This window comes from Ruegeria sp. HKCCD7221, from assembly GCF_013031225.1.
Classification (GTDB): Bacteria; Pseudomonadota; Alphaproteobacteria; order Rhodobacterales; family Rhodobacteraceae; genus Ruegeria.
On sequence record NZ_WPZE01000009.1, the window covers coordinates 57672 to 115224 of the forward strand.

Here is a 57553-nt window from a genome sequence, read left to right on the forward strand (position 1 = left end):
AGCGGGAACCCAACCCCTTGTATTCTTCATGATGTGTTGCCATTTGGCTGCTCCTTTGTTCACGTTTGTGACGGTATATTTGCGGAAATGATCCGGACGTCAGATTGCATCCGCCGCCCCGCGCTGATGGTCCGGGTTGTGGTGCCCATAATTCTTTTTAGGAGTCTCAAGGGTCATGCCCAGAAAGCCGCAGGCGTCCCACTTGGGTGCACCCTGCTGCATGAGCCAGGTCGCGCATGTGTGCCTCAGGGTGTGCGGCACGACTTTCAGGTCTCCCCCGGTCTCGAGGCCAGCCGCAACAACAGAGGTTCGAAACGCAAGCTTGATATTTTGCAGGGACTTGCCGCTATTGGTGACGATGAACTCGTCTTCCGGAAATCGCCTCCGCCTGGGTATCAAGTGTTTTTTCAGGCGCGCGGGCAGCCTCGAGCTCGGGCACTCCTTCTTGGTCCGTCGACGCCCGACTGGGTTCCAATAGATGATGTTGCTGTAGAAATCGACATTAGAACAACGCAGAAACAGGATCGCTTCCTTCCGCTGGCCAGTCAGCAAACCGATCAGGAGAAACAGGGTCAAGTGTTCGGTTTTTGACTCAATCGGCGCACTATCTTACAAAAGGGCGTCGAAACTGCGTGACGCTTGGATCAGCTTTATCGCTTCATCGCAGGTCAGGAACCGGATTCAGCCTTCGGGCTTCGGCGGAAGTCGAACGGCTATCTTACGCATGATCAACTGATCTTCTTCGACACGACGGATAGCGGTCGGCGACAGGCTGAGTTCTCGTCTAAGCGTGCCGTCCTTGAGTGCCTTATCACCCCGGCCCTTTCGTCGTTTCTGGCAATACTCCTTTTTGAGCGTATCATTAATATCGCCAACGACATAGCCATCGAAAAATCGGATGATCAGTTTGGCCGCATTGGCCAGGCAATTCGGATCGGTGACGTCATCAAGCCGTTTTGCTAGGAAGTGCGAAATTGCGTCGGCCACATAAAATTCGTGCGGCTCAACTGCACGATCCGGCCTGAAGCGCCTTGGCTTCCACTCTGCGAAGTAGAGTTCAGCCTGGTCGCGATTCCCAGTTCCAGTCGAGTGCTCGCGTCTGCGCTCCTCCTCGGTCCAGTATATGTACCAGTTGCCCTCGGAAGTACCCTTGCGGTCGCGCTTGAGGTGCGCCGGTATACCCTTCTTGGCATGCCTTCACCGTGAAATTGTCAACGTACCGCTCCCATGCACCGGGAGGAATCTTTGGGTTCCGTCGCCCAGGGGCCATGTAGATGTGGTCCAGCATGTCCTCACGGATCAGGTAACGCACGTTGGACACCGGAAAGCCGACGCGCTCGGTCAGTTCTTTCGGAGTTCCCAAGAGCTTTTGCACGCTTCGAGCCCTTAACAGTGCGCTCACAAATCGAAGCAGTAGAATCCATTTTATGTTCAGAACGACCCAAAAGTACGCCGACCTTTCGTGAATCGAGCGCATTGCCACGATTTGTGGTCATATGTGACTCTTATGACCATTATTGTGGTCAATGAAGCCGTTAAGAAGGTTGTTAATGACAATCCCTGATTTCAGATATCGCCTTGCGGCAATGCGAAACATGGCGAGTCTCTCCCAAGAAGAGATGGCGCAGCGCCTAGGTACCAGTCGAAGCGCATACCAATACTATGAGCGTTGCCAGCGTGACTTAACGGCTTCACTACTGTCAAAAGTCTTTGAGGAATTCGATGTTGATCCGCTCTGGATGCTCGAAGGCGACTCCTAAGATGGCAAGTGTCGAAGGGACGAAGAGATTGCCGCCACCTACCGCAAAATCGGAATCGCGGTCGAGCGCCGGATCATTGAACGCGGGCTGACTGTGACCTCCGAAAAGAAATGGGAGCTATCGAATTCCTCTTCGATGAGTTCCTGAACACTGATGCCCTGTCGATTGAAAGTGGGGAACAGGACACGACAAGAATCGACAGTGTATTGAGGCTAGTAAGCTGATGCTTAATGAAGAATTTCCCGATGATGTACTGAAACTACCCCACGCAAGCTGCGGCTTGGCCAGGATATTGAGCGCCTACTAGAAAGCGCCTGCCAGACTGTAGAAGCCGAAGAAAAGATGAAGCCGGTCAGATGGGCAACCAGAGCCGCCATACCCTTCTTGCTATGGATTCTTCTCGAATCTTTGCGCAACAAAGGGCCTTTCCCACCGGCGGCGTGGCTGCGGCTCATCCCAGGGATGGTAATTATTGGCCTGTGCGCACTCACCGAAAAGGTTGTTACCAGGAAACGCAATGCCAGCGCCCAAGCGGTCGAAAACGCCATCTTCGAACAATTTCTAACTTAACGCATTCCCGTCCCGAGTAACTAAATTCACATGTGCAAAGCCCTCCAGATCGTCGAATTCAGCGCGCGCTGGAAAGACACCGGCTGGAGCGAGCATGTCAGCCTCGAAGAAATTTGGTCAGTGCTCACCGAGTTGTCACACTATCATGTTCAGGATTTGACAGGAACGAAGGCCGCTTTTGGCGGTGATCTTTTTCCTTCCGACCACAGATTTTTTCGCAAAACGCGTATAATTTAGCTGGTACGGGGACTTTCTAAGAGCGAGGGCCATTTTCGCACTCTGCCGTTCGCATCAAAAAGAGCGAACTGGTAAAATACGGAACAAACCTGCTATTCAATTGGTGGCTTCAAATGACTGCTTTGCGCGTTTCGCGACCAACGAGAAAACCCCACGGGGGAAACCTATTATTCTTCGGATTGGCAGCACGTTGAAAAACGTCGCGGGAGTCAGACGCTGCCACTGATACGCACTGCTTGCTATTGGTTATTAAATGACCCAAACTCCAAGATCAAATGGCGCACAGAAAAAACGCAGCAGTAACACAAGCCCAGATGAGCCAAAATTCCAGAAGCGAGGTGAGCCGCTACGTCTTGTCAGCGGGGCGGACTGGGACCGTTTTTCTGGAACGCCTGATCCGTGAATTTGAACCGACGATGGAGGTGGAGCATGAGCCTTCCCCGTCGCGGTATCTGATGATGCTGGGCAATTTGCGAAACGATTGGGGGATTGCAAGCGCGCTGATCCGCCGATGGTCCCAGGCTCAGCAGTGCGAACGCCATCCCGGTGGACGCAATTATATCGAGATCAATCCGTTTCTGTGCACAGTCGCCGACACTCTGCCGATGGACGGGCGCGAGCTACGGGTTCTGCATGTCGTACGGCACCCGGCGGATTGGGCGCGGTCCATTACGACATTCAAGGCATCCGTCAATTTGCGCCGCGTCATCGACCATATTCCGTTTGCCAAACCTTACCCATCCCCGAGGCCCGCCAGCTGGCAGCAACTTGATGATTATGAAAGAGCGCTTTGGCGATGGACGTGGTGCAACACCAAGATCGAAGAGCTGAAGCCCTTTGCCAGCCACTACGAGCGTGTTCGCTACGAAGACATTTTCTCCGAGACACCGGGCATCCGTATGGGGGCATTGAAAAAGCTCTTTGCACTTTTCGAGCTTGGAAATATGCCTCAGGCAGACGACCCGATCTTTAAGTCCCGTGTGAACCCGACACCGCTGAGTTCCGACGCCGGAAACGAAGCGGCAGAGAAGGAGATTTGTGGACCACTTGCAGAAACCTATGGCTATGAACTCGCTCACCGTTAAGGGCGTTGCCAGCGCGGCTTTCGGGGTCCTTCTCTTCGCGGCCCTTGTCTGGTTCGGAGGGTTTGACGAGATTGATCTTGCCAGCATCAGTCCAGGCTACGCCCTCGCCTGTGTTGTGGTTTACGTGGTGATGCTCGCTTTGCGCGCGCTGAACCTTCGACTGATCTGCAACGCAACCGAAGGGTTCAGCAATTTCAAGAACTGGTGCAGGCTCGCGGCCTATCACCAGTTGGTGTTCATCGTTGCACCGTCCGGCTCGGGCGACATCGCCTTCCCTGCCTTGGCGAAGAAACTGGTCGGTGTGGATTTGTCCAATGCGGTGGGCACAATCGTTCTGTCGAGACTTCGGGACATCTTCGCGATCCTTGGCCTCGGAGCCGTGGGTCTGGCGAGCATCAGGGTGCAACCGGAACTGGCGGCCATCTTGGCCATTCTCGCCTTTGCGTCCCTGATCTGGACGGAACTCGCCATTCGCTCGATCCTCAGCTTCTTGTCACTAATTTTACCAGAAGGGGCAGGCGCTCAAGGCTGGTTTAAGAACCTGCGTGAGGCCAGCCAGTTCCGCAGCACCAACAGGATGCTGCGCAGCGTACTCACTCTGTCCATTTGGCTCTGCGCCGGGGTGGGCGTCTGGTTAGGGTTTTCCGCCGCCGGCCATCAGTTGTCGTTATTTGAGTGCTGGATCATGGTCTTCTTTCTCAACCTTGCGGGCGCATTGGCGGTCTCAGTCGCAGGCATCGGATTTGTCGAGGCAGGCGCGGTGGGCGCGCTGATGATGTTCGGCGAAACCGGCCGTGATGCCGCGGCAGTCGCTGTGGTTGCCCGCCCGACCATGCTGCTCGCTTTGATTATCGCTGCGTTTTTTCTTGAGCGGGCGCACCAGTTTCCACGGTTTTCCCGGCCTCCAAAGCCTTAGCCGCCTCCGAACTCGCCTTCAGTACACGCACCCGTCCAATATGCGGAAACAATGCCGGACGCCGGGAACTGGCGACATCATAGCCGAAGAAAGTCAAGAGCATCTGGATACTCACCAACAGCGGCAGGGCGCTCAACATGACCGTACCAGCCGTGGCAGGGGAGCCGGTCTGTGCGCTCGAAATCCACGCGGTGATACCAACAAACAGGCCGAAGAAGAAAAGGATCACCCCGACGATGAAATACAGCGACGCCGTGCTGAAATCCCTGAGGAAGAAATTATAAGCAAGCCGTTTGAAGAAATTCTTGCCGTGCAGCACCGGGAATTTAAACAGGGCATCAAACTCCCGGAGGTTGCTGACTTCATCACCATAAATTGCTTCCATCGGCACGTCGGTTACAGCGGCAGGTAAGGTGCCAAGCCGAAACAGCATATCGGATTCAAAGAAGTACCGCTTGTGTAGTTTGTCCAGGGGCAACACCCGCGCAACCTCGGCATGAAGGGCGGTGAAGCCGTTAGTGGGGTCAAACAAATGCCAATAGCCGCTTGAGATCTTGTTCATGAATGAAAGACCCGCATTCCCAAGCAGACGTAACTTAGGCATGGTTTTCACGCTCTCCAGGTCGAAGAACCGGTTGCCCTTCACGTAATCCGCTTCGCCCTTAACGATCGGGGCGATCAGCGCCGGGATCAGGCTGGGGTCCATCTGGCCGTCGCTGTCCAGCTTTACGATGATCTCCATCCCGTCATCGATGGCGGCCTTGTAGCCTGTGACGGTGGCGCCTCCGACTCCCTGGTTCTCATCATGGTTCAGCACTCGGACGCGTTGGTTGGCGCTAGAAATCTCCTCCAAAACCTCGGGCAAATTGTCATCGCTTGCGTCATTCACACAGTAGACTATCTTAACCAGTTCAGGTATCCGGGAAATCACCGAGCCAACACTGCCCCCCGATCGAAAGCAGGGGATGACAACCGCAACCGCGGGCGCGCTCTGGTTGGTTTCGTGGTTCTTATTCACGATTCCTCCGAGCGCTTTCGTTTGAAGCTTCTAAAGTTTTCAAGTCCCGCGTCTATCTCCACGTATTCCTCCCAAACCTTCCGAATATCGGGGTCCTCGAGGTAGAATGATAGGAAGTCAAAGTCCGAGTTTCCGATAGCGTGCCTGCGGGCTGCGACGTGAACAAGCACTATGTCCGGATTGTGTGACAAGTCCAGCAACATCGCCCGTTGCTCTCGTTGCTCAACCCGTTTCAACAAATCGGACTGAGATGCGGTGATCCCACCCGCTCGCAAACGCACAATCGCCGGCAGGCCGATCCGGCTGTTCGAAGCCGCAAGCCAATCCCGGGCAGCATAATTGGTCACCGGGAAGCCTGGGAACGGATGGGTCGAAATCGCAAGGAAGTTTCCGCCTTCAGGCACGTGTTCCTGCACGACGTCAATAACAGCTTGGACTTCTCTGCCGTAAATTCCCTCAGCTCCCCGCTTCCGATTTTCGAGATAGGCTGTTTGACCTAGGTAGATGACCGCCAGACCAAGTACTAAAGCTGACGTCGCGCGCAAGTGCCTGTGCGCGGAACTCAAGGTGCTTACCAGCGCGACAAGCGCAAATGCAGAGGCTGGGTAGAGGTGGTAGCTATACCCTTTCTTCTGCAACAACGCCGCGCCGAGAAAGCCAACCGCTGCCAGGCAGGTTGTGGTTGCAAGCGCAGGGAAGCGGTTAAGACTGACAATGGCAAAGGCCAGTACAACAAGGGAAACGATTTCGAAATTGACCCAGATGACGTGACCCACGGGCCAGCCAAATCCCCAATAGACTTCCCTTACGCTCGGGATAACTTCTGTGATGTACGGACGTGCAAAAACCAACACTGCCAGGATGTAAGCCGCGATCGTTGCCGTCGATACCAATAGATCCGCTCGGAACAGGTGTTTCGCGCTTCTAAGGCGCAGCGCAACAAACAGCTCCACGAATATCGGAATGAGGACGAAGTGCGGTTTGAACGCGACTCCAATGCCTGCCCCGATACTTGCAAGCCAATTTGTGCGGTTCGACGTGCCGCCAGTGTCGATCAGTTCCGCTGCTCTGACAAGGTAGGGAACACAGAGAATGACCGCCAAATGTTCGCGCTGCCCGAAATCCCTGTTGGCACCGTAGCCTACGAAGGCAGCAAAGAGGATCAATATTCCTGCGAACATCAAGGCCGGAGTTTTCTCGGACAGCTTTCTGTAGAGGTCGATCACAACCAACACCGAGAGGCAAAGGACGCCAATCCGAAAGACGACAAGGGCGCCCAGCCCTGTCAACCGCGCCACAGCATTCGGAATTGCTGAAATCCACCAGATTAGCGGCGGGTTCGCCGCAATAATTTCACGGCCAAATGTTCCACCGTCCAAAAGGCGCCCGGATGAATACAAAACCCAGCCCACGTCATGGTTGATGAAGGTCGTCAATTGAATGAGGTTTCCAGCCAGCAACACCGCGATGGCTATCCAAAAAACGAATTTGCGGGATGGGTCGCTAATGAAAAAGGCCTTGTTGTCTTTATGGGTGCTTCTTTTACGTTGAGACGAAATTACAGCGAGAAAGATGCGTTCACCTACATATAAATCGGTTTGCCGCACGAAAGCTTTTCGTAGTTGCAAATTGGTGATAGCGGCCTCCAAATGGAGCGTTTCGGCAGAGGGCAGAAGATGAAGAACTTCGTTCAAAAACCAGACTGGAGCACGTTCGAGCAAAAATGGCTCGAAAACTATGATGCCGCAAACTATTCCAATTCTCTGAGCGCTCAGGTTCTACGCCGGACCCATGTCCTGACCGAAAAGGACCATCGGCTGGAGGATCACTATCCGACCGTCCTTGAAATGGGTGTCGGAACCATGGCCCATTTCCCGTTTGTGAAGCATGGTTTCGACCGGTACATCGCCGCGGACCATGACCCAAAGGTCATCGAGTGGCTGGAAAGGAAGACCTGGGACGACCGAGTAGAAATCCAACAACTCTCAGCTGCCGATTCCCCCTTCGAGGATAACAGCGTTGATCGTCTGATTGCCACCCACGTGCTGGAGCACGTCCCGGACCCTGCCGCGGTTCTGGAGCAATGGGTAAAAATAGTTCGACCAGGCGGCGTTATCTCTCTTTTGTTACCATGTGATCCTGGGCATCTATGGCAATTGGGTCGCAACCTTGGTGCTAGAAAAGCCGCTGAAAATGCAGGGCTGCCCTATGACTATTATATGGCCTTGGAACATGTGAATCCGATCCAGAATTTGAAAAACATTCTTCGTTTTCACTTCCCGGACCGGAACGAAACTTGGTGGCCATTGCGGCTGGCATCGCCAAATTTCAATCTTATTTATGCGGTCAACTGCTACATTTAAGCATCCTTTGATGCATAGGTGGTGTTTCATTGAGAGATAGAATGTAACCATGCCCGCAAGAACTTTCGTCCATGGTTGAGAGCCGAATCCTAAGGCTTTTTTCAATCGGAACCTTTGGCCACAAAATTGTTTACCCCTCAGAAAATGCAATAAATGCAATTTGGCGGAAGGGTTGTCTTCGTTCGGTCGTATCCTCTCTTTTTCGGTAGACATTCTGCTCGCCAGAAACTCGAATTTCCTCCGATAGTTCTGCCTTGATGTCAAATCCAGCGAGAGTGCTGATCACGGTTTGCAACATACAGTCGTAGCAACCGCCGGTTTGGCGGCTATTGCTGAACCGCAGAACGAGCAGCAGTGCACGTTTTAAGAGTCTCGATGATCCTACTTTCTCCGATTGGCTTTCGCAGAAAGCCCCATTTGATGCGATAACTTTTGGTCTCTGCAATGTGATCGTCGTGGATACGTGCGCTATAGCCCGGAGCATCTGCGTAAAGCAGCCAGTGCATTGGAATTTGACCAGCGCTCAGGTTCAATGAACCTCGGATCACTGTCTCAAAAACAACAAAGGCGCCCTCAGGGGCCTTGTTTTGTTGGTCGGAGTGAGAGGATTCGAACCTCCGACCCCTGCCTCCCGAAGACAGTGCTCTACCAGGCTGAGCTACACTCCGACCGTGGCGGGGGGTCTATACCCGGCGATTTGGATGCGCAAGGGGGATTTTGTGCGTCGCGCACCAAAATGGCTGAGGACAACTTGAACACAGTAGTTTGCTCCATGTCAGGCCAAGGGTTCTGTTTGATAAAGTCGGATTTTGGTACCGCCGTGATCCACCACCGGCCCCGCAGGTAAAAAGGGTAGACGAGTGGAGCGCGCCAGCGAGGCATTACTTGTGACCAATCCGACCCTCCAGCCCACGAACTTTGAGGTCAGGACCTTGCCCAGCGTCCCATAGACGGAACGCAGACGTTTTTCGTCGCCGATCCTTGCACCATAAGGGGGGTTGATGATGACAAGCCCCGCCCGGTCCGTCGGGGGTTTGATGTCGCTGACAGATCGCGTTTGAAATCTGGTTACACTGGCGACGCCTGCACATTCGGCGTTAGAAGTCGAAGCGTCGACGGCTCCTGCGTTTCGGTCCGAGCCGAAAAACATGACATCTGCTTCTGAGGGCGCATGTTGGGCCCGCATGTCGGCCCAGATGGCGGGATCAAAAGTCTTGAGACTTTCGAACGCGAATGAGCGCGATCGACCCGGGTTCAGGTTCAAAGCAATTTCCGCCGCTTCGATCACAAAGGTTCCCGATCCGCACATTGGGTCAAGTACCGGCTCAGTTCCGTCGAACCTACATTCGCGCAGCAACATAGAGGCCATTGTCTCGCGCATTGGTGCCTTTGCGACCGCAGGTTTATGACCGCGCTTGTGCAGAGGGTCTCCGGATGTGTCTACAGAAAACGTGCAGATATCTTTTTCGATACGCAACAATATGCGCAAACTGGCTTCAGGTGACACCTGAACGCCAAAAGTTTCGGTAATCGCACGCTCGATCCTCTGGCGCGCGGCACCGGCGTGATAAATTCGGGACTTGCGGCTGGTTGCCTCAACCCGGACAGGAACATCGGGGCGCAGAAACTGAGACCAGGGAAATTTACGCGCCCGTTTGTCAAGTTGGGCCAAATGCACAGCAGGAAAGCTACCCAACCTGACCAGAACCTTGTTTGCGCCACGAAGACACAGGTTCGCACGCCACACCTCGGACCATGTCCCTCGGCAAATCACCCCGCCAGGAACGGCGGTGACATCGGCGAATCCCTTCTGTTGCGTTTCGGCACGAAGCGGTGCTTCAAGGCCGGGCGTGGCCACCAAAAAAATCTCTAGTGTGTCAGCGTGTTCCATTCTGGGTGCTTACACCGGAAGCATTCCGGGTGCGATATGCAATTTAAGAAGGCTTAAAATAAGGCTGTTCTTCCGAAAGTGAAATTCCGATGCCGATTTTAGCCGTAACGGGTTTGCGTTTGTCAGCATCCGCGCGTAAAGGGTCCGTGATCGAAAGGAAGCCATAGATCAGGACTGAGCGCCGCGCGCTTTTTTTTTGCTCCAAGGCTCCCACGTTCACAGCGTTTTGTGCCACTATGTGAGTGCCAAAACGGAGTGGTGCAGCAACAAGGCTTGGAAGACCGTAGCGACATGCAAACTTTCAAACTGAAAAAGGGGTTGGAATTGCCGGTGCAGGGCGCCCCGGAGCAGACAATTCAACCCGGTCCGGAATTTTCGACCGTTGGGGTTCTGGGTGGTGACTATCTTGGCCTGAAACCACGGATGCTGGTTCAGGAAGGCGATGAGGTACAACGGGGGACGCCGCTGTTCTGCCACAAGGACATGCCCGAAGCGATGATGGTTGCGCCTCTGACTGGGAAGGTCGTCGCGGTCAACCGTGGCGCGCGTCGTGTTTTGCAGAGCGTCGTGATCGAGGTGTCAGACCCAAACGATGTGGGTTTGGATTTCTCGGCGACGGGTAACCCGGACAGCGCCGAAGGTGTTATTGCCAAGCTGTGCACCTCTGGTCTTTGGACAGCTTTCCGCACGCGCCCCTATTCGAAAATGCCTGCACCGGGCTCTAAGCCTGCGGCGATCTTTGTCACCGCAATGGACAGTGAGCCCCTTTCCGGTGACGCGGCCGTCATCATAAACGACGCGGGCGAGGCATTTGTCGAGGGGCTGAAGGCGGTATCGCTTCTGACGGATGGCAAAACGTATCTGTGTCAACAGGAAGGGGATTCGCTGCCGGGGTCTGATCTTGCGGATGTCGAAGCGGCAGCATTTTCCGGCCCGCATCCGGCTGGTCTGGCTGGGACTCATATCCACTTTCTGGAACCTCTGGCCGGCGAAAAGCAGGTTTGGACGATCGGATATCAGGATGTAATCGCGATTGGCCGGCTGATGCAGACAGGACATCTGGACCCGAATGTTGTGATTGCCCTGTCGGGCCCCGGTGCACGCCACCCACGCTTGATCCGAACGGTCATGGGCGCGTCGACAGATGACCTGACCCGGGACGAGATCGAAATTGACGGCACCGCGCGGATTATTTCGGGCTCGATCCTCTCGGGAAAACTAGCAGACGGCCCCACCGCGTATCTTGGCCGTTTTGCGCGCCAGATTTCGATCATCCGCGAAGACCCTGACCAGATTCCGATGGGTTGGATACGCCCAATGCCGTCAAAATACGCCGTTCAACCGGTTCTGGGTTCTGCCTTTGCCAAAAAGCTGTTTGCATTTACGTCCAATCTGAATGGCGGCCGCCGTGCAATGGTTCCAACGGGCACGTTCGAAGAACTGATGCCGCAGGATTATCTGCCGACACAGTTGCTGCGGGCGCTGTTGGTCATGGATACGGATACAGCCCAAGCGCTTGGGGCGCTGGAACTTGACGAAGAAGATCTGGGCCTGGTCGGTTTTGCCTGCCCAGCAAAATATGAATATGGGCTGGCGCTGCGCGACTGCCTGACCAAGATTGAAAAGGAGGGCTGATCCACATGGGTTTGCGCAGCTTCTTCGATCGGATCGAGCCGAACTTTACCAAGGGCGGCAAGTACGAGAAGTATTTCCCCATCTACGAGATGGTCGAAAGCTTCATCTACACTCCGAAAACCGTCACCACCGTTGCCCCACACGCACGGTCCTACGTGGATATGAAGCGGATCATGACCTATGTCGTGATCGCCACTATCCCCTGTATCCTGTGGGGGATGTGGAACACGGGCTATCAGGCGAATTCGGCCATTGCCACGCTGGGGCCGGATGCCGCGACCGGCTGGCGTATTGCTTTGCTGCAGATGTTCGGCATTTCGTTGGATCCGTCCAGCCTGTTTGCCAATGTGTTGCACGGGTTGCTTTATTTCTTGCCGATCTACATCACGACACTGGTCGCGGGCGGTATTTTCGAGGTCATCTTTGCCACCGTGCGCGGGCATGAGGTTAACGAGGGCTTCCTTGTCACATCGATGCTCTACACGCTGATCCTGCCCGCGTCGACACCGCTGTGGCAGGTGGCTTTGGGCATCATCTTCGGCGTTGTCATCGGCAAGGAAGTGTTTGGCGGCACCGGTAAGAACTTCCTCAACCCCGCACTGGTGGGGCGGGCGTTCCTGTATTTCGCCTATCCTGCGCAAATGTCGGGGGATTCAGTCTGGACCCCGGTCGACGGTTTTTCCGGGGCGACCGCGCTGGGTATCACCGCAGCCGAAGGCGTTCAGGCGCTGGCGGCTGATGGGATTACCTGGGCCAATGCGTTCTTCGGAACAATTCAAGGCAGCTTTGGTGAGACATCGACGCTGGCGTGTATGATTGGTTTGGCCTTCCTGTTGATGACAAGGATTGCCAATTATCGCCTGATCCTCGGCTGCCTGGCGGGCACGATCGGCTTTACCCTGCTGCTGAACCTGATCGGGTCGGACACCAACCCTATGTTCGCGATGCCCTGGTACTGGCACATCGTTCTGGGCGGGTACGCCTTTGGTCTGGCCTTCATGGTTACAGAACCCGTTTCCGCCAGCCACACCAATATGGGCCGTTACATCTATGGCGCCTTGATCGGTGTCATGGTTGTGATGATCCGCGTGATCAATCCGGCTTTCCCCGAGGGCATGATGCTGGCCATCTTGTTCGGCAACGTCTTTGCACCGCTGATCGACTATTTCGTCGTTCAGGCAAACATCAAACGGAGGGCGCGTCGCCATGTCTGATACGCAATCCCCAGAACCGAAAGGCGCGATTGCCAAGTTCCTTGCGGCCTCGCCTGATTCAGTTGGCAAAACGATCTTTGTCGCGGTTGCCGTATGTCTGGTGGCCTCAATGGTTGTGTCTGCGGCGGCAGTCAGCCTGCGTCCTGTGCAGGAAGCGAACGCGCTGAAAGACAAGCAGGTCAACGTGCTGCAGGTCGCAGGCGTCTATGAGCCGGGCGTCGACGTTTCCGAGGCATTTGCCGCGTTTGAACCACATGTGCTGGAACTGTCGACCGGTCAGTTCGTGGACGATCAGTTCGATGCCACCACGTTCGATGACATCGCTGCGGCCAGTGATCCTGACCTCAGCATCGCGCTGGACAATGACCCCGCAGGTATCGGACGCCAATCCAAATACCGCGTGATTTACCTGCTGCGAGACGATTCCGGTGAACTGGACAAGGTGATCCTTCCGCTGCATGGATATGGCCTTTGGTCCACACTTTTTGGCTTTATCGCGCTGGAGAACAACGGCAACGATATCTTCGGCCTACAGTTCTATCAGCATGGTGAAACGCCGGGCCTTGGGGCCGAGGTAGATAACCCGCGCTGGAGGGCGCTGTGGAACGGCAAGAAGCTGCGCGATGATGCGGGTGAGCTTCAGATTACCATCGCCAAATCGCAGCCTGCCGCTGGCCCTGATTTTTATGTGGATGCACTGGCAGGGGCAACGCTGACCTCGGTGGGTGTTGATAACCTTGTAAGGTTCTGGATGGGGGATGCGGGCTACGCTCCGTTCCTGGCCAAACTGCAAGCAGGAGAAATCTGATGTCTCAGACCAAAAAAGAGATGCTGGTCGACCCGCTTGTCGACAACAACCCGATTACGCTGCAGGTGCTGGGCATCTGTTCGGCGCTGGCGGTGACCTCGTCGCTGCAGGTATCCTTCGTGATGGCGCTGGCGGTGACGTTCGTGACCTCGTTCTCGTCCTTCTTCATCTCGTGCCTGCGCAACCAGATCCCCGGCTCGATCCGTATCATCGTGCAGATGGTGATCATCGCCTCGCTGGTGATCCTGGTGGATCAGGTGCTGAAAGCCTATGCGTTTGAAATTTCGAAAACACTGTCGGTTTTCGTAGGTCTGATCATCACCAACTGTATCGTGATGGGCCGGGCCGAGGCGTTTGCGATGAAGAACCCGCCCGTCGCGTCGTTCATTGACGGTATGGGCAACGGTATGGGCTATGGCCTGATCCTGCTGCTGGTGGGCTTCATCCGCGAGCTGTTCGGCGCCGGATCGCTGTTTGGCATCACCATTCTGGAGACCGTCAACAACGGTGGCTGGTACGTGCCCAACGGCATGCTGCTGCTGCCGCCGTCAGCGTTTTTCATCATCGGTCTGATCATCTGGGCCTTCCGCACATGGAAGCCGAACCAGGTGGAAGAGCGTGAATACAAAATTCAGCAGGTAGAGGCCCACTGATGGAAGGTCTGATCTCACTGGCTGTAAAGGCCATTTTTGTCGAAAACCTCGCGCTCAGCTTCTTTCTGGGGATGTGTACCTTCATCGCCGTGTCCAAGAAAATCTCAACCGCGCTGGGTCTGGGCATCTCGGTTATGGTGGTACAGGCCATCACCGTGCCCGCCAACAACCTGCTGCTGAACTATCTGCTGAAACCGGGCGCGCTGGCCTGGGCAGGCTTCCCGGATGTGGACCTGACCTTCCTTGGCCTGATCTCATATATTGGCGTGATTGCGGCGATGGTTCAGATCCTTGAGATGGTTTTGGACAAGTATTTCCCGCCGCTCTACAACGCGCTGGGGATCTTCCTGCCCTTGATCACGGTGAACTGCGCGATCCTGGGTGGTTCGCTGTTCATGGTGGAGCGCGACTATAACTTTGCCGAGGCAGCGACCTATGGTCTGTCCTCCGGCTTTGGCTGGGCGCTAGCGATCACCGCGATGGCGGGCGTGCGCGAAAAGCTGAAATACTCGGACATTCCCGACGGCCTGCAGGGGCTGGGCATCACTTTCATCACCGCAGGTCTGATGGCGATGGCCTTCATGTCCTTCTCGGGCGTGAAACTGTAAGGAGGGCGCAATGGAAACTTTTAGCTTAGGCGTAGCCCTTTTCACCGTAATCGTCATCGCGCTGGTGACAATCATTCTGGCCGCGCGCTCTAAACTGGTGTCGACCGGGGACGTGAACATCACCATCAACGGTGAGAAAACCATCTCGGTCCCCGCCGGTGGCAAACTTCTGCAAACGCTTGCGGCCGAGAAATTGTTCGTACCCTCCGCCTGCGGCGGCGGCGGTACCTGTGCGCAGTGCCGGGTGCGGGTGCATTCGGGCGGCGGTTCGATCCTGCCGACCGAAGAAAGCCATATCACCAAGCGCGAGGCCGCCTGTGGCGACCGCCTGTCCTGTCAGGTTGCAGTCAAGCAGGACATGGATATCGAAGTCCCAGAAGAGGTTTTTGGCGTCAAGAAATGGGAATGCACCGTTCGCTCGAATGAAAACGTGGCGACCTTCATCAAGGCACTGACACTGGACCTGCCCGAGGGTGAAGATGTGAACTTCCGCGCAGGTGGTTACATCCAGATCGAAGCCCCCGCGCATGCGTTGAAATACACCGATTTCGACGTGGAAGAGGAATACCGCGAGGATTGGGACAAGTTCAATCTTTGGCAATACGAATCCGTCGTGGCCGAACCGATCGAGCGCGCCTATTCGATGGCCAACTACCCGGACGAAAAGGGCATGATCATGCTGAACGTCCGCGTGGCTTCGCCGCCTCCGGGTTCGGATGGTATCCCGCCGGGTCAGATGTCATCGTACATCTTCAACCTGAAACCGGGCGACAAGGTCACGATCTCGGGTCCGTTTGGCGAGTTTTTCGCCCGCGACACGCAGAAAGAGATGGTCTTTATCGGCGGTGGTGCAGGCATGGCCCCCATGCGCAGCCACATCTTCGATCAACTCAAGCGTCTGGAAAACCGCGACCGCAAGATCAGCTTCTGGTATGGCGCGCGGTCGAAAAAAGAGATGTTCTTTGTCGAGGATTTCGACCAACTGGCCGAAGAGTTCGACAATTTCGAATGGCATGTGGCCCTTTCGGATGCCCAACCCGAGGATGACTGGAAAGGCTATACCGGCTTCATCCACAATGTGCTGTTCGATGAATATCTCAAGAACCACCCCGCGCCCGAGGATTGCGAGTTCTACATGTGTGGCCCGCCGATCATGAACCAGTCGGTCATCAACATGCTGCTGGATCTGGGCGTGGACCGCGAAGACATCATGCTGGACGATTTCGGCGGATAAGACAGAAAAACCGGCGCTTCCGAGCGCCGGTTTTTTTTACAGCCGCAGGTCGCTGGCCTCGGGCGGCAGGCAGGATTTGACGTCGAACAACACGCTTTGATCCTTGCCAAGGGCGCGTATCTTAGCGGGTTCGAGCGTCAGAAATTCCCGATGTGCAACGGCCAGAACGATGCCGTCGTAACCCCCAGTTTCCGGCTGCTTGATCAATGAAATTCCGTATTCAGCCTGCGCGGCGGCAGGATCGGCGTGGGGATCATAGACATCGACCGTGACGCCATAGTCCTGCAGTTCGTGAATGATATCGACAACGCGGGTATTGCGCAGATCGGGGCAGTTTTCCTTGAAAGTCAGCCCCATCACCAGCACACGGGCAGCGGCAACATTGATCCCGTTGCGCATCATCCGTTTGACCAGTTGCGAGACCACATAGCCGCCCATACTGTCATTCAACCGTCGCCCAGCCAGAATGATCTGAGGGTGATGGCCCACGGCCTCGGCCTTGTGGGTCAGGTAATAGGGGTCGACGCCGATACAATGCCCGCCAACCAAACCGGGGCGGAAAGGTAGAAAGTTCCACTTGGTTCCCGCGGCGCGCAGAACCGCATCGGTGTCTATATCCATCCGGCCAAAGATCATCGCCAGTTCGTTGACCAACGCGATGTTCAGGTCGCGCTGCGTGTTCTCGATCACCTTGGCAGCCTCGGCCACGCGAATGCTTTCAGCCTTATGGGTGCCTGCCGAAATGATCCGCGCGTAAAGCGCATCCACCAGATCGGCCACCTTGGAGGTCGAGCCGGATGTAACCTTGCAGATGTCCGCGATCCGGTGCGTCTTGTCGCCGGGGTTGATCCGCTCGGGGCTGTAACCGGCAAAGAAATCACGATTGAAGGTCAGACCGGACACGCGCTCAAGAACCGGTACGCAGTCTTCCTCGGTGGCTCCGGGGTATACCGTGGATTCATAGATCACCAGATCACCGGGTTTCAACACGTGGCCAACGGTTTCCGACGCGCGCAGCAAAGGCGTCAGATCAGGCTGCTTACCAGCGGTGATCGGTGTGGGGACGGTGACGATATAGGTATCGCAGGCCGCAATCTCTGACGGATCAGAGGTGAACGTCAGGCCAGTTGCGGCTTTTAGGTCATCGGGTTCAACCTCTTGCGTGGAATCGTGCCCGGCACGCAACGCGTCTATTCGGTCGGGGTTAATATCAAACCCAACCACCGGAGCTATCTTCCCGAACGCCACGGCCAGAGGCAGGCCAACATAGCCCAGTCCGATCACGGCAATTCTGCGCGAGTTTGGATCGGTTTCAAACATATGCGTCATTTTCCATGATAGTCGCGGAACCATTCGACAAAGCGTGCAATCCCGTCTTTGAAATCTGTTTGTGGCCGATAGCCCGTCAATTCCTGCAACAGATCGTTGTTCGCCCACGTTGCTGGCACATCCCCCATTTGCATGGGCATGTAGTTGCGGATGGCTTTCTTTCCGACGGCTTCTTCGATGGCTTCGATAAAATCCATCAGCCGCACCTTGTCGCCATTGCCGATATTGACCACACGCCACGGCGCGGCGGGGGACAGGCTGTCGCCCTCGGCGATATCGTCGGCACTATCCGGCCGCACAGGCGGCACGTCGATCAACAGCCGAATACCCCGCACCAGATCGTCTACATAGGTAAAGTCGCGATACATGTCACCGTGGTTGTAAATGTCGATGGGGCGGTCGTCCAAAATCGCGTCCACGAATTTGTACAATGCCAGATCCGGACGCCCCCAAGAACCATATACCGTGAAAAACCGGAACATGGTCGTCGGTAGGTTCCATAGATGCGCGTAGGAATGACCCATCGCCTCGTTTGCCTTCTTGGTGGCGGCATAGATCGTCAACGGCGTGTCGGCCTTTTCAACCTCGGTAAAGGGCATCTCTTCGTTCGCGCCATAGACAGACGACGTCGACGCCATCAGCAGGTGTTCGACCTTGTGTTCGCGCGCCACCTCCATGACGTTGAACGTGCCCACAACATTCGAGTTGATATAGCTTCGCGGATCCTCGAGACTGTAGCGCACCCCGGCTTGAGCGGCGAGGTGCACGATGATTTCCGGCTGAAACTCGTCCGCGACCTGCACAAGACGGTCGTGGTTTTCCAGCAAATCCTCGGTGGCCGAGAAACCCGGCGTCTGCAACAGCATCTGGTGGCGTCGCTGTTTGAGTGTCACGTCGTAGTAATCGGTCATCCCGTCATAGCCGTGCAACCGAAACCCTTCGGACAACAGCAGCTTTGCCAGATGGAAACCGATGAAACCCGCCGTACCGGTGACCAGAACCCGTTTCATGCAACCCTCGAACCTATCGCAGACTTTTTTGCATCAGGGATACTGTCATTGGCCCAAGGTCAAGGGGTTTCTCAGCCCACGATCATTTGCTTCATGCGCAACGCTTCGTATTCCAGCTCTTTCAAGCGAAAATGGACAACGTCGCCAATGGTAATGACACCGCGCAGATTTCCATCACTCAGAACTGGCATGTGGCGGAATCTGCCTTCGGTCATGGTTTTCAGTACATCGTTCAACAAATCTTCTGGCGCGCAGGTTTTGACCTCGCGAGTCATCAGGTCTTCGACCGATTGCGGAAGTGTCTGACCGGGGGTGTCCGCCATCCGGCGCACGATGTCGCGCTCGGACAGGATACCATGCAGTTTCCCGTTCTGATCGGTCACAACGACAGCCCCGATCCGCTTTTCCTTGAGGATGTTTACAACCGAGTGGATCGTATCGTTCGGCCGCACTGCAAAAACCGCGTCGCCTTTGCCTTCCATCAATTTCGCAACAGTCGTCTGGGAATGGGAAAGGTTGGATTCCACGGACTGGCTGCGCGTCGCGGTTTCGGCCTTGTCGCCGCGCGTTGGGGGCTGATAAGAGCTTGGTGCCATGGGAAATCTCCTCTTCTTTTGTAGTTTACCTTAGCGCAGCTTTGCGACCTGTATAGGGTTCAATTGCCCCAAGCGTGAAAAACCGCCTAACACACAGGATAATCGACCTTTTGTCTGACCTTTACCTAACCCCCCCTGTTGCCGCATTGATCTTCTTCGTTGTGGTCGTATGCGGCCACAATTTCCGCATGACATGGAAAAAGCAGGCCCCGGGTTGGCAAAAGAAGGCTTGGCTGTTTGGAGTTCCGGCAGGAATTGGCCTGCTTGTGCTGGGGTTCATGCCCTTGAAACTGTAAGGCTGGTTTGACTCTGGCAAAGGCCACTGGCATACGCCGATCACGCTTTTCCACAGGAGATTCCCGCATGCGTCTTTTGCCTATTCTGGCTGTTGCGACACTCGTATCCGGCTGTTTGTTCGACAAAGAGCCAGACGTCGTGCGTTTGTCTGGCGAGACGATGGGAACAACCTTTAACATCACGGCGATTGGCTTGGACATCGACGAAGAGGCCCTTGCTGTTGCGGTTGAGGAAACCTTGGCAGACGTAAATGCCAAGATGTCCAATTGGGACGAAAATTCTGAAGTTTCTAAGTTTTCCAAGTCACAGAGCACCGAGCCGACGCAGGTTTCAGATGAGTTTGCCCTGGTCATCGCGGCGGCCAATGACGTCCACGAAAAATCTGGCGGTACATTCGATGTAACGCTTGGACCTCTGATTGAACTCTGGGGATTCGGACCGCGTAAACCCGAAGACCCTGTTCCCTCGGACGAAGACATTCAGGCTGCATTGAACAGTGTCGGGCAGGCGCGACTTTTGACATTGGATCCTGAGGCCGGGACTTTGGCCAAGTCGGATGCCGGGGTCGGGATCAACTTGTCGGCCATCGCAAAGGGTTATGGAATTGATGCCGTTGCAGGCACCCTGCGGGATGCGGGGATTGAGGATTACATGGTCGAGATCGGCGGCGATCTGGTCACCATGGGTGAAAACGATAAGGGCGAGGCTTGGCGGATCGGGATCGAGAAACCCGAAGCAGGGGCGCAGAACCTGCAGTTGATCGTGCAATTGGACGATCTGGGCATGGCAACATCCGGCGATTACAAGAATTTCTTCGAACAGGACGGTGTGCGTTATTCGCATATCATCGACCCCATCACCGGGCGGCCAATCACGCACCGGACCACATCGGTGACCGTACTGGCCGAAAACGCGATGATGGCGGATGCGTGGGCGACGGCAATGCTGGCGCTAGGTCAGGAAAAAGGTATGGAACTGGCCGAGAAGCATAAACTTGCCGTGTATTTCATCTCGCGGGATGTGACAGGCGGCGAAGATGCCTATATCACAGTACATAGCACCGCGTTCAAAGACGCTTTGGGCGCCAACTGAAAGCAGGAACAGATATGAGCACCTTTATTCTGGCATTTATCCTGTTGGCCCTTGTGATGGTGGGCATGTCACTGGGTGTCATGTTGATGGGGAAGACCATCAAAGGTAGCTGCGGCGGCCTGAACGCAATCTCGGGTGCTGATAAATGCGTGGTTTGCCAGAAAGACGTCGACCCAAACAGCCCGCTGCGCGATCAATTGCAATGCAAGCGCGCCAAGAAAATGCTGGACCAGATGGAACGCGAGGCGCAGGTGTAATTTGCGCTTAACCGACGGGCAGGGGTTGGCTAATCTGCGACCCTGACGATCGGGGAGGCATCGCGTTGGCCAAAGCCAAAAACATTCTGTTCATCATGTTTGACCAGCTCCGCTGGGATTACCTGAGTTGCTACGCCCACCCACACTTACACACCCCAAATATTGACCGATTGGCAGCGCGTGGGGTGCGTTTTGATCGCGCCTATATCCAGTCGCCGATCTGCGGGTCGTCGCGCATGTCCACCTATACCGGGCGCTATGTGCATTCGCACGGCGCGTCCTGGAACGGCATTCCGCTCAAGGTAGGTGAAATGACAATGGGGGATCATCTGCGCAAAGCCGGGATGGAGTGTTGGCTGGTCGGAAAGACTCATATGCGGGCAGATGCCGATGGCATGGCGCGGCTGGGTCTGGAGCCTGACAGCCTGATCGGCGCGCGCGTAGCAGAATGCGGCTTCGATGTGTTTGAACGCGACGACGGGATGCTTCCAGAAGGGCCGGATGGGTATTACGACCCTGACGGCGCGAAGGAATACAACAAGTTTCTGACCGCCAAGGGTTATGAGAGCGACAATCCCTGGCATGACTTTGCCAATTCCGGTTTGGATGCGGACGGCAATGTCTTGTCGGGCTGGTTTCTGAAAAACTCGGCCGAGCCCGCCAACATCGCCGAGGAAGACAGCGAAACGCCGTACCTTACCGGACGGGGGATCGAGTTCATGAGATCTCATGATGGTCCGTGGTGTTGTCACCTGAGCTTCATCAAACCCCACTGGCCATACATTGTGCCGGAACCTTACGCCTCGATGTATGGGCCTGAACATATGCTGCCCGTTGTCCGCGCTGAAACCGAGCGGCAGAACGCCCATCCGATCCTCAGGGCCTTTATGGACACCAAGGTGGGGCAGACCTTTTCCCGTGAAGACGTTCGGGACGCCGTGATCCCGGCCTATATGGGATTGATCAAACAGGCGGACGATCAGATGGGCCGCTTGTTTGAGTGGATGGAAGAGACCGGTCGGATGGACGATACCATGATCGTTCTGACCTCGGACCACGGAGATTTTCTGGGCGATCACTGGTTGGGGGAAAAGACGTTCTTCCATGATGCCTCGACCAAGGTTCCCCTGATCATTTACGACCCTTCGCCCGAAGCTGACAGCACGCGCGGAACGGTTTGTGATGCTCTGGTCGAGTCGATCGACCTTGCCCCAACTTTCGTTGACGTAACTGGCCAAGAAGTTGCGTATCACATTCTGGAAGGGCATTCCCTGTTGCCGATCCTACACGGTCTGCGCACGGAAACACCTCGGGATGTAGTGATCTGCGAATACGACTATTCTGCGTCTCCGATTGCGGACAAGCTGAACGCGTCAGTTCGGGATGCCGTGATGTTCATGGTCGCCAACAAAAAGTGGAAACTGATCCACTGCGAAGGCGGGCATCGCCCATTACTGTTTGATCTGGAGAATGACCCGAATGAACTGAACGATTTGGGTGGCTCTGCGGATCATGAAGACGTTATCGCGGACATGTATTCGCATCTTTTCAGATGGACACGTCGCCAGTCGCAGCGCACCACCCGGTCCGAGCAACAGTTGATCGAAATGCGCACCAAAAGCCGAGGGCGCGGAGTCGTGGTCGGGGTCTACGATGAAAACGACGCTCCGCTGGAACTGACGGTGAAGTACCGGAGCCGGACAGCACGGCCTTACCGGGAGCTCACCAGCAAAGACTAGCCCGCTGTATGAATTCTTAGGCTTAACGGAATAAAGGCGGTTCACCCGCCGCAGGCCAGACGATACAAGACCAACCAAGAGCAGATAATCCGGAGAGCCGAAATGACCGCCCCCAAACCAGTTGTCCTGTGTATTCTTGATGGTTGGGGTCTGTCAGAGGACACGACCGCCAATGCACCCTTGCTGGCGAACACGCCAACCTTTGACAAGATCATGGCGAACGGGCCGCACGCGACCTTGATCACGCATGGCCCGGATGTTGGGCTGCCCAGTGGTCAGATGGGCAATTCCGAAGTTGGCCATACCAATATCGGCGCCGGGCGCGTTGTGGCGATGGATCTGGGGCAGATTGATCTGGCGATTGAAGATGGCTCGTTCTTCGAAAACGAGGCGCTGCAAGCCTTCATCACCAAGGTGAAAGCGTCAGGTGGCACGGCACACCTGATGGGTCTGGTTTCGGACGGGGGCGTACACGGGCACCTGAACCATATAGTCGCCGCGGCAAAGGCGATCACGGATGCCGGAGTTCCGGTGGCTTTGCACGCTGTAACCGACGGCCGCGATGTGGCCCCAAAATCTGCGTTTACCTACGTTGCAGAACTGGAAGGCCGGTTGCCGGAAGGTGCACGTATTGTGACAGTCAGCGGGCGCTATTTTGCGATGGACCGCGACAACCGCTGGGAACGCGTCAGCGAAGCATACGGCGCGATGATCAAAGGGCAGGGGCGAGCGGCAGCCACAGCGCATGGCGCGATTGACCACTCATACAACCAGTCAGAAACCGACGAGTTCATTGTGCCGACGGTGTTGGCTGAATTCGATGGCGTAAAAGACGGAGACGGGTTCTTCTGCTTGAACTTCCGCGCTGACCGCGCGCGCGAAATATTGCGCGCCATCGGGGAACCCGGCTTTGGTGACTTTGAAACGGGGCCGCGCCCGCAGCTATCCGCGCTTTTGGGCATGGTCGAATATTCCGACGGCCACAACGCCTATATGACCACCGTCTTCCCCAAGCGCGATATCGTAAACACGCTGGGCGAATGGGTGGCCAAACAGGGACTGCGCCAGTTCCGTCTGGCAGAGACCGAAAAATACCCGCACGTCACCTTTTTCCTGAATGGTGGCAAGGAAACCCCGGAATCGGGCGAGGATCGCTTTATGCCCAAATCGCCCAAAGTCGCGACCTATGACTTGCAGCCCGAGATGTCTTCTGCCGACGTTACGGCCAAGTTCGTCGAAGCGATCGAAGAAGGCTATGACCTGATCGTCACCAACTATGCCAACCCGGATATGGTTGGGCACACGGGTGATCTGCAGGCGGCGATCAAGGCCTGCGAAGTGGTGGATCAAGGTCTGGCACAGGTAGTTGCGGCGCTTGAAAGGGCGGGCGGGGCGATGATCGTGACGGCTGATCACGGAAACTGCGAGGTGATGGTCGACCCAGAAACCGGTGGACCCCACACTGCTCACACGCTGAACCCGGTGCCGGTTGCTTTGATTGGCGGCCCATCCGGTGCGTCGCTGCGGGATGGGCGTTTGTCTGATCTGGCACCCACGCTTCTAGCCCTGATGAATATTGACCAGCCGCCAGAGATGACCGGGCAGAGTTTGTTGTCATGACGCTTCGCGCGCTTATTCTGGCGATGGCTCTCACGTCGCCTGCCAGCGCACAGACTGATCCGTCGACGGCTGCGCTGAACGCCGCGCGCAAACTTGAACAGGCGTCAATTGCACTGACCGAAGCTGACAGTGCCCGAGATCGCGTACGCGCACTGACTGCGACAATACAGGCCTATGAAGCCGGGCTTTCAGCAATGCGGGACGGTTTGCGCCGGGCCGCCACGCGTGAGGCCCAATTGACCGCCGAACTGCACGCACGCGAAGAGGATGTGGCCCAGCTATTGGGTGTCCTTCAAACCATTGAGACAACCGCGCCGCCGGTTCTCATGCTGCACCCGTCTGGCCCGTTGGGGTCGGCGCGCGCCGGGATGATGCTGTCCGAAGTCACTCCGGCCTTGAATGCCCGCGCACAGGCATTGGCCGAAAACCTGCATGAGGTTCAGACGCTGCGCCTTTTGCAGCAAAACGCGTCTGAAACCCTGACCGAAGGGTTGGTTGGGGTGCAGACCGCGCGCACCAAGTTGAGCGAAGCGATCTCTGATAGAACGGACTTGCCCCGCAGATTTGTAGAAGACCCGATCCGCACCGCCATTCTGATTTCCTCGACCGAAACTCTGGAAGGGTTTGCCAGCGGATTGTCGGAAATATCGGAAGGTGAAATCGCGCAGACCGATGCGAATGTTTCAAACCGACAAGGCCAGATCGCTCTGCCAGCGCGGGGTGTCATTTTGCACCACGCCAACGAATCTGATGCTGCAGGTGTCACCCGACCAGGTATCGTCCTGGCAACCCGGCCACGCGCGATTGTCACGTCGCCAACTGCCGCAACCATTCGATATCGCGGGCCTTTGTTGGAACTTGGCAACCTGATAATTCTTGAACCTCAGCCGGGACTGCTGTTCGTTTTTGCAGGCTTGCAGGAGGTTTATGGCGAGACCGGACAAGTGATCCCCGAGGGCACTCCGGTCGGGTTGATGCCCGGGGAAACACCAGAAATAGGCGCTATTTTGTCAACAAGCGGTGATGGCACTGGAACTGAGCGGTCAGAAACGCTCTATATAGAGGTAAGACAAGATAACAGCCCCGTGGACCCGGAATCTTGGTTTCGGACCGACAAGGATGGATAAACGAGTATGAAGAAATTTGTGATGGCCGGTTTGGCCGGAACCCTGGCAGGTATCGTCGCAACGACACAGATTGCCGGTCCCCTGCTTGCTCAAGAGGCCGAAAACAAGGCCAGCGTGTATGAGCAACTGGACCTGTTTGGCGATATTTTTGAACGCATTCGCGCGCAATATGTCGAAGAGGTTGAGCCCGAAGAACTGATTGAAGCCGCGATTGACGGGATGCTGACATCGCTGGACCCGCATTCAAGCTATCTGTCGCCTGATGACGCCGAGCAGATGCGCGTCCAAACCCGGGGTGAGTTCGGTGGGTTGGGCATCGAGGTCACACAGGAAGAAGGCTTTGTAAAAGTCGTCTCACCCATCGACGGCACTCCGGCGGATGAGGCGGGGATCGAGGCAGGAGACTTCATCACGCATGTTGATGGCGAAAGCATCTTGGGGCTGACGCTGGATAAGGCCGTTGACCTGATGCGCGGCCCTGTCGGGTCCGAGATTATCATCACGGTCGTCCGGGAAGGTGAAACTGATCCTTTTGACGTCACCATCATCCGCGACACGATCAAGCTGACTGCTGTGCGCGCCCGAACCGAAGGCACAAGCGTCGTGCTGCGTGTAACCACTTTCAACGACCAGACCTTCCCCAATCTGGAAGAAGGATTGAATGAGCAGATCGCCGAAATCGGCGGTATCGACAAGGTCAACGGCGTTGTCCTCGACCTCAGGAACAACCCGGGCGGGCTGTTGACGCAGGCGATCAAAGTGTCTGATGCCTTCCTGAACGAAGGCGAGATTGTCTCGACCCGCGGCCGTGACGCAAATGATGGCGAGCGGTTTAATGCAACGCCGGGCGATCTGGCCGAAGGCAAGCCAATTGTCGTACTGATCAATGGTGGATCTGCATCAGCGTCCGAGATCGTCGCAGGTGCGCTTCAGGATCACCGCCGTGCGATTGTTGTTGGGACTAAGAGCTTTGGTAAAGGGTCGGTACAGACCGTCATGCCTCTGCGGGGCGACGGCGCTATGCGCCTGACCACGTCGCGCTACTATACCCCGTCGGGCCGCTCGATTCAGGCGCTTGGTGTCAGCCCGGACATCATCGTCGAGCAACCGCGTTCGGCGCCAGAAACAGAAGAAGACGAAAGCGATGCGCGCACCCGGTCCGAGGCTGATCTGCGTGGCAGCCTGAACAATGACAGCCTGAGCGAAGATGAGATTCGCCAGATAGAGGAAGATCGCGCCAAGGCCGAGGAAACGGCTGAACTACGGGAAGAGGATTATCAACTGGCCTATGCCATTGATATTCTCAAGGGTCTTTCAGCGTTTAGTCCAAACGGGCCGTCCCAATAAGATACCAGGGCCGCCAATTGGCGGCCCTTTTTCTTTCACTCAGCTTTCGACGCTGCGCAGCTTGTCTTCGTCTAGCATCATCGCCAGAACGACACCCACCGAAACAGATATGGCGGCAAAGACAAACGCCATGTTCATACCGGTGTCGAACGCTGCAGCGATTGCGGACTTAACGCTTTCCGCTTCTGCCGAACTGAGCTTGGACATGACCGCCTTTGCCGAGTCCGTTGTCAGGGTTCCCCCGTTGATGGCCCTTTGATCCGCCTCTGACATGTTGATGCCGTCTGCGGATAGCCGTTTGCCAAGACTGGACAGGCTAGTGACATACATGATCGCCGTTGCACAGGCGACCGAGATCGCCCCATAGACCAGGTGGGTCATAAAGCTTAATCCGCCTACCAGCCCCGCGCGTTCGGGCTTGACGGCGCAGACAGCGGCCGTGCCGGAGGGCCCGACAGTAAGCGTGGCACCCAAACCAATCATCGCCATGCCGGGCAAAATCTGGAAATAGCCAAGGCCACTGGGCATCACGACGATACTGACTGCACCCACGGTTGCGATGAGATAACCCCAAAACAGCAGGCGTTTGGGGCCAAAGTCATTATAAAGCGTACCCGAAACGATCGACCCGACGGCCAACAAAACGGTCAGCGGGGCAAGGCCAAGCGCCGAATGAAACACCGACCAGCCCAGAACCTTTTGCATATATTGCGGGAAATACAGCAATCCGACAAAGGCCGCCGATACATTGAACATGTTGAGCCCCAGCGTAATTCGGAACTCGCGGTTCTGCATCATTTGCGGCATCAGCAACGGCTCTTTCACACGCTTTTCGACCATCGGGAAAAAGAAAAACAAGACGGCGCTGACGAAGAACAGCATTAGTAACGGGACTGACGTCCATCCCCAATCGGCACCCACGTCCAGCCCGTAGAGCAGTAACAAAACCGCAAAGGACAGAAGGCCCATACCAGCGAAATCCAGGTGCTCGCCCTTTTTGTGCTGAGTTTCACGCTCCATCAAAACAAGAGCGGTCACCATCGAAATGGTCGAGAAGACGACATTTGCCAGAAAGAACATCCTCCAGTCACCAAAGCTGACGGCCATGCCGCTGATCATCGGACCGAAGACATTGCCGGTGGTTACGCCGGCAAGGATCAGACCCATGATCATGGCTCTGTGTTCTGGTTTGGAAACCTTGGTGGCACCGAAGGCCAAAGTGCAGGGCCACACGCATCCTGCGCCGATCCCCTGCAAGGCACGTGACGCGATCAGAAAATCCAGGCTTGGCGAAACAAAACACATGACCGAGGAAAACAGAAAGATTGAAAGGCCAATCAGCATCATCCTGCGATGGCCAAACATATCCCCCATGCGGCCACCCGCGACCATGGTCATGGCAAAAAACAGGGCATAGATATTCAGCACCCACTGAGTGCTGGTGATATCAGCGTCAAAGCTGTTTTCGATCGCGGGTACCAATATCAAGGCACCCGTAAAGTCGATGCCGATGCCGAACCCCGTCACCATCAGCGCGATAACCTTGACTATGCTGGCTCGGTCCATGAACGCACCCTGTTCCCGAAAAATGCATTTATGATGCATGGAAACAAGCCGAAAGATAGGGTTATGCGGTCTCCGGGGGGTCGATTGCCTAGTCGCCCGACGTCTGTACTCGGCGGAAAGCGCGCTTCAACATATCCAGTTCGGCGCGCAGCAAGTTGACCTCGGCTCTTATGTCGTCAGCCGCCGCCGTTCCAGCGATCACAGTGAAATCAGCAAGTTTCTGTGACGTTTCCCGGTCCACGATCAGAAAACTGTGGACCCCGTCGGACAAGGCTTCGGTGGGGACTTCTACGCTCAGAGCCCATCCGCCTTTGGTCGGAGACAAGGCAACACCATCCAGTTCTCGCCCCAGATACCGAACTTCGATCCGAGGTTCCGTTTCTGCTGAAAGGTGCCCGTGCCAGATGCCGTTTTCCAGTCGGATGGGCGTCAGAATAGGGGGTGTCATATCCAAGTAACTCACAAATCGGCACGGAAGTGGCGGCAGAAGGTCAGGTCGCGCAGAATGATGCGGTTCATTGCGGGATTGTCCATGATCAAGTCCAGCCAAACCTTATCAATGCGCCGTTCATTCAAAGGTAAATGCGCAAGATCGAAATCTGCCACGCTGGAGGTGTGGGATATGTCAAGCGGACGCAGGACCTGATCGGTATTTGCTCCGTGCTGGATATTCAGCCGCGCCATGATGCTTGATGGACGCTCTGCCTCGGCATGCACGTCAACGCGCACCAGATGTTGTTTGCTGAATCCTTGCGTGGCCTCAACAGGCAAATCAACGGTCAGGGACAGGAATGATCCGGTGAAACCGAATACCTCAAGGCTCAGTCCAAATGCGGCAAGGTCGGCGTCCCGCGTGTTTCGCGTTTGACGGATTCCAATCTCGGACAAACGGCAGTCATGGAACAAAGACACATGCTGATCCACCGTGACTTTACGAGGGGCCGATGCCACACCGGAACGCGGCAGCGGTCCCCGCCAAAGATCCGGCCGCCAGTACCAATCTGTTCCCAGCGGCTTAGGAAACTGAGACGAGCCAATCAGCGGGCGCATCAGTTGACCGTCTGCTTCGTGAATCAAGTGGTCGAGGTGACCGCGCAGCCTGCGCGCCTCGTCTCGTTGTGCGCGCAAAGTCGCGGGCGCGGCGTCTGATGCAGACTGTGCAGCCTGACGCCAACGCGCAAGAACTTTGCGGTGTATATAGCGATCCAGAAGTCTGCCCATAATCCTATCGCCTGAAGGTACTTCTCTTTAGTCAAAGACAGCGATCAGGATAAAGCGGAATTCGAACAAACAGGATTAATTTTCGCGAAACGCCATTACGCTTTGGGCTGGGCAGTCCGGTGGCGTTCTGATACGTCAGGCGGCGTTCTTGCAATCAACCGGGTCTATGCGTACCGTCCGGCACCTGATTGCTGTGGATCATCCGAAAAACTGCATACCAATTTTTGATACAAGGCCGGGGCATGGAACCCACTCTTTTTTCATTCATCTGGAAATATTCAAAGAAACAACAGCTTGTGTTGCTGGTTCTGACTGTATTCTCGTTTCCGTTTCTTTATGCCTCGCTCGAACTGCCAAAGCAGATCATCAACGATGCCATCGGTGCGCCCAGTGATAGCGTGACGGTAATGGGCGTGACGTTCACGCAGGTGCAATACCTTTTGATCCTCTGCGTTGCGTTTCTGGCGACTGTAATTGCCAGCGGATTGATGAAGATGCGGATCAACACAATGAAGGGCGTGCTGGCCGAACGGATGCTGCGCCGCCTGCGCTTTACGCTGATCCATCGTACCATGCGGTTTCCCAAGTCCTATTTTGCCACCACCAGTCAGGGTGAGCTGGTATCCATGATCACATCCGAGGCCGAGCCGATGGGTGGGCTGATGGGCGACGCCATCGCACAGCCGGTGTTTCAGTTTGGTCAGATGATGACTATTGTCACTTTTCTGTTCATGCAAAGCGTCTGGTTTGGTTTGGCCAGTATCGCACTAATCCCGCTGCAGGCCTGGCTAATCCCCAAACTGCAGCGGCAGATCAACCTTCTGAACAAAGATCGCATTCAGGAAGTGCGCAGACTGAGTTCCGAGATCGGCGAAAGCGCGGCAGGGATCAGTGATCTTCGTGCGAATGGCGGCTGGCGGTATCGCCTGGCACAGTTCAGTCACCGTTTGGGAACCTTGTTCGAGATCCGTTTCAAGATCTACAACAAGAAGTTCTTCATGAAGTTCCTCAACAACCTGATCACGCAGATCACGCCGTTCCTGTTCTATTCAGTAGGCGGGTATCTTGCGATCAAGGGCGAGGTGACTGTGGGCGCGCTTGTCGCCGCATTGGGAGCTTACAAGGATCTCAGCGGCCCGTGGAAAGACCTGCTGACCTATTACAATCAGGTGCAGGACATGTCGCTGCGGTGGGAAGTTGTGACCGAGCGTTTTGCGCCTGACAACATGATCCCCGAAGAGTTGTTTTTGGGCGAACCCGAGACCATTCCTCATCTCACGGGCGCGATTCAGCTTCAGAACATCACCGTTCGCGATGGTGACGGAAAGACGGTCCTGGAAGACATCGACTTGACCATACCCAAGGGTGCCCGTGTGGCCATCAAGTCATCAAACGCGGCCGAACGCAGCGCTTTGGCACAATTGCTGACTCGGGAAATTTTGCCGGTTCAGGGGGATGTCGTCATAGCAGGGCGCGATCTTCAGGGCTTGCATCAGGCTGTGATCGCGGCGCGGATCGGATATGCGTATTCTCGCCCTTACCTGTTTGATGGCACGCTGGGGGACAACCTGCTTATGCCGCTGCGAACCCATCCTCAGCATGAGGAAGACGCAAAAAAGGCCCCTAGCCGATGGCAGATCGAAGCGGAACGCGCCGGAAACCCAGTGGATTCCTTGTCTGATGACTGGATTGATCCCGGACTGGCCGGTCTGGAAGATGCCGAAGAAATCCGCGATTGGTGGTTCCAACTTGTTGAAGCGATGGGCATTGACGAGTTCATGTTCCGCCGCACGTTGCGCAGCCAGTTTGACCCGGTTCAGCACCCGACACTTGCGCGTGACATCGTGGGTTTACGCGAATTGGTTGCCGAGCGACTTCGGGAAAGAGGGTTGGATCGCTATGTTTACCGGTTCGACCCGGATCGGTTCAATCCAGCCGTTCCCTTGGGCGGCAACCTGCTTTATGCGGCTCCGTCGCGGGAAATTTCTCCGGATATTCTGGCCGGTGACGGACGGTTCATGTCCATGCTGCGCGCGCATGAGTTGGACGATGACGCGATGGGTATCTCAAGCGCGGTTCTCAAGACACTGAACCGCACGTTCGGGCGCGACGGGACAGACCACCCGCTGTTCCTGCGCCTTGGTATGACCAAGGAGATGTACTATCGGCTGCTGGATATCGAGGAACGGCGCATTGCCAAGGGCGACGACGCGATCAGCGAACGCGAGCGCGCATTGCTGCTAACGGTCCCTTTCCTGTTGACGGCCGAGCAGATCGGCCCGGATTTCCCGGATGAATACAAAGAAAAGATCCTTTCGATCCGAAGCAATCAGGCTGAACGGTTGAGAACATCAATGGATGGAATGTTCATCCCCGTAGACCCTGATGCCTATATCGGGCGCATGACGGCTATGGAGAATGCCCTGTTTGGTCGGATTTCGCTGACGGCAGGGGCCCACGCGGATGACATTGAGGATGTTGTTGCCGAAGCCATGAACGAGGCCGGTTTACGTCGCCGTGCAGCGGCCATCATCTATGACCTGCCATCCGGCTTGGGTGGAAACAACTTGCCGACGGTCTTCCAGGAAAGGGCCGCTTTCTCGCGTGCGGGGATCAAGCGCCCCGACGTGCTGATCCTCGACAAGGCACTGGCCAGCCACGATTCCGAAAGCCGCCTGCGCACGCGACTGAAGCTGCGCGAGTTGTTGCCGGATTCGATCATGATCTTCATGGAGGACAGCTTTGCCCATCCCGAAGCCTATGACCTGTTCGTCGAGATCAAAGATGGGCGCATCGACGGTGTCTCGAAAGCGACCGCCGAGGAAGACGCCAGCGTTGTCGGCGATCTGGGCCACAAGCTGAAGATCATTTCATCGACCGAACTGTTCGCCGGAATAGATGCCAAAAACCAGCGCCTGTTGGCGTTTTCGGCGCAATGGTATGATGTAGCAGCCGGGCAAGTGATATTCTCACACGGGCAAGCGCCGGATGCGGCGTATCTTTGCATTTCCGGTGAGGCCAGTCTTGAATGGCCCGAAGACGGCGGCGGTTCCCGTCCGATTTCAACGGTCGGGCCGGGCCGGTTGATCGGAGATCTATCAATCATAACCAACGATCCAAGGCAGTTGAATCTGGTCGCGGTAAGCGACTGTTCGTTCCTTCGAATCGGTGCGGAGGAATTTCGCGCAGTCGTCGAAAGCGATGCAGGTGTAGCCGTTCAATTGCTTGAAACCGTTGCGGGTTATCTGAATTCTCTGGCAGATCAAATAAACGCCACCAAAGATTCAACCGAATTCTGGGAAGAGTTTGACCTAGCAGAAGGTGAAAGTGACCGTGTCTGAACCCCGCCCAGCGTACTACGCCGCACATGAAGGTCTGGTTGCCGAAGCGCGCCCAAAGCCCGAGCTTTGGCGCCTGCTTGTCGGCTTGGGCTTGGTCGCTGTTGTGGTCACCGTACTGAACCTCGTTCTATTCAGCGTGGTTGTGGGCTTTGGGTCAAATGCGGTGGCCGAAGGGTTTTTGACAGGGTCTACACCGCTGGCGATGATTATTTTATTGTCTAGTTTTGGCTTCGTCACGCTAGGCGTCAGGATGGCGGTTCGGCGACTTCAAAATAGGTCGCTGGGTTCTGTTCTTGGCTCATTTCGAAGAAGTGCGCGCCAATTCTGGGTTGTGTTTCGCGCGCTGCTGATCCTTGGTTTGGTGGTCGCAGTCCTGCCACCCTATGACATGGGGGCTCCGTTGACCCCTAATCTGGGTCTCTCCACGTGGTTAATGCTGTTGCCGCTGTCGCTGCTAGCGGTACTGATTCAAACCAGCGCCGAGGAAGTGCTGTTTCGCGGGTACATACAACAAAGCCTTGCAGCTCGGTTCCAGTCCCCCATCATTTGGATGGGACTACCGTCCCTGTTATTTGCCCTCGGCCACTACGCGCCGGCTGCTGCAGGGGACAATGCGGGGCTGATTGCGTTGTGGTCTTGCATGTTCGGCCTGCTTGCGGCTGACCTCACGGCGCGGTCCGGCACACTGGGTCCGGCTATCGCCTTGCATTTCTTCAATAACCTTATTGCGCTGCTGCTGATCTCGTTGCCAGACAACTTGAGCGGCCTGGCCCTTTTCATTCTGCCCTATGACATGTCCGACACGGATATGGTGCGCGGATGGTTATATGTAGACTTCGCCGTCATGATCGTCGGCTGGCTGACAGCACGCCTTGCGCTCAGGCGTTGATTGCATTTCTTTCCGCAGCGTCTTATTTGACCTCAAAGCCGCACTAGCAAGGTTCCGATATGAACTGGATCACAAATTACGTCCGCCCCCGGATCAACTCGATCTTCTCGCGTCGGGAAGTGCCCGAAAACCTTTGGCACAAATGCAACGAATGCGGGACGATGCTGTTTCACCGCGAGCTGGCGGAAAACCAAAATGTCTGTACCCAGTGCGACCATCACATGGCGATCACGCCGCGGGACCGATTCAAGCATCTTTTTGATGGCGGAATCTTCACCGAGGTAGACGTTCCCGCCCCCAAAGACGACCCGCTGCAGTTTCGGGATCAGAAAAAATATCCCGATCGCATGAAGGCGGCCCAGAAAAAGTCGGGCGAAAAAGAAGCGATGCTTGTTGCCAAGGGTGAAATCGGACGCACGCCGATTATTGCCGCCGCACAAGACTTTTCCTTCATGGGTGGGTCGATGGGCATGTATGTCGGCAACGCCATCATTGCCGCCGCGCAAGAGGCCGTAAAACTCAAGCGCCCGCTGATCCTGTTCTCGGCTGCGGGTGGCGCACGGATGCAGGAAGGCATACTAAGCCTGATGCAAATGCCGCGTACAACGGTGGCAGTTGAAATGCTCAAGGAAGCCAACCTGCCTTACATTGTCGTGCTGACCCATCCGACGACCGGCGGGGTTACGGCATCATATGCGATGCTGGGCGACGTGCATATCTCAGAACCCAACGCTCTGATCTGTTTTGCCGGGCCGCGCGTTATTGAACAAACAATTCGCGAAAAGCTGCCCGAAGGGTTCCAGCGCGCGGAATACCTTTTGGATCATGGGATGTTGGACCGGGTAACCAAGCGTACAGAAATGCGTGAGGAACTGATCACCATCACGCGGATGTTGATGAATCAACCTCCTGCGGTCAAAGGTGACCTTCCAGCCCCCAAACCTGAAGAAGCACAGCCCGGCGATCCGGCTGACACTGCACAAGAGAAATGACCCCTCAGTCGTCGGACCTCATCCTCGAACGGATGATGGCGCTTCACCCCAAGATCATTGACCTGACCTTGGACCGCGTATGGCGTTTGCTGGCCGCATTGGACTATCCGCAGGAAAAACTACCGCCCGTCATCCATATTGCCGGAACAAATGGCAAGGGGTCGACCCTGGCCATGATCCGCGCCGGGTTGGAAGGGGCAGGTCTTAAGGCCCATGCCTATACCTCACCTCACCTGGCACGGTTTCACGAACGCATCCGCCTCGCCGGAGAATTGATTTCTGAACCTGCACTTACCGAAGTACTGGACGAGTGTTACGCCGCGAATAACGGCGATAACATCACGTATTTTGAAATAACAACCTGCGCCGCGCTGCTAGCATTTGCACGCACGCCTGCGGATTACACCCTGCTCGAAGTCGGCTTGGGTGGACGTCTGGACGCAACAAACGTCGTGCACAATCCTGCGGTCACAGTAATCACCCCTGTATCCATCGACCATGAACAGTTTCTGGGGAATACCCTTGGAAAAATAGCGGCCGAGAAGGCGGGCATCATCAAACCCGGAGTCCCTTGTATCGTTGGGCCGCAACAAGATGAAGCGCTGGAGGTGATTGAATACACCGCCGCTCGCCTTGGCGCACCCCTGTTGATTCATGGCCAGCACTGGCATGTCGTCGAAGAAAACGGGCGTCTCGTGTATCAGGACGAAACAGCTCTCCGTGACCTGCCACTGCCGAACCTCCTGGGCGCGCACCAGATTCAGAACGCAGGCGCGGCCCTTGCCGTCATGCGTCATTTGGATCTGGGTGACGACGCGTATGAGGCCGCAGTAACAAAGGCCGAATGGCCCGCACGGATGCAACGGTTAAAGTCGGGTCCCTTGGTCGAGCAAGCCCAAGATGCTGAACTATGGCTGGATGGCGGTCACAACGCCGCCGCGGGTGTTGCGCTTGCGGATGTGCTTGCGAAACTTCCGTCACGCCCAACGCATATGATCTGCGGCATGCTGAACACAAAAGATGTAACCGGGTACCTAAAGCCCTTGGCCAATCAGTGCCAAAGCCTGACGGCCGTTTCAATTCCGGGCGAGGCCGCAACCCTTAGCGCGGATGAAACCGCCGCCGCCGCCGCCCAGGTAGGACTGGCATCGACCACTGCAGACAGCGTCACAGATGCCCTTCAGTCCATTGTCGGCAATGATCCTCAGGCTCGCGTCCTGATCTGCGGTTCCCTCTATCTGGCTGGGAACGTCCTGCGCGAAAACGCCTGATACTTCACCTGGCCAAAAAATATCCCGGGGGAGGCGCGGCTTGCCGCGGCGGGGGCAGAGCCCCCCTAATTCCCCCAATCCTGATCCTGCATTTCCCGCAGACGTGACGCGGTACGCTCAAATTCAAAGGTGCCTTCACCTTCGACATACAGCATCTCCGGCTCAGCCGCTGCCGAGCAGATCAGCCGCACTTTGGCCTCGTACAACGCATCAATCAACGTCACAAAGCGCTTGGCTTCGTTAAAGTTGTTCCGCGACAGACGGGGGATATCCTCTAGCACCAGAACCTTGACCGCCTCTGCGATGGCAAGATAATCCGCAGGTCCCAGCATCCGGCCGCAAAGATCATAGAAGCTGGCCCGCGCAACGCCATTCCGAAACTCAGGTAACTCGACCGCACGGCCATTGACCTGCAGTATCAGCGGATCTGCAACGCCGCCGGACAGGTCGTTCCAGACCGAGCGGATGTTCTGCCGTGCTTCAGGTCCAATGGGTGAGAAATAGACAGGCGCACCTTCCAAACGGTTTTGGCGATAATCCGTTGGCGAGATCAGCTCCCACACCTGCAGCTGTTCCTTGATATGGGCAATGAATGGCAGGAAGAGTTGCCGGTTCAAACCATCCTTGTACAAGTCGTCAGGGTGACGGTTCGACGTCGTGATCACGACAACCCCACCTGCGTGCAGCAGATCGAACAGACGCCCAACGATCATGGCATCCGTGATATCCGTGATCTGCATTTCATCAAATGCCAGCAACCGAACCGACTTGACGACGGCGTCCGCAACTGGGGCCAAGGCATCTTCAACACCGTCGTTTCTGGCCTTGTGCATACCGGCATGAATTTCCTGCATGAAAGCATGAAAATGCACGCGTCTTGCCGGGATACCGTCAAGGGCGTCGACGAACATGTCCATCAACATGGACTTGCCGCGCCCAACGCCGCCCCACAGATATAATCCTTTAGGCGGCGGGGGTGGCTTGCGAAACAAACCGCGCTTTACCGGTTTCGCCAACGCTGAGCGGATGCGTTCAAAATGCGGTAGAACTGCCTCTTGCGCGTCATCCCGTGTGAGGGTTTCATCTGCGACGCGAGCCTCATAAAGCGAAATCAAATCCGTCATAGCCCGAGGCATACCCTCTGCATCGCGCATTGAAAAGCAGCCAGACCTGCCCTGCATCAATTTTGCTTATCTACGGCCCCAAAACTTCTGAATTGACCGGACTAAATTTTGATTTAGCGTCTGCCTTCCAATGTCATGAGGTTTCAATGCCCCAGCCACCGCGCCTTCTGAATCCTATCCTGATCGTCGGTTGTATTATCGTGACGGTCAGTTTCGCCGTGCGCGCGTCATTTGGTGTGTTCCAGATCCCGATTGAACAAGAGTTCGGATGGCTGCGCACAGATTTTTCGATGGCTATCGCGATTCAGAATCTGGCATGGGGAATCGGACAGCCCATATTTGGCGCTATTGCGGAAAAAACTGGCGACCGGCGTGCCATCGTGTTGGGGGCACTGACTTATGCCGCTGGCATGGTACTGTCAGCGTGGTCGGTGACGCCGCTTGAACATCAGATGTATGCATGGCTTGTTGGGTTCGGCATTGCCGGGACGGGATTTGGCCTTGTGCTTGCCGTCGTTGGTCGTGCCTCTTCGGATGAAAACCGGTCAATGTCTCTTGCCTTGGTAACCGCCGCCGGCAGTTGTGGGCAGATAATTGGTGCTCCGGCAGCCGAATGGATGCTGACATTTCTTCCTTGGCAGCAGGTATTTATAGTCTTCGCCATCGCGATTCTTGCATTGATTTTGACGCTGCCTTTCATGCGGGCACCGCAAACGGTGTCGAAGGCAGAATTACAGGAAAGCATGGGGGAAATATTGGGGCGGGCCCTTCGCGATCCTTCCTACACCCTCATTTTTCTTGGGTTCTTTAGCTGCGGGTATCAGCTTGGGTTTGTGACAGCCCATTTCCCTGCCTTCGTGACCGAGATGTGCGGCCCGATCATGCCGGGGGGTATTTTGCATTCCATTGGCATCACAACGACATCGGCGCTGGGGGCCGTGTCCATCTCTTTGATTGGTCTGGCGAATATCGGAGGGACCTTGCTGGCGGGATGGGCCGGAAGTCGCTATCCCAAGAAATACCTTCTGGCGTCCGTCTACACCGCGCGAACTTTTGCGGCAGCAGCCTTCATCATCTTTCCGATCACACCACTTTCCGTGGTTGTCTTTTCGTTGGTCATGGGATCGCTTTGGCTGGCAACCGTGCCGCTGACCTCGGGTCTGGTCGCGCATCTTTACGGTCTGCGCTACATGGGCACCCTTTACGGGATTATCTTTTTCAGCCACCAGCTTGGCAGTTTTCTGGGTATTTGGCTTGGGGGACGCCTTTATGACCAATATGGCGATTACACGCTGGTTTGGTGGATTGGGGTCGCAATCGGGGCATTCAGCGCAATCGTTCACCTGCCTATACGTGAAAACAGGGATGCAGTCCCCGCCTGAGCTAGACGGCTTCTTCGGGCTTCAACAGCCCTTCTTTGACAAGGCGGTCAGCCCACCCCTGCGCGCCCTCAAAGTGGTGCGTCTGCCATCCACGTGAATGCGCCGTTTCAATGTTTTCAAGGCGATCGTCGGTAAACAACAAAGTATCGAGTGAAAGGCCGCAGTCTTCTTCGACCATTTGGTAGATAGGGACGTGCGGTTTGACCGCTTGCAGCCTTCCCGAAACATAGTGCCTGTCGAACTCGTTCAGAAATGGGTAGACCGTTGTCGCATAGTCAAAATTCTGTACTCCAAAATTGGTCAGAGCAAAAACTGGCACGCCTTTTCCCCGCAAAGCACGCTGTAAACGGACCGAATGCGGAATTTCGGGCGCAGCCAGTTCGATCCACTTATCGTGCCACATCCGGATTTCTTCGCGCCACTTGGGGTATTTCTCGGCCCAGTCATAGATCGTGTCCGTGAAGTGATGTCCTTGATCCACAAGGTCGTTCATTCCATGTAGATCGACTTCTTCAAACATGGCCCGGCGACGGTCTTCGCCGATCACCTTGTCGTAGTAACGTTCGGGCTGCCATTCGATAAGAACATTTCCGATGTCAAAAACTACGGCTTCAACCGCCATGGGCACACCTGTTCTGAAAGTTTATGTCGGCGCCGACTGAATCAAGCCAGGCGCCGATTGACAAGACCCAACCTCAGCGCAAAACGCCCCCCGGCGCGAGGACTATGCTTTTTGCGCTGCCCTCAATTCCCGTTCCAGCACGTCCAGAAACCGCGATCTGTCGGCTTTGCCAAAGGGTTTGCCGCCACCGCCAGCACCAAGCGGATTGGCGGCGCGAAGGTCTGCCATCAGGTCACGCATAGCCAGTTGTTGTCCAATATTGGCTGCGGTGAGCGCTTCGCCGTTGGGGCGTAATACGCGCGCGCCAGCCTCAACACATTTCGCGGCAAGCGGGATATCAGACGTGACAACCACATCGCCTGCGCCACAACGTTCAGCGATCCACTTATCGGCCTCATCCGCACCCTCAGATACGATAACAACTTGCACCAGTGGATTGGCCGAAGGCCGCAAGCCGCCATTGGAGACAAGAGCCATCTGCACCTTGTGCCGCGTAGCGACGCGTTCAGCCTCGGCTTTAACCGGACAGGCGTCGGCGTCGATGAACAGCGTCGTCACGCCTTCTTCGCCTTTTTTTCGGCTGATGTCTTGCGCACCTTGAACTCATCCGGAATGGGCATTCGGTTGAAAGCATCTAGACCTGCGATTTTGTACGCCTCGGCCAGCGTCGGATAGTTGAACGTATTCTGTACGAAGTAATCCACCGTTCCCTTTAGGTTCAGCACCGCCTGCGCGATGTGGATCAGTTCGGTCGCGCCTTCGCCGACAATCTGCACGCCAAGAACCCGCCGGGTTTTTAGCGAGAACAGCATCTTCAGCATACCATGTTCCAAGCCCATGATATGCCCGCGAGAGGTTTCGCGGAATCGCGCCACGCCGACCTCGTATGGGATGCCGCGCTCCTGCAGTTCTTCCTCGGACATGCCGCAGGTGGAAATCTCGGGCACGGAATAGATGCCATAGGGATACCACGGGCTTTCCGGAAGGGTAGGGGTCTCCAATGCGTGACACGCGGCGACGCGGCCCTGCTGCAGCGATGTCGATGCCAGCGAAGGATGCCCGATCACGTCGCCCGTCGCATAGATATGCGGCACGGCAGTCTGATAGGTTTTGCGGTCCACATTAATCCGGTTGCGGTGGTCTGTCTCAAGCCCCACAGCAGACAAGTTCAGGGCCGAAGTCGCACCCATTCGGCCAGCCGCAAATAGCAGCATCTCGGACCGCACGTGACGCCCATTGGCCAATGTCACCTCGACATGGCCGCCTGCGTCTTCGATCTTTTCGACCGCAGAACCCAGACGCAGGTCCACGCCGTTCTCGCGGATCTGGTGAGTGAAATCGTGGATCAGGCGGCTGTCGATGAAATCCAGAAACGTGTCGCGCGGTTCGATCAGCGTAACCCGCACGTCCAGCGCCGAAAACATGGTGGCATATTCCACCCCAATCACACCCGCGCCAATCACGCAAAGCGACCTTGGGATTTCGGCCATTTCAAGAAAGTCATCCCCATCGACCACGGTCTTGCCATTAAATGGCACATAGTCGGGGCGGTAAGTTTTGGTCCCGGTCGCGATCAGAAACTTTGCGGCGGTCAGGCGGGTCGTGTCACCAGCGTCGGTCGCAACCTCAACCTCATGCGGGCCGACAAATCGCGCCAGCCCATTCAGGGTTTCCACGTGGTTTCGGTTGAACTGATGTTCCAGAACGTCAACTTCATGATCCAGCGTCATGTGCAGACGCGCCTTGAGGTCGTCGGCGCGAATCTGATCCTTCACCCGGTACGAGCGGCCATAAAAGCTGCGCTCGCGCCAGCCCGACAGGTTCAGAACCGTTTCACGCAGGGTTTTTGACGGGATCGTACCGGTATGTACTGACACGCCGCCGAACCTATCCTTTCGGTCGATCACCAGCACCCGGCGTTTCAGCTTACCCGCCTGAATCGCTGCCGACCGCCCCGAGGGGCCAGACCCGATGATGATCAGGTCGTAATCAAAGTCGCTCATGCCTCAGTCTCCGTACAGCGCCTCTGCGTGAAAGGTGATGTGATCTTCCATGAAGGTCGATACAAAGAAATACGAATGATCATAGCCCGGCTGAAGGCGATAGGTGGCCTGCTGGCGACGCTCTGCAATGGCTTCTGCCAGCGCCTCGGGGCGCAGCAGGTCGATGAACTGGTCACTGGCCCCGGTGTCGATCAGGACAGGTCCGTCAAAACCCTTTTCCTTCATCATCAGCGAGGCATCATGCTTGGCCCAGGCGCCCTCATCATCCCCTAGATAGGCGGCCAGTTGTTTGCGGCCCCAATCCGCCCCCGTCGGATTCGAGATCGGCGCAAAGGCCGAAACTGAACGGTACCGCCCCGGCAAGTTCATCGCCAGCGTCAGCGCACCATGGCCACCCATGGAATGCCCAGTGATGGCCTGACGATCCATATCAATCGCGAAATGTTCTGCCAGCAGCGCGGGCAGTTCCTCGGCCACATAATCCCACATGTTAAAGTGGGGGGCCCATGGGGTTTGCGTCGCGTTGACATAAAACCCGGCGCCCTGACCCAGATCGTAATCCTCGTGATCAGCCACGCCTTCACCGCGCGGCGAAGTATCGGGAAACACGACCGCAATTCCCTGTTCAGCCGCCCACGCCTGCGCCCCGGCCTTTGTCATTGCGTTTTCATGGGTGCATGTAAGCCCGGACAGATACCACAGTACAGGGACGGGTCCGTCTTTTGCTTCGGCGGGCAAGAACAAGCCAAACGTCATGTCGCAGTTACACGCGGAGGAGGTATGGCGATAGACGCCTTGCACGCCCCCGAAACAGGCGTTTTCCGAAAGGGTTTCCATCTGGCTCGTGTCCTTACGTTAGGTTCGGGCCATGGCTACCCTTACCAAGCCGCTGCGTAAAGCCTGTGCGCGACGGGTTAAGGGGATAATTCGAAGCGCAGAAAACTAAAGCGTTCCCACCCACGCAATCACGACGGGTACAGTCAGAATACTTGCGGCAGTAGAAAGAAGGATCGCCGCCGATGCCCTGTGCGGCGCAACGCCGTAATGTGCGGCCAGCATATAAACGTTGCCCGCGACCGGCAGAGCGGCTGCAGCGATGGCTATTGACGCAGGAAATGTAGCGACAGGGATCACCCAAATCAGGACGATTGCAACACAGGCAGGATGTACCACCAGTTTGCAAAAGCTGAGCCAACCCGCGATTTGCACGCGTTCCGCCGACTTGCTGGCCAATGACGCGCCAATTGCAAACAGGGCTCCGGGCGTCGCGGCACCACCCAAAATTGTCAGAAAGTCGTTCAGTGGTACTGGGACCGGGACTTGAAACGCAGACCACAGCATCCCGGCCGAGATCGAAACGATCATGGGGTTCTTTATCAGCCCGACAGCAATCAACCGAAACGTAGACGGGGTCAGCCGCCCATCCCGCCCTCCGTTGATCAAGATGACGATCAACGACGAAAAGACGACAAGATCCACTGTGAGGACCAACATAACCGGCCCGATTGCGGCCTCGGTGAACAGAAGCGCCAGCATCGGCAAGCCCAAAAAACCAACATTGCCAATGGCGGCACACTGTGCTTCGACCGCCGAAGTGGGGATGTCCAAGCCCCTGATCCAGGCAACGAATGTTGCCAGCGCATAGACGGCGAAGGTGCCCAGAAGGTATCCCAGCACCAGCTTCGCATTGAAGATTTCAGCAAACGGAAGCGTGGCGGCAAATCTGAACAGCATCGCCGACAACGCAAAAAAGAAGACAAATTTTGTTAGATACGCTGTTGCATCTTCCGAGAAAAAACGGCTGCGCCCGGCCCAATATCCAAGGCCGATGATCGCAAAGAAAGGAAGTGTGCGCAGAAAGATATCGACCATGGCCAGAGTGTTAGCACGGTTTGAACTGGCGGCAAGCCCGCTTGCCCAAAGCGGGTCCGGTAGTTCACCCAAGGGTGTTTCTGCGAGAATCGTTGAATCTGAACTGAACGGTTTATAAACTTGGAACCTGCAGCCAAGGAGAAACAATGCCCGAGTCAGCCACCATCCTGCGTACAGGTCGCAAATTCGATCAAGTGGTACGCGGTGCCCGTGAAGTATTCATGGCGGATGGTTTCGAAGGCGCAAGTGTGGACGATATCGCACGCGCGGCCGGTGTCTCAAAGGCGACCTTGTACAGCTACTTTCCTGACAAACGCCTTTTGTTCATGGAGGTTGCGCATACCGAATGCAGCCGGATGGCCGAAAACGTCTTGTCGATGATCGACGATTCCAAACCAGTGCGCGAGGTGCTGACTGTAGCTGCAACCCAACTAACTACTTTTCTGGTATCCGAGTTTGCGCAGCAGGTTTTCCGCATTTGCGTGGCCGAACGCGACAGGTTCCCGGAATTGGGTCAAGCATTTTATGAGGCCGGTCCGCAAAACGGCGTCCGGCACTTGGTGGAGTACTTTAGGAAGGCCGTTAATCAAGGCGAGCTTGCCATCGACGATTTGCAGGTCGCCGCGGAACAATTCTCAGAGCTTTGTAAAGTGCGCATCTGGGCCCGTGCCGCATTTGGCATTCAGAATAGCTTTTCCCAGTCTGAAATCGACGAAGTGGCGCGGCAGGCAGTTGATATGTTCATGACCCGCTACGCTGTGTGAGCCTTCTGTCACCGGTTACATGTCCAAAAAATGTGCAAGGTGGTGCAGGTTGAGTCAAAGAACCGCCGTTCGGTTTGACAGGCTGACCGTTCTGGAAAACCATCAGGCGGATGCAGCGAAGGGCCTGTGACTCTTGACCAGTGATAATACCAGCTTCTCCCGACGCCTGATTGACCTGCTTGTTCAGATCTACCCTGACCATGATCAATCGGAATTGGCGCGACAGGTATCCGATGCCTTTTGGCCGTCCAATACGCACAGGCGCAAACAAGGCCGCAAACCCGGCAATAAGTTGTGGTCAGAGAACGACAGCGTCCTGATAACCTATGGTAACTCGATTGAAGATCAGGTGCACAAACCCCTGGACCTGTTACACGATTTTCTCGTTCGACACCTGACCGGGGTGGTCAACGGCGTTCACATCTTGCCGTTTTTTCCCTTCACTTCGGACGACGGGTTCGCTGTTTCCGATTACTATAGCGTCAGCACTCAGCTTGGTGACTGGACGGATATCACGCGTATCGCGGACGATTTTCATCTGATGTCCGATCTCGTGTTGAATCATGTCTCAAGCCAGGGCGCGTGGTTCACCAACTACCTTCAGGGCAAATCCCCGCACGACCGGTTCTTTTTTGAAGCGTCACCCGAAGATGATCTGTCCGAGGTTGTGCGCCCCCGCACCACGCCGTTGCTGCGGCAAGTGGATACCAGCGAGGGTGAGAAATACGTCTGGTGCACGTTCAGCCACGATCAGGTCGATCTGGATTTCTCGAACCCCGAGGTTTTGGTCGAGATGTTGCGGATTATCCGTCTGCATATCGACAAAGGCGTGCGGATATTGCGACTGGATGCGGTGGCTTTCATCTGGAAGGAAATCGGCACCAACTGCATTCACTTGCCACAAACCCATGCGATCGTGCAGCTTCTCAGGTTGCTGTGCGACTATGCAGCTGAAACACTTGTACTGCTGACCGAAACAAACGTCCCGCGGACCGAGAATCTGAGTTACTTCGGCAACCGGAACGAGGCGCACGCCGTTTACAATTTCCCGCTGCCCCCTTTGATCTTGCACGCAATGCAGTCAGGCACAGCGCAATATTTGAGCGAATGGCAAGCCGCGATGCCTCCGGCCCAGTTGGGCTGCGCGTATCTGAATTTCACCGCCAGCCACGATGGGATCGGGATGCGTCCGGCCGAGGGATTGCTGCCGCCCGACGAAAAAGAGCGCATGATCGACACGGTGCGCCGCATTGGCGGGCTGGTTTCGATGCGCGCGCTGCCTGATGGGCGCGAAGAACCCTATGAGTTGAACTGCGGCTATTTCGAAGCCATGGCCGAGACATTTCAAGGCCCCGATCAGTACCATCTGGCGCGGTTCATCTGTTCACAGACCATCGTGATGTCTTTGGAAGGGATACCGGCCTTTTACATCCATTCCCTGCTGGCCACACCCAATGATCACGAGGCTGTTGCGCGGCGGGGCATGAACCGGGCAATCAACCGGCATCGCTGGCATTACCCTGACCTGCTGGCAAGGCTGGCCGATCCGGGGTCAAATCAGGCGCTGGTGCTGTCCGAATTGTCCAAACGTCTGCGCCTGCGGTCGCAACAGGCGGCCTTTCACCCGAACGCCACGCAATTCACCCTGCGGTTGGATGATCGCGTCTTTGGCATCTGGCGGCAAAGTCTGGATCGCAGCCAGTCGATCTTTGCGCTGCATAACGTCTCGGCCGAGCAGGTCCACGTCAACCCTGCCGAGATCAACATGATTGCCGAGGAAACCTGGACGGACGCCCTGACGGGAGAAATCCTGGCCACCAACGGCCCCGATATTGTGCTGGCCCCGTATCAGTGCCGCTGGATCACGAACGCGGGCTGAATTCGTCCAGATCGTCGGACACCGCCGCCTTGAGGCGCAGCAGGAATTCAGGATCAGCCGAATGGACCCTATTCCATGTGGGGATGAACGGCGTCTCGTGCGGGTTGTCCAGAAACACCTGCCCGGCGCGAATGATATTTTCGGCGAACAGTTCGATGGATTTCTCTTCCTTGTGGCGGTCCAATTCCAACCCATTCATCTTGGCGTCGGTGTAATACCCTTCGAGCAAGTCCAGCGCCGAGCGGTAATAGGTCGCCTTGAGTGTACGGAAGGTATTGGGCGTGAACACCGTGCCGTCGGCGGCCAGTTTGCGGAAGATCGCCTTGCAGATATCGGTGGACATGCGCGACAGGCCACGATTTGCGTCCTCGGGGGACAGCTCCTGATGTTTGTGGTCATAATTGTCGGCAATTTCGACCTGACAGACGGATTTCGGGGCCAGATTTCGCCACGCTTCGGACAGCACTCCGATCTCAAGCCCCCAGTCGGAAGGAATGCGCAAATCGGGCAGGGTAGGGGTGCGAATTGCAAACTCACCCGACAGTGGATAGCGGAAGCTGCGCAGATAATCGAGGTAATCCCGGTCCCCGATTACCTTTTTCAACGCGATCAGCAGCGGACTGACCAGAAGACGCGTCACACGACCGTTCAGCTTGCCAGACCCGATACGGGGGTAAAACCCTTTGGCCATCTGAAACGGAAAGGTCGGGTTGACCACCGGATAAACCAGCCGATCCAGCATCTCGCGGTTATACGTGACAATGTCGCAATCGTGAATCGCCATAACGGAACTGTCCGCGCAGGCCAGAAGATAGCCGATACAAGACCAGACATTCTTACCCTTGCCGGGTTCCTGCGGCGCAAGGCCCAAGGCTTTCAGATGTTCCTGAAGATGCGTCAGACGAGGGCTGTCATTCCAGATAACAGCGTGGTTTTGCGGCAAGTCTGCAAAGAACGCACGGGCTTTGCGGTACTGCTCTTCATCCGCTTGGTCCAGGCCGATGATGACGCGGTGAAGATACGGGACCTGCGACAGTTCCTTGAGGATACCAGCGAGGGCCGGCCCCTCCAGCTCGGAATAAAGACACGGAAGGATCAGGGTGATCTTGCGGGTCTGTGCAAAGACCGAAATCTCATGTGACAGGTGACCACTGGGTCTGCTGCGCAAATTGTGCAGCGTCGTTATATTTCCGTTCTGATGGAAGTCTGCCATGTCGTTCGCCTTGTTTTTGTCAGAACTCTACAGTCAGGGTCAGGATTGCCTCCGACCAACCTTGGGGACCGTTGCTGTCTGTCCTGAATATGCGTGGTTCGATATGAGGTGGAAAAGGCGGAATGCCCGGCCCATCCGGATTTGCAACCACTACGCCTTGATCCGCAGCCATTAGCATTTCGATGTCATTTGGCGCGTCACCCAAGGCGATTGATCGGCTTGGTCTTAGCTGCTGAACAACTTCCCTTAAGGCGTCCGCCTTGGTTTTGCCGAAGGATACGGTCAGGAACCGCCCCCCGCGACGGGCAAAAAGACTCATGTTGCGCGCTTGTGCTACGAAGTGGTCCAACTCGGCCTCCGTGCCCGTCCACAGCCCGGGCTCGCTGAATCTCCGCGTTCGAGCACGGGCGGCTTGAACGGGGTTGAGCCCCGTCGCATCTGCCACATCCTGATCGGACATATCGCCAAACCCGACAAATCCCGTGGGCAGTTGGGAAAGCGCCGTGCGCAAGGCCTGATAATGGTCACCTTCAATATCGGGCGCATCGGGCCATAGGATACCCGCCCCATTTTCGACAATTGCCGGCATTCGCGTAACATCAAGTTCCTGCTGCAGCGGTGCAATCTCTGCCGCTGTTTTGCTGCTGGCCAATACAAGCCCCGCGCCGATTTCCGACAAGCGTTGAAGTCCCGGCTGAGCAGCCGCCCAACTATAGTTGTGATGATCCAGCAGCGTCCCGTCGAGATCAGAGAAAACCAGCAATTTTGGGTCGGCGGTCATGGGGAAGGGCAATCAATTCGTTCTTTCATTGAGTGGAAGTAAAAATCCGTGACCATCGGAAGTAAATCCATTCTGGCCAAATGCGCGTCAAACCTAAATCTTACGCCCAATATTTGGGCAATTGCGTGGTGGTCGCTATCTGGCTCGGTATTGAGTTTTAACCATGGGCACTTTGGGCACGGGTCCAAAACACACCCTCTGGGCAGTTACATCTTCCATGGTGTAAGTGTCCCAACAGTTGCAGATTATTGGCAAGGGCTGCCCGATACGGCGGCTCGGCCTTACTATCTTGGGAGGTCGGCGCACATGCCGAATTTGTCGGAATACAGTAAACTGGCAAGGGAAATGTCAGTAGATGCCATTGCCCTTGTACCGGGCCCTAATTTCACCCGCGCATTGGGCAAACCGTTCATGAGCCACGAACGGCCCTTTGTGGTCATTATCCCGGCTAAGGGCACAGCGGCTGCGATTGTGCCCAATCTGGAACTGGGAACGTGGGAATTGGTCGGTTTTGAGGGGGCCGTCTTCGACTGGATGGACCAAAAGGGCTATGACAGCGCCTTTGCTTCATTGGCCGCTCATATGCCCCTGAGGTCACTTGCCGTTGAAGGGCAAGTGATGCGGGTTTTCGTGTCCAAGGCCCTGACCAATGCGATGCCCGACTTGCAAATCGTAGATGCCGAGCGCGAGATTTCCGGTTTGCGGATCATCAAGACCGACGCCGATATTGCCGCTTTGCAGGCTGCAATTGATATCTCGGAACGCGCGCTGGAACGTGTGATTTCAGAGGTTCGCGTCGGGCAAACCGAGAAACAGATCGAACAGGCGTTGATCCAGGCGCTGTTTGCTGAAGGCGCCGCGTCGTTGGCTTTTTCGCCGATTGTCGCCGCCGGGGACAACTCGGCTCAACCACACGGCAAAGCCCGCGCGGATTATCAGATCAAACCCGGCGATGCGCTGCTCTTCGACTTTGGCGCGCGCAAAAACGGTTTTGCGGCGGATATCACGCGTACATTCTTTGTTGGCGAGGTTTCGGACGAGGGTAGGGCGGTTTACGACACAGTTCTTCGCGCGAACCTCGAAGGGTTCAAGGCCTGTTGCCCCGGCGCGAGCGCCCATGACATCGACGACGCAGTTACAAATGTGCTCGAGGCTTCGCCCTATGCCAACCGGATTCGCACCAAGACGGGTCATGGTCTGGGTCGCGACGTCCACGAAGCGCCATATATCATGCGCGGGAACCACCAGAAAATCCTGCCGGGCATGGTCTGGACCAACGAACCGGGCCTGTATGATCTGGGCAATTTTGGTGTTCGGATCGAAGATGATGTTCTTGTGACCGAGGATGGTTGTCGGTCGCTGACCAGTTTTCCCAAAGATCTTACAATCATAGGCCGCTGACACTTGACTGGTTCACGAAACGTGTTGGAATGACGGGTCGCTCCAAGTGGCCCGTCAGTGTCCTGTGAGCTGACTATTCAGATTAACTTTCGGCTTTGCGGGTCGCGATGACCATAGCCAGCAACTGTTCCTTGGTGCGCTGGATGTGGTTCGTCAGCAGCGCGCAAGCAGCCTCTGCATTGCGCGACCGCGCCAGTGCCAACAACTGACGGTGCTCCGCTTTGGCTGGCTCTCGCTGTTCCATCACACTCAGGTGCATCCGCACATAACGGTCAGATTGCAGATTGACCCGTTGCAGGAATTCGTTGGTAATCCCGCGCTCAGCGGCGGAATATAACGCCCTGTGATACTCGTAGTTCAGACTGCCCCACCGCCCGACGTCATATGTTTCATAGGACTTTTCCATTTTGTTCAAAAACTCTTCGCAGATGACGAAATCCGCCTCTGTCATCTGGGGGATCGCCCGTTTGAAAAGGTCAACTTCCAACAGGATTCTAAGATCAAAAATCTCTCCGATTTCGGAAAGGGAGTGAGTTGTCACACAAGCCCCCCGATTGTTAGTCAGTTGGACTAGGCCCTCGGCATCCAGCCGCTTGAGCGCCTCACGTATCGGCATGCGGGATACGTCATATTCCTCTGCCAACGCTTCTTGCCGAATGGTTTCACCTTCCACCATCTCTCCGCTCAGGATACGCTCGCGCAGGTCGTTTGTGATGACATCAGGCAAACTTTGGCGATGAATCGCGCGGGTTTTTGGCATTGGGATGGTCTCTGGCATTTCCACTTTGTATCCAAAATACGAAAGGACGCCACAATATCCAATAGCCTTTAGTTTCATTGCCTTTGTTATCGAGCGGCTTTCCCCAGAAACATTGGTAACCAGAGAGTTGCAGGCCTTCGTGAATGGCATGGAATATGGGCATGTCCCTTAATCCGACCAATCGGACACCCACCTCCCCCCTCATAGAACCCCAGCCAGATCATCACGGCAGGCGCAGTGGAAATAACCAGGTATTGATTGGTGTTACACTGCACAATCCCGCATTCTGGCGCGAATGACCGGGCAAGGTCCGGCTGCGGGAACGACTGTTGAAGGTGATTGTGTGACTTTGTTCAGAACATCAGTATTCGGACTTTGGCTGGCCGCCGTTTCAGCCCTAAGCGCACAGCCCGCGGCGGCGCAACCGGATATTCTGATCCTAGGGGACAGCCAGATTTCGTTCGGGGCTGGCAAAGAGTACCTGAGGTTCTTCGATGAGCTGGCGGATCGGTGCAGGATGACGCCTGAACGCAAAAGGGCGCTGGGTAATCTCGGCAACCGCGAGACTGCCGCGATTGGCGTCCGCTCGACATCCTTGCAGTCATGGACAACGCCCAAGGGGGCCGCAAAAGGTGCGATTTGCGATGTCGACAAGAAATTCGGGGTCAATGCCGGGGCCTATGGTATCGAAGGCAACCCTGACCGGGTGTTCATTCAGATCGGCAAAGGCAACGCCTATCAGTTCTGCAAACCCAATCAGACCGCGTTTCAGGCGATGTTTGACGACGGGTACTACGACCCCGAATTGCTGGTTCTGACCTTTCTGGGCAATTCATCCGATCGCTGGGCGAATTCTCCTGATTTGGCCCAACAGGATGCCCGCCGCACGCTGGAACAAATTCCGGACGACATTCCATGTATCTTCATCTCAAGCGTGCCGGTCTATCTGAAAAAGACCAACGACAAACGAATGAAGGCCCAAACCGCGATAGCCCGCGCCTTGCGGCAGGCGGGAACGCAATGTGCCGTGGTTGAAGGGTTCAACCGCAAGACACGCGCCGTGATTGAAGGTCAGCCCGCTTATTTCCGACGCAACGATGCGGGCAAGGTCAAGGACCCGCACCATCCAAGCCGGGCTGCGGTCCGGGCTTTTCTTGACATTAACACGGCCGAAATCTGCAACGCTGTATTTTCGGCCGTGAAGTAGAGGTAAAGACTGCAGGGGGGATATGCAGGTGTTCAAAAAGATGGTCGCAACTGTTTGCGCTTTGGCCTTCACCACTCTGGGGGCAAGCGCAGAGGATTTTACCTCGCCCGAGATTCTGATTATCGGGGACAGCCAGATATCCTTTGGTTCGGGCCCGGCTTTCCTGGAGTTTTTCAGCGATATCAAGGACCACTGCCACCCCAATGCCCTGCAGAAAAAGCACCTTGAACGCCTTGGGGAAATGCGGGTCGGGGTGATAGGTGTCCGGTCCAGTTCAATCGACTCGTGGACCGCCCGGTCGGGGCGGGCAAAGGACACGATCTGCAAGGTGGACCCGAAATGGAACGTGAACGCCGGTGCGTACGGGTTCGTGAACAAGACCGGCAACAAGTATGTGCAGATTGGCAAGGGAAAGGAATATCAGTTCTGCGCGGCCAAAACCTCACCGCTCGAAGAGATGCTGCGGGACGGGTATTATGATCCAAAACTGATACTGATGTCCTTTCTCGGCAACTCGGCCAAGCGGTGGGCCAACAACCCCGAAGCCGCCGTACGGGATGTTGAACGCTTGCAAGCGCAACTGCCTCCCGACCTGCCGTGCATTTTCATGACCACAGCGCCCGCTTACAAGAAGAAGATCGTAGATTTGCGGCTGCGGGCGCAGAAGAATCTGATGGATGCGTTCAAGGTCACGGGACTGCGGTGCACGTTCGTACCTGGTGCTACCCCCGAAACGGTTGCGGCCAACCAAGGCAACAAGCATTATTTCCGCCTAAACAAGAACGGCATGGTTAAGGACCCATACCATCCAAACGAGGCGGCTGCTAAAAACTTCTTTGCGCTGGAAATGGACCAGATATGTTCAGCCATTTTCGACCAGATCGAACCAACCAGGGAACAGAGCTAACCCTCTGATCGACCCGCTTGCTTGCGTGGCAGGACGGCCGCCAGAATGACCGTCCACCCAAGGATACCCTGCCCGTGGGCGCTTAGGTTCTGCTCATACGAGAAAATCAGAATTTCCAATGGCTTGAGAGGGTCGCGGGGCGGCCAGATCACCCATTGCAAAGGCAGATCGGGAATGACCAACCGATAATACATGTAATAGATTTGCGGCGACAGCCACACGAACAGCCAAAACAAGGAAAGCGCCCCGAATAATCGCACCCAGATCGGGAAAGGGCGCAAGGCACGACGTGCCAGAAGCACCATCAGCAGAAAAAGAATGGCGCTTAACAACGCCAGTCCGACCTGCCCCCAACCTGACAAATCAAAAAAGGAGTCCTGACGGTACAAACCTGCCCTCGCTGAGTGCTGGGTAAAAGGACGAAAACCGCCCACCTTGGCGGGCGGTTTTACAATGCCTTCAAGGACCGCTTAACTCAGCGGGGCGACCGCCAGGATCACAGTGAACTTCTCACAATAGATATACAACTCGTTGTACTTGGATGTGTCGATCCCGGTCGGGATTTTAAACGAGGCTTCGCCCTTCTTGACGGTCAGCTTGTCGTGAATTTTTGAACCATTGGCATAGGTCTCACCATTGCCGAAGCCGATCTTGATATCCGGTGGGTTCTTGCTGGGGTCAAAGACATAGTCGCTTTTGAGTGTAACGGTATCACCGGTGACCGAGACCGTCCCTTTCACGTTATAGCCACGACGCCCGGACAGGCTGCCGGTGCGTTCCTTGTCCCCGGCAAATGCAGCAGGAGTTCCGAGTGCGAGTGCGGCTGTTGAAGCAAGTCCCAGCTTCATGAATTGGCGGCGTTTGATCGTCATGGCGCATGTCCTATCCAAATCTAAGATGGAAAGATTCTGAGCAGACTATTTGCACTCTGCCAACTCACATCGCATCGAGGGAAGTTGAGACTCTGAAACAAATCGGTTCTGTTACCAAACCGCTCGAACCAAATCCTCGTCCCTGACGAATTGCTCTTCAATTCGCGGTAGATCGTCGACCGAGGGCGAACCATCCGATCCTCGACGTATATTAGCCAGACTTGGAAAGTGGGTGGAGCACCTAAATTTGCAGAACAATACGCCCGATCACTTCACGCTCATTGAGAGATCGGAAGGCTTCAGATGCGTCCTCCAACTTCAAGACGCGATCAATAAGTGGGCGCAGTTCACCTTCAGAAATCCAGTTCATTATCTTGTCTGCTGCATTCTTGGCTTCCGAAGGGAACTTCTCGGCCCATGCACCTTCGAACACTCCAACCACCGAGAAGCCTTTGAGCAGAGGCAGGTTCATCGGTAGGTTTGGGATTTCCCCGCTCACAAACCCAATTGGCGTGATGCGCCCGCCCCACCGCATGGATCGGGCAATCTTTACAAAGGTGTCTCCGCCTATCATCTCAAAGCAAACATCCAACCCTTTTCCGTCTGTAAGGTCGTGGATCTGTTGGCGCAGGTCGCCTTCGCGCATATTGACGACTGCATCGGCGCCTGCCTCCTGCAGCGCACTCATTTTGGCGGCGTCACCGGTTCCTGCAAGGACGCGCGCACCAAGCATCCGCCCCATGTCAACGGCAGCAAGTCCAACCCCGCCAGTGGCACCCGTGACCAACAGGTTCTCACCCGGTTGCAGCGCGCATCTTTGGGCCAAAGCGTGATAGGCTGTCATGTAGTTGTGCAAAACGGTCGAAGCGACCGTAAGGTCGACGCTTTCGGGTACTTTCGCGCACTTCCAGTGTTTGGTTACAGCACGTTCCGCGTAACTGCCGTGCCACATTTGCCCGACGACACGATCACCTGGTTTAAAGTCGGTGACCTCGCTCCCGACCTGTAAGACAATGCCTGCCGCGTCCGTTCCCGGGACATAAGGCAACTCTGGCCTCAGTTGATAACCACCTTCCGCCATGAGCTTATCCATAAAACTCACGGCGGCGGCATGCACCTCGATGAGAACTTCATCGGCTGCTGGAACAGGCTCTGGCGCTTCGCCAAGTTCAAGCGCATCAGCGCCCTCAAATTTCGAACAAAGGACAGCGCGCATAGCCCAAGCTCCTGTATGTATGGCGTACTATTCCGCCGCTAGGTATGTATCGTTTTTGTCAGTTTCGCCATACCCCTTTGGCACAGGAAGGTCCGGCAGACCAGCCGCACGTTTTTGCAGCGCTCTACCAATCACGACGCGGCTGATTTCGGTTGTTCCGTCAACGATCCGCAGCATCTGCGCCAAGCGTGATAGTCGATCCAGCCCGTAAGGCTGCAAAAGACCCATCCCACCCAGAACCTGCGTGCAGGTGTTCGCGGCTTTTACTGCAGCGTCGGGGACAAAACGTTTGGCATGTGCCGCCATAAGTGGCCCCTCGGGGGTGCCAAGGGCTTCGGCTGCCTTGCGGTAAAGCAGCTTGGACGCTTCGAGATCTGTTGCCACCTCTCCCAGCATCCACTGAATGCCGTCAAGGTCGAGGTTCTTGCCGCCAAACATCTTGCGGTTCTTTGAATAGGACAGCGCAGTATCCAGAGCGGCCTGCATCAGGCCACAACACCCAGAAGCGATCGAAACCCTTGCGATGTCGATCGCCATCAATGAGCCCTGCAAGCCTTGGCCAATTGGAAGAATGATATTGTCTTCGCTGACCACGACGTTGTCTAAATACATCTCGGAAATCGGCAGGAAGTTATAGGATGGTGTATCATAAATTGGGCCAAAGCTGATACCTGGCGCGTCTGCCGGAATCGCGATCATGGCCATGTCCTTATGACCAGGCTCATCCGAGGTTTTGACAACGGTAAAGTAGATATCGGCCTCAGTCGCCAAGCTGACCCAAGCCTTAGCGCCATTGATCGTCCAGGTGCCGTCACCGTTGATTGTTGCACGGGTGTACATCTTCATCGGATCAGACCCGGACTGCGGCTCTGTCAGCGCGAAATTTGCAAGCTTGCGACCTGAAGTCAGATCGCGCGCCCATTCCTCTTTGAACGCGTCGGTCCCGTATCCACAACCTCCAAAAGTACAAATGTTGTGCATGGAAATCGCAAATGCGTAAGCTCCATCGCCTGTTCCCAATTGTTCATAAACCTGAATACCCTCGGACAGCGGCAAACCCTGTCCGCCCCACTCTTTCGGTGCGTAGAGGCCAGTCAGACCAGCCGCACCTGCCTTGTCAGAGGCCGCGCGAGGCCAAGCCCCGTTTTTGTTCCAGGCATCAACATTAGGCAAGATCACTTCACTGGCGTGATCGCGCGCGGCGGACAAGAGAGTTTCAAGATCAGACGACATGGCCTTGGTCCTTTCAGTTGAGCGCAAATATCCAATCTCGCCACCACCATTGGGCGAAGCAAATCGGGTTTACGCAGTAAGATGTGCTTTGACCGCTAGGTAGCAGCACAATTAACACCTACTCCATCTCGCGCGGTGACAACCGATTGTCCAAAAGTGACAAATCTTTGCCTAGAGTAGAGCCCGCTGCCGATACGAGCTTGGTGTCGCCCCTGTCCACCTGTGAAACGCCTTGTGGAAACTTGCCGCGGAAGAAAAGCCAACGTCCTGAGCAATAACCTCGATACTTGCATCTCCAATTTGCAAGCGGCGAATTGCGATATCCCTGCGCAACCCGTCTTTGATGGCCTGAAAGGACGTTCCGTCAGCGTCCAACTTACGGATCAAAGTGCGCGGCGTCATGCCAAGCGCCTTGGCGGCCCCCGCCAAATGCGCGTCCTGCCAGCTCGATTGGTTCAGATAGGCGCGGACACGCAAAGACTGTGTGTGCTCTTGCGAATGCGTAAAGACCCAGTCGCGCGGCGCATTTTCCAGGAAGCGATCCAGATCATCGGTACTGCGCGTATTCACCGGCCCCAGCGAAGCTTTGGCAAAGCGAATTGATGTGGAATTTGCATCAAACGTGACAGGCGCGGGGAAAATGACGGCATAGTCCTCTTCGAAAGAGGGGCGCTCAAATGCGAAATCGACCCGCTCCACGGCGACCTCACGCCGGGCCAGCCAAGACAGAATCCCATGGGCAAGCTTAAGGATCAGCATATGGCCAAAGCGCTGCGCAAGGGCGTCTGACCGGGGCACAAGGCGCAGTGCTATGGTATCCTCCGCATCGACCAACTCGAACCGGTAGTCATCAAGCAACAGGTTCCAGAATGTCGAAAACCGGTAAAGCGCCGACGACAGCGAGGTTGACTCGCGCACCGATGTCAGCAGGTGTTGCAAGGCACGTGGCCTTATTGGACGCGACCAGAGCCCCATCATCTCATCGCCGGTTTCCACAGCTGCCAGTTGGTACAGGCGAACGATCTGCTCCAGAGTCACTCGACCCAACGGGGCATTGTCGCCATATGAGATGCCGGATCGGGCGAGCAACGAAGCAAATTGATCCGGCTCACAAAGGGCCTGCAACGCCACAAGCCAATCAAGAATGAAGCTGCTTGAGACTGTTGAAAATGAAGGTTTTTGGTCGCTGATCATCACTGAATTACAATAGCAACGAAAGCCAAGGGCTAGAACCAATATCCTTGGCGGCCCAAACCCGCCGTGCACAAATTTGCCCCAAAGCGGCACACACGAGATCACCGGCGTTGCGAAACCGTGCATCCCACCTTTGCATCCGGGCATTCCAGTACCGATAGGCTTTCAGTCCGGTTTTGCGGCAAATGCAAGAATTTCACCTACAACTTGCAGCGTTCCCGACTCGCTAGTTCGCCTCATGGGTACCGTTGGGCATGTCGGTTCGGAATTTGAATTTTCGGAGTCCAATGCAGGGCGCAATAGCCCCGTTGAGTCCGATCAAACAAAGTTTCATCTTGATATCTAAGGACTTTAGGGGCTTCTTACCTGCCACATGTTTCTGCCTTCGTATTTGCAGAATTTTTGTGCTACTGTCGCCAGAGTCATTTTTTGTATTTTATTCAAAGGTTTTTACAGTGCAGGACAAAACGACAGGAACATTCAGGCTGCGCCCAGTTGAAAAGTCCGATCTGGAGGTCATCGCGCCGTGGTTTCAGGACGTAGAAGATTTGGCGCTGTTTGACCGAACATCGCGCATTCCCTTCAACCAGTCGCAAACCGAAGAAATCTGGAAAGATGCCTTTTCCCCTGACAACCGCTGCAAATGCTGGTTCGTGGTGGAATCCAGTGATGGTAAGGCGCTTGGGATGGCGGGGATCGAAGCAATATCACCCGTCAATCGTGACGCGGTCATTGCCATGTTTGTTGAGAAGAACGCCCGACGCCTTGGGATCGGGCTGCGCGCAACAGCCTTGCTGATTGATTTTGCATTTCGGCAGTTAGGTTTGAACCGCCTTACGTCCTATTACCGCGTGGACAATCAAAGCAGTCGGGACTTGGTGGCAAGGGTCGGATGCCAGATCGAAGGAACCATGCGGCAGGCATGGTTCGCAGACGGAAAATTCCACGACATGATCGTGGTAGGGGTCCTGAACCAAGATTGGATGAAACATCGAGAAACACTTGCGCAAGAGTTGAGCAACGACATCGTAGTGACCTTTGGAACAAGCGCACCTGGCGCTTGGTCATGGCCTCCTCAGGGTGCGGGCTCCTGACCAAGGCATCCGAATGACCCAAGCAGTCGAAATATTTGAAATTAGGTATAAGTTGAACAAGTGGTTTCAGCAGAACCTACCAAATGAGAAACGCCAGTGGACACCAACAATCTGAACGTTCCCATCACACAAAAGCTCGGGGCTGTCCTGTTCGCCGACGTTGTCGGGTATTCTCGCTTGATGAGCGAGAATGAGCTGGACACGTATAACGCCTTGAAATCATTGCTTTCCAAGCTCGAAGTCACTTGTGCAAAATACAATGGCCGCGTGATTGAAGTGCGCGGTGACGGCATTCTTGCACTATTTGAAACGGCCACAAGCGCGGTGGAATTTGGTGTGGAAC

At 55.7% G+C, this 57553-nt stretch carries 55 protein-coding genes and 1 tRNA gene (1 of these 56 running past the window's edge); 29 read left to right on the forward strand and 27 right to left on the reverse strand.

The window, feature by feature from the left end; genetic code table 11:
• Positions 1–99: 99 nt before the first annotated feature.
• The 3 genes from GOX73_RS17685 to GOX73_RS17695 form a co-directional block, all read right to left on the reverse strand.
• Positions 100–576, reverse strand: a complete 477-nt coding sequence (locus tag GOX73_RS17685; RefSeq protein WP_171126760.1) for a tyrosine-type recombinase/integrase — start codon at positions 574–576, stop codon at positions 100–102.
• Positions 577–681: 105 nt separating this feature from the next.
• Positions 682–987, reverse strand: a complete 306-nt coding sequence (locus GOX73_RS17690) for a hypothetical protein (RefSeq protein WP_171135044.1) — start codon at positions 985–987, stop codon at positions 682–684.
• Positions 988–1057: 70 nt separating this feature from the next.
• Positions 1058–1375, reverse strand: a complete 318-nt coding sequence (locus GOX73_RS17695) for a hypothetical protein (RefSeq protein ID WP_171135045.1) — start codon at positions 1373–1375, stop codon at positions 1058–1060.
• Between the two features lie 175 nt (positions 1376–1550).
• Here GOX73_RS17695 and GOX73_RS21080 point away from each other — a divergent pair, with 175 nt between their 5' ends.
• From GOX73_RS21080 to GOX73_RS17710, 3 genes are all read left to right on the forward strand, one after another.
• The gene (locus GOX73_RS21080) at positions 1551–1760 is read left to right on the forward strand and encodes a helix-turn-helix transcriptional regulator (RefSeq protein ID WP_171126762.1); all 210 of its coding nucleotides are present in this window, start codon (positions 1551–1553) and stop codon (positions 1758–1760) included.
• Between the two features lie 1145 nt (positions 1761–2905).
• Positions 2906–3652, forward strand: a complete 747-nt coding sequence (locus GOX73_RS17705; RefSeq protein ID WP_171135046.1) for a hypothetical protein — start codon at positions 2906–2908, stop codon at positions 3650–3652.
• Positions 3627–4568: a lysylphosphatidylglycerol synthase transmembrane domain-containing protein gene (locus tag GOX73_RS17710; protein WP_171126764.1), complete on the forward strand. Its 942-nt coding sequence runs from the start codon at positions 3627–3629 to the stop codon at positions 4566–4568. The genes GOX73_RS17705 and GOX73_RS17710 overlap by 26 nt, the downstream gene beginning before the upstream one ends.
• On the opposite strand, the gene GOX73_RS17715 is transcribed toward GOX73_RS17710, so the two are convergent.
• Positions 4501–5586, reverse strand: a complete 1086-nt coding sequence (locus GOX73_RS17715; protein ID WP_171126765.1) for a glycosyltransferase family 2 protein — start codon at positions 5584–5586, stop codon at positions 4501–4503. The two genes, GOX73_RS17710 and GOX73_RS17715, sit on opposite strands and share 68 nt — an antisense overlap.
• Positions 5583–7280: a hypothetical protein gene (locus GOX73_RS17720; protein ID WP_171126766.1), complete on the reverse strand. Its 1698-nt coding sequence runs from the start codon at positions 7278–7280 to the stop codon at positions 5583–5585. The genes GOX73_RS17715 and GOX73_RS17720 overlap by 4 nt, the downstream gene beginning before the upstream one ends.
• On the opposite strand from GOX73_RS17720, the gene GOX73_RS17725 reads away from it, so the two are divergent.
• Entirely contained in the window at positions 7236–7949 is a 714-nt protein-coding gene (locus GOX73_RS17725) for a bifunctional 2-polyprenyl-6-hydroxyphenol methylase/3-demethylubiquinol 3-O-methyltransferase UbiG (protein WP_254429243.1), read from the forward strand. The genes GOX73_RS17720 and GOX73_RS17725 overlap by 45 nt on opposite strands.
• Positions 7950–8540: 591 nt before the next feature.
• Here GOX73_RS17725 and GOX73_RS17730 read toward each other — a convergent pair.
• Positions 8541–8617 (reverse strand) — tRNA-Pro (locus GOX73_RS17730).
• A gap of 107 nt (positions 8618–8724) precedes the next feature.
• The gene (locus GOX73_RS17735) at positions 8725–9840 is read right to left on the reverse strand and encodes a class I SAM-dependent RNA methyltransferase (protein ID WP_171126767.1); all 1116 of its coding nucleotides are present in this window, start codon (positions 9838–9840) and stop codon (positions 8725–8727) included.
• A 291-nt stretch (positions 9841–10131) separates the two neighbouring features.
• Between GOX73_RS17735 and GOX73_RS17740 the strand changes: the two genes are divergently transcribed.
• The 6 genes from GOX73_RS17740 to nqrF are packed head-to-tail and all read left to right on the forward strand — an operon-like array spanning position 10132 to position 15992.
• Positions 10132–11475 carry a Na(+)-translocating NADH-quinone reductase subunit A gene (locus GOX73_RS17740; RefSeq protein ID WP_171126768.1) on the forward strand — a complete coding sequence of 448 codons (1344 nt, stop codon included), beginning with the start codon at positions 10132–10134 and terminating at the stop codon, positions 11473–11475.
• 5 nt (positions 11476–11480) lie between these two features.
• Complete coding sequence (locus tag GOX73_RS17745) at positions 11481–12689, forward strand: NADH:ubiquinone reductase (Na(+)-transporting) subunit B (protein ID WP_171125640.1); 1209 nt, start codon at positions 11481–11483, stop codon at positions 12687–12689.
• Complete coding sequence (locus tag GOX73_RS17750; RefSeq protein ID WP_171126769.1) at positions 12682–13497, forward strand: Na(+)-translocating NADH-quinone reductase subunit C; 816 nt, start codon at positions 12682–12684, stop codon at positions 13495–13497. The genes GOX73_RS17745 and GOX73_RS17750 overlap by 8 nt, the downstream gene beginning before the upstream one ends.
• Positions 13497–14150, forward strand: coding sequence for an NADH:ubiquinone reductase (Na(+)-transporting) subunit D (locus GOX73_RS17755; RefSeq protein ID WP_171125643.1), 654 nt, complete (start codon positions 13497–13499; stop codon positions 14148–14150). Before GOX73_RS17750 ends, GOX73_RS17755 begins: the two co-directional genes overlap by 1 nt.
• Positions 14150–14758, forward strand: coding sequence for an NADH:ubiquinone reductase (Na(+)-transporting) subunit E (gene nqrE / locus GOX73_RS17760; protein WP_050603817.1), 609 nt, complete (start codon positions 14150–14152; stop codon positions 14756–14758). Before GOX73_RS17755 ends, nqrE begins: the two co-directional genes overlap by 1 nt.
• A 10-nt stretch (positions 14759–14768) precedes the next feature.
• On the forward strand, positions 14769–15992 hold the full coding sequence (nqrF, locus tag GOX73_RS17765; RefSeq protein WP_171126770.1) for an NADH:ubiquinone reductase (Na(+)-transporting) subunit F: 1224 nt from the start codon (positions 14769–14771) through the stop codon (positions 15990–15992).
• Between the two features lie 36 nt (positions 15993–16028).
• On the opposite strand, the gene tviB is transcribed toward nqrF, so the two are convergent.
• From tviB to GOX73_RS17780, 3 genes are all read right to left on the reverse strand, one after another.
• Complete coding sequence (gene tviB, locus GOX73_RS17770) at positions 16029–17312, reverse strand: Vi polysaccharide biosynthesis UDP-N-acetylglucosamine C-6 dehydrogenase TviB (RefSeq protein ID WP_171126771.1); 1284 nt, start codon at positions 17310–17312, stop codon at positions 16029–16031.
• 5 nt (positions 17313–17317) lie between these two features.
• Positions 17318–18331: an NAD-dependent epimerase/dehydratase family protein gene (locus tag GOX73_RS17775; protein ID WP_171126772.1), complete on the reverse strand. Its 1014-nt coding sequence runs from the start codon at positions 18329–18331 to the stop codon at positions 17318–17320.
• Positions 18332–18402: 71 nt separating this feature from the next.
• Positions 18403–18927, reverse strand: coding sequence for a CBS domain-containing protein (locus GOX73_RS17780; protein WP_171125651.1), 525 nt, complete (start codon positions 18925–18927; stop codon positions 18403–18405).
• 110 nt (positions 18928–19037) lie between these two features.
• Here GOX73_RS17780 and GOX73_RS17785 point away from each other — a divergent pair, with 110 nt between their 5' ends.
• From GOX73_RS17785 to GOX73_RS17815, 7 genes are all read left to right on the forward strand, one after another.
• Positions 19038–19223, forward strand: a complete 186-nt coding sequence (locus GOX73_RS17785) for a hypothetical protein (RefSeq protein ID WP_171126773.1) — start codon at positions 19038–19040, stop codon at positions 19221–19223.
• A gap of 67 nt (positions 19224–19290) precedes the next feature.
• Complete coding sequence (locus tag GOX73_RS17790) at positions 19291–20316, forward strand: FAD:protein FMN transferase (RefSeq protein WP_171135047.1); 1026 nt, start codon at positions 19291–19293, stop codon at positions 20314–20316.
• A gap of 14 nt (positions 20317–20330) precedes the next feature.
• A complete protein-coding gene (gene nqrM / locus GOX73_RS17795) occupies positions 20331–20573 on the forward strand; it encodes a (Na+)-NQR maturation NqrM (protein WP_171126775.1) in 243 nt (80 codons plus the stop codon).
• A gap of 65 nt (positions 20574–20638) precedes the next feature.
• Positions 20639–22312 (forward strand): sulfatase-like hydrolase/transferase, encoded by a 1674-nt coding sequence (locus tag GOX73_RS17800; RefSeq protein ID WP_171126776.1) that lies wholly within the window; start codon positions 20639–20641, stop codon positions 22310–22312.
• 102 nt (positions 22313–22414) lie between these two features.
• Complete coding sequence (gene gpmI, locus GOX73_RS17805) at positions 22415–23932, forward strand: 2,3-bisphosphoglycerate-independent phosphoglycerate mutase (RefSeq protein ID WP_171126777.1); 1518 nt, start codon at positions 22415–22417, stop codon at positions 23930–23932.
• Positions 23929–25059: a murein hydrolase activator EnvC gene (locus GOX73_RS17810; RefSeq protein ID WP_171126778.1), complete on the forward strand. Its 1131-nt coding sequence runs from the start codon at positions 23929–23931 to the stop codon at positions 25057–25059. Before gpmI ends, GOX73_RS17810 begins: the two co-directional genes overlap by 4 nt.
• Positions 25060–25065: 6 nt before the next feature.
• Positions 25066–26406: a S41 family peptidase gene (locus GOX73_RS17815; RefSeq protein WP_171125663.1), complete on the forward strand. Its 1341-nt coding sequence runs from the start codon at positions 25066–25068 to the stop codon at positions 26404–26406.
• A 39-nt stretch (positions 26407–26445) separates the two neighbouring features.
• On the opposite strand, the gene GOX73_RS17820 is transcribed toward GOX73_RS17815, so the two are convergent.
• From GOX73_RS17820 to GOX73_RS17830, 3 genes are all read right to left on the reverse strand, one after another.
• On the reverse strand, positions 26446–27972 hold the full coding sequence (locus GOX73_RS17820) for an MFS transporter (protein ID WP_171126779.1): 1527 nt from the start codon (positions 27970–27972) through the stop codon (positions 26446–26448).
• A gap of 88 nt (positions 27973–28060) precedes the next feature.
• A complete protein-coding gene (locus GOX73_RS17825; RefSeq protein ID WP_171126780.1) occupies positions 28061–28420 on the reverse strand; it encodes a hypothetical protein in 360 nt (119 codons plus the stop codon).
• A gap of 11 nt (positions 28421–28431) precedes the next feature.
• Entirely contained in the window at positions 28432–29193 is a 762-nt protein-coding gene (locus GOX73_RS17830) for a DUF6478 family protein (RefSeq protein ID WP_171126781.1), read from the reverse strand.
• Positions 29194–29435: 242 nt separating this feature from the next.
• Between GOX73_RS17830 and GOX73_RS17835 the strand changes: the two genes are divergently transcribed.
• From GOX73_RS17835 to GOX73_RS17850, 4 genes are read left to right on the forward strand one after another with little or no spacing between them, the layout of a single operon-like run.
• On the forward strand, positions 29436–32534 hold the full coding sequence (locus tag GOX73_RS17835; protein ID WP_171126782.1) for an ABC transporter transmembrane domain-containing protein: 3099 nt from the start codon (positions 29436–29438) through the stop codon (positions 32532–32534).
• The gene (locus GOX73_RS17840) at positions 32527–33423 is read left to right on the forward strand and encodes a type II CAAX endopeptidase family protein (protein WP_171126783.1); all 897 of its coding nucleotides are present in this window, start codon (positions 32527–32529) and stop codon (positions 33421–33423) included. Before GOX73_RS17835 ends, GOX73_RS17840 begins: the two co-directional genes overlap by 8 nt.
• A gap of 59 nt (positions 33424–33482) precedes the next feature.
• Entirely contained in the window at positions 33483–34415 is a 933-nt protein-coding gene (gene accD, locus GOX73_RS17845) for an acetyl-CoA carboxylase, carboxyltransferase subunit beta (protein WP_171126784.1), read from the forward strand.
• A complete protein-coding gene (locus GOX73_RS17850; protein ID WP_171126785.1) occupies positions 34412–35686 on the forward strand; it encodes a folylpolyglutamate synthase/dihydrofolate synthase family protein in 1275 nt (424 codons plus the stop codon). Before accD ends, GOX73_RS17850 begins: the two co-directional genes overlap by 4 nt.
• 65 nt (positions 35687–35751) lie before the next feature.
• Here the strand turns inward: GOX73_RS17850 and zapE are convergent, their stop codons facing one another.
• A complete protein-coding gene (gene zapE / locus GOX73_RS17855; RefSeq protein ID WP_171126786.1) occupies positions 35752–36810 on the reverse strand; it encodes a cell division protein ZapE in 1059 nt (352 codons plus the stop codon).
• A 146-nt stretch (positions 36811–36956) separates the two neighbouring features.
• On the opposite strand from zapE, the gene GOX73_RS17860 reads away from it, so the two are divergent.
• Complete coding sequence (locus GOX73_RS17860) at positions 36957–38192, forward strand: MFS transporter (RefSeq protein ID WP_171126787.1); 1236 nt, start codon at positions 36957–36959, stop codon at positions 38190–38192.
• Between the two features lies 1 nt (position 38193).
• On the opposite strand, the gene GOX73_RS17865 is transcribed toward GOX73_RS17860, so the two are convergent.
• The 5 genes from GOX73_RS17865 to GOX73_RS17885 form a co-directional block, all read right to left on the reverse strand.
• The gene (locus tag GOX73_RS17865) at positions 38194–38814 is read right to left on the reverse strand and encodes an HAD family phosphatase (RefSeq protein WP_171126788.1); all 621 of its coding nucleotides are present in this window, start codon (positions 38812–38814) and stop codon (positions 38194–38196) included.
• Between the two features lie 102 nt (positions 38815–38916).
• A complete protein-coding gene (locus GOX73_RS17870; RefSeq protein WP_171126789.1) occupies positions 38917–39372 on the reverse strand; it encodes a YaiI/YqxD family protein in 456 nt (151 codons plus the stop codon).
• Positions 39369–40817: a Si-specific NAD(P)(+) transhydrogenase gene (gene sthA / locus GOX73_RS17875; RefSeq protein ID WP_171125686.1), complete on the reverse strand. Its 1449-nt coding sequence runs from the start codon at positions 40815–40817 to the stop codon at positions 39369–39371. The genes GOX73_RS17870 and sthA overlap by 4 nt, the downstream gene beginning before the upstream one ends.
• A gap of 3 nt (positions 40818–40820) precedes the next feature.
• The gene (gene fghA / locus GOX73_RS17880) at positions 40821–41654 is read right to left on the reverse strand and encodes an S-formylglutathione hydrolase (RefSeq protein ID WP_171126790.1); all 834 of its coding nucleotides are present in this window, start codon (positions 41652–41654) and stop codon (positions 40821–40823) included.
• A gap of 105 nt (positions 41655–41759) precedes the next feature.
• A complete protein-coding gene (locus tag GOX73_RS17885; protein WP_171135051.1) occupies positions 41760–42689 on the reverse strand; it encodes an AEC family transporter in 930 nt (309 codons plus the stop codon).
• Positions 42690–42835: 146 nt separating this feature from the next.
• Between GOX73_RS17885 and GOX73_RS17890 the strand changes: the two genes are divergently transcribed.
• Positions 42836–43453, forward strand: coding sequence for a TetR/AcrR family transcriptional regulator (locus GOX73_RS17890; RefSeq protein WP_171126791.1), 618 nt, complete (start codon positions 42836–42838; stop codon positions 43451–43453).
• 133 nt (positions 43454–43586) lie between these two features.
• Positions 43587–45332 carry a sugar phosphorylase gene (locus GOX73_RS17895; protein ID WP_171126792.1) on the forward strand — a complete coding sequence of 582 codons (1746 nt, stop codon included), beginning with the start codon at positions 43587–43589 and terminating at the stop codon, positions 45330–45332.
• Here GOX73_RS17895 and GOX73_RS17900 read toward each other — a convergent pair.
• Together GOX73_RS17900 and GOX73_RS17905 are read right to left on the reverse strand one after the other, a co-directional pair.
• The gene (locus GOX73_RS17900; RefSeq protein WP_171126793.1) at positions 45316–46545 is read right to left on the reverse strand and encodes a glycosyl transferase; all 1230 of its coding nucleotides are present in this window, start codon (positions 46543–46545) and stop codon (positions 45316–45318) included. The genes GOX73_RS17895 and GOX73_RS17900 overlap by 17 nt on opposite strands.
• Positions 46546–46564: 19 nt before the next feature.
• A complete protein-coding gene (locus tag GOX73_RS17905) occupies positions 46565–47326 on the reverse strand; it encodes a mannosyl-3-phosphoglycerate phosphatase (RefSeq protein ID WP_171126794.1) in 762 nt (253 codons plus the stop codon).
• Positions 47327–47632: 306 nt separating this feature from the next.
• Between GOX73_RS17905 and GOX73_RS17910 the strand changes: the two genes are divergently transcribed.
• Positions 47633–48727, forward strand: coding sequence for a Xaa-Pro peptidase family protein (locus GOX73_RS17910; protein ID WP_171126795.1), 1095 nt, complete (start codon positions 47633–47635; stop codon positions 48725–48727).
• An 82-nt stretch (positions 48728–48809) separates the two neighbouring features.
• On the opposite strand, the gene GOX73_RS17915 is transcribed toward GOX73_RS17910, so the two are convergent.
• Positions 48810–49487 (reverse strand): GntR family transcriptional regulator, encoded by a 678-nt coding sequence (locus GOX73_RS17915; RefSeq protein WP_171126796.1) that lies wholly within the window; start codon positions 49485–49487, stop codon positions 48810–48812.
• 343 nt (positions 49488–49830) lie between these two features.
• On the opposite strand from GOX73_RS17915, the gene GOX73_RS17920 reads away from it, so the two are divergent.
• Positions 49831–50694 (forward strand): SGNH/GDSL hydrolase family protein, encoded by an 864-nt coding sequence (locus tag GOX73_RS17920; protein WP_171126797.1) that lies wholly within the window; start codon positions 49831–49833, stop codon positions 50692–50694.
• 22 nt (positions 50695–50716) lie between these two features.
• A complete protein-coding gene (locus GOX73_RS17925) occupies positions 50717–51601 on the forward strand; it encodes an SGNH/GDSL hydrolase family protein (protein WP_171126798.1) in 885 nt (294 codons plus the stop codon).
• Here the strand turns inward: GOX73_RS17925 and GOX73_RS17930 are convergent.
• From GOX73_RS17930 to GOX73_RS17950, 5 genes are all read right to left on the reverse strand, one after another.
• Positions 51598–51990, reverse strand: a complete 393-nt coding sequence (locus GOX73_RS17930) for a hypothetical protein (protein ID WP_171126799.1) — start codon at positions 51988–51990, stop codon at positions 51598–51600. The two genes, GOX73_RS17925 and GOX73_RS17930, sit on opposite strands and share 4 nt — an antisense overlap.
• Before the next feature lie 81 nt (positions 51991–52071).
• On the reverse strand, positions 52072–52473 hold the full coding sequence (locus GOX73_RS17935) for a DM13 domain-containing protein (RefSeq protein ID WP_171125759.1): 402 nt from the start codon (positions 52471–52473) through the stop codon (positions 52072–52074).
• 241 nt (positions 52474–52714) lie between these two features.
• Positions 52715–53689, reverse strand: coding sequence for an NADPH:quinone oxidoreductase family protein (locus tag GOX73_RS17940; protein ID WP_171126800.1), 975 nt, complete (start codon positions 53687–53689; stop codon positions 52715–52717).
• Between the two features lie 27 nt (positions 53690–53716).
• On the reverse strand, positions 53717–54922 hold the full coding sequence (locus GOX73_RS17945) for an acyl-CoA dehydrogenase family protein (RefSeq protein WP_171126801.1): 1206 nt from the start codon (positions 54920–54922) through the stop codon (positions 53717–53719).
• A 171-nt stretch (positions 54923–55093) separates the two neighbouring features.
• Positions 55094–56116, reverse strand: coding sequence for an AraC family transcriptional regulator (locus GOX73_RS17950; protein WP_171126802.1), 1023 nt, complete (start codon positions 56114–56116; stop codon positions 55094–55096).
• A 455-nt stretch (positions 56117–56571) separates the two neighbouring features.
• Between GOX73_RS17950 and GOX73_RS17955 the strand changes: the two genes are divergently transcribed.
• Together GOX73_RS17955 and GOX73_RS17960 are read left to right on the forward strand one after the other, a co-directional pair.
• The gene (locus GOX73_RS17955) at positions 56572–57210 is read left to right on the forward strand and encodes a GNAT family N-acetyltransferase (RefSeq protein ID WP_371808664.1); all 639 of its coding nucleotides are present in this window, start codon (positions 56572–56574) and stop codon (positions 57208–57210) included.
• Positions 57211–57306: 96 nt separating this feature from the next.
• Positions 57307–57553: the 5' end (the start) of an adenylate/guanylate cyclase domain-containing protein gene (locus GOX73_RS17960; RefSeq protein ID WP_371808196.1), read on the forward strand. The gene runs 1523 nt beyond the window's last position; 247 of the gene's 1770 nt are visible here — the first part of the coding sequence; the start codon lies at positions 57307–57309; its stop codon lies beyond the right edge, outside the window.

Coding starts and splice junctions, on each gene's coding strand:
- GOX73_RS17820 (WP_171126779.1), bottom strand. CDS start 27,972: ATGGACCGAGCCAGCATAGTCAAGGTTATCGCGCTGATGGTGACGGGG.
- GOX73_RS17745 (WP_171125640.1), top strand. CDS start 11,481: ATGGGTTTGCGCAGCTTCTTCGATCGGATCGAGCCGAACTTTACCAAG.
- GOX73_RS17750 (WP_171126769.1), top strand. CDS start 12,682: ATGTCTGATACGCAATCCCCAGAACCGAAAGGCGCGATTGCCAAGTTC.
- GOX73_RS17810 (WP_171126778.1), top strand. CDS start 23,929: ATGACGCTTCGCGCGCTTATTCTGGCGATGGCTCTCACGTCGCCTGCC.
- GOX73_RS17755 (WP_171125643.1), top strand. CDS start 13,497: ATGTCTCAGACCAAAAAAGAGATGCTGGTCGACCCGCTTGTCGACAAC.
- GOX73_RS17815 (WP_171125663.1), top strand. CDS start 25,066: ATGAAGAAATTTGTGATGGCCGGTTTGGCCGGAACCCTGGCAGGTATC.
- GOX73_RS17925 (WP_171126798.1), top strand. CDS start 50,717: ATGCAGGTGTTCAAAAAGATGGTCGCAACTGTTTGCGCTTTGGCCTTC.
- GOX73_RS17950 (WP_171126802.1), bottom strand. CDS start 56,116: ATGATCAGCGACCAAAAACCTTCATTTTCAACAGTCTCAAGCAGCTTC.
- GOX73_RS17940 (WP_171126800.1), bottom strand. CDS start 53,689: ATGCGCGCTGTCCTTTGTTCGAAATTTGAGGGCGCTGATGCGCTTGAA.
- GOX73_RS17735 (WP_171126767.1), bottom strand. CDS start 9,840: ATGGAACACGCTGACACACTAGAGATTTTTTTGGTGGCCACGCCCGGC.
- GOX73_RS17740 (WP_171126768.1), top strand. CDS start 10,132: ATGCAAACTTTCAAACTGAAAAAGGGGTTGGAATTGCCGGTGCAGGGC.
- GOX73_RS17835 (WP_171126782.1), top strand. CDS start 29,436: ATGGAACCCACTCTTTTTTCATTCATCTGGAAATATTCAAAGAAACAA.
- GOX73_RS21080 (WP_171126762.1), top strand. CDS start 1,551: ATGACAATCCCTGATTTCAGATATCGCCTTGCGGCAATGCGAAACATG.
- nqrE (WP_050603817.1), top strand. CDS start 14,150: ATGGAAGGTCTGATCTCACTGGCTGTAAAGGCCATTTTTGTCGAAAAC.
- GOX73_RS17725 (WP_254429243.1), top strand. CDS start 7,236: ATGGAGCGTTTCGGCAGAGGGCAGAAGATGAAGAACTTCGTTCAAAAA.
- GOX73_RS17915 (WP_171126796.1), bottom strand. CDS start 49,487: ATGCCAAAAACCCGCGCGATTCATCGCCAAAGTTTGCCTGATGTCATC.
- nqrM (WP_171126775.1), top strand. CDS start 20,331: ATGAGCACCTTTATTCTGGCATTTATCCTGTTGGCCCTTGTGATGGTG.
- GOX73_RS17865 (WP_171126788.1), bottom strand. CDS start 38,814: ATGGCGGTTGAAGCCGTAGTTTTTGACATCGGAAATGTTCTTATCGAA.
- accD (WP_171126784.1), top strand. CDS start 33,483: ATGAACTGGATCACAAATTACGTCCGCCCCCGGATCAACTCGATCTTC.
- GOX73_RS17935 (WP_171125759.1), bottom strand. CDS start 52,473: ATGACGATCAAACGCCGCCAATTCATGAAGCTGGGACTTGCTTCAACA.
- GOX73_RS17905 (WP_171126794.1), bottom strand. CDS start 47,326: ATGACCGCCGACCCAAAATTGCTGGTTTTCTCTGATCTCGACGGGACG.
- zapE (WP_171126786.1), bottom strand. CDS start 36,810: ATGACGGATTTGATTTCGCTTTATGAGGCTCGCGTCGCAGATGAAACC.
- sthA (WP_171125686.1), bottom strand. CDS start 40,817: ATGAGCGACTTTGATTACGACCTGATCATCATCGGGTCTGGCCCCTCG.
- GOX73_RS17825 (WP_171126780.1), bottom strand. CDS start 28,420: ATGACACCCCCTATTCTGACGCCCATCCGACTGGAAAACGGCATCTGG.
- GOX73_RS17890 (WP_171126791.1), top strand. CDS start 42,836: ATGCCCGAGTCAGCCACCATCCTGCGTACAGGTCGCAAATTCGATCAA.
- fghA (WP_171126790.1), bottom strand. CDS start 41,654: ATGGAAACCCTTTCGGAAAACGCCTGTTTCGGGGGCGTGCAAGGCGTC.
- GOX73_RS17710 (WP_171126764.1), top strand. CDS start 3,627: ATGGCTATGAACTCGCTCACCGTTAAGGGCGTTGCCAGCGCGGCTTTC.
- GOX73_RS17790 (WP_171135047.1), top strand. CDS start 19,291: ATGCGTCTTTTGCCTATTCTGGCTGTTGCGACACTCGTATCCGGCTGT.
- tviB (WP_171126771.1), bottom strand. CDS start 17,312: ATGTTTGAAACCGATCCAAACTCGCGCAGAATTGCCGTGATCGGACTG.
- GOX73_RS17945 (WP_171126801.1), bottom strand. CDS start 54,922: ATGTCGTCTGATCTTGAAACTCTCTTGTCCGCCGCGCGCGATCACGCC.
- GOX73_RS17775 (WP_171126772.1), bottom strand. CDS start 18,331: ATGAAACGGGTTCTGGTCACCGGTACGGCGGGTTTCATCGGTTTCCAT.
- GOX73_RS17860 (WP_171126787.1), top strand. CDS start 36,957: ATGCCCCAGCCACCGCGCCTTCTGAATCCTATCCTGATCGTCGGTTGT.
- GOX73_RS17780 (WP_171125651.1), bottom strand. CDS start 18,927: ATGGCACCAAGCTCTTATCAGCCCCCAACGCGCGGCGACAAGGCCGAA.
- GOX73_RS17830 (WP_171126781.1), bottom strand. CDS start 29,193: ATGGGCAGACTTCTGGATCGCTATATACACCGCAAAGTTCTTGCGCGT.
- GOX73_RS17910 (WP_171126795.1), top strand. CDS start 47,633: ATGCCGAATTTGTCGGAATACAGTAAACTGGCAAGGGAAATGTCAGTA.
- nqrF (WP_171126770.1), top strand. CDS start 14,769: ATGGAAACTTTTAGCTTAGGCGTAGCCCTTTTCACCGTAATCGTCATC.
- GOX73_RS17885 (WP_171135051.1), bottom strand. CDS start 42,689: ATGGTCGATATCTTTCTGCGCACACTTCCTTTCTTTGCGATCATCGGC.
- GOX73_RS17900 (WP_171126793.1), bottom strand. CDS start 46,545: ATGGCAGACTTCCATCAGAACGGAAATATAACGACGCTGCACAATTTG.
- gpmI (WP_171126777.1), top strand. CDS start 22,415: ATGACCGCCCCCAAACCAGTTGTCCTGTGTATTCTTGATGGTTGGGGT.
- GOX73_RS17850 (WP_171126785.1), top strand. CDS start 34,412: ATGACCCCTCAGTCGTCGGACCTCATCCTCGAACGGATGATGGCGCTT.